This is a genomic window from Acidovorax sp. FJL06 (assembly GCF_003852545.1).
Lineage (GTDB): Bacteria > Pseudomonadota > Gammaproteobacteria > Burkholderiales > Burkholderiaceae_C > Acidovorax.
Map to the genome: position 1 here is coordinate 171,286 of NZ_QAJR01000010.1, position 57,098 is coordinate 228,383.

At 67.7% G+C, this 57,098-nt stretch carries 47 protein-coding genes and 2 pseudogenes (2 of these 49 only partly in view); 17 read left to right on the plus strand and 32 right to left on the minus strand.

The annotated features are described in order from the left end of the window. A protein-coding gene (locus DBV10_RS06290) for an HU family DNA-binding protein (protein WP_124511680.1) crosses the window boundary here: on the plus strand, positions 1–102 show its final stretch. It extends 375 nt beyond the left edge of the window; the window shows 102 of its 477 coding nt (coding positions 376–477); the start codon falls outside the window, past its left edge; its stop codon occupies positions 100–102. Positions 103–160: 58 nt separating this feature from the next. On the opposite strand, the pseudogene DBV10_RS06295 reads toward DBV10_RS06290, so the two are convergent. From DBV10_RS06295 to DBV10_RS06310, 4 genes and pseudogenes are all read right to left on the minus strand, one after another. After that, positions 161–1,960: pseudogene (locus tag DBV10_RS06295) on the minus strand (feruloyl-CoA synthase). Positions 1,961–2,009: 49 nt separating this feature from the next. Further along, a complete protein-coding gene (locus DBV10_RS06300) occupies positions 2,010–2,951 on the minus strand; it encodes a 3-hydroxyacyl-CoA dehydrogenase NAD-binding domain-containing protein (protein WP_124511682.1) in 942 nt (313 codons plus the stop codon). 88 nt (positions 2,952–3,039) lie between these two features. Further along, positions 3,040–4,032 carry a Bug family tripartite tricarboxylate transporter substrate binding protein gene (locus DBV10_RS06305; RefSeq protein ID WP_124511828.1) on the minus strand — a complete coding sequence of 331 codons (993 nt, stop codon included), beginning with the start codon at positions 4,030–4,032 and terminating at the stop codon, positions 3,040–3,042. Positions 4,033–4,127: 95 nt separating this feature from the next. Beyond that, on the minus strand, positions 4,128–5,051 hold the full coding sequence (locus DBV10_RS06310) for a 3-keto-5-aminohexanoate cleavage protein (RefSeq protein ID WP_124511684.1): 924 nt from the start codon (positions 5,049–5,051) through the stop codon (positions 4,128–4,130). Positions 5,052–5,220: 169 nt separating this feature from the next. Here DBV10_RS06310 and DBV10_RS06315 point away from each other — a divergent pair, with 169 nt between their 5' ends. After that, positions 5,221–5,886, plus strand: coding sequence for a Crp/Fnr family transcriptional regulator (locus DBV10_RS06315; protein WP_233589819.1), 666 nt, complete (start codon positions 5,221–5,223; stop codon positions 5,884–5,886). Here DBV10_RS06315 and DBV10_RS06320 read toward each other — a convergent pair. From DBV10_RS06320 to DBV10_RS06335, 4 genes are all read right to left on the minus strand, one after another. Next, on the minus strand, positions 5,874–6,695 hold the full coding sequence (locus DBV10_RS06320; RefSeq protein ID WP_124511688.1) for an alpha/beta fold hydrolase: 822 nt from the start codon (positions 6,693–6,695) through the stop codon (positions 5,874–5,876). The two genes, DBV10_RS06315 and DBV10_RS06320, sit on opposite strands and share 13 nt — an antisense overlap. Then, positions 6,692–8,239, minus strand: coding sequence for a benzoate-CoA ligase family protein (locus DBV10_RS06325; protein ID WP_124511690.1), 1,548 nt, complete (start codon positions 8,237–8,239; stop codon positions 6,692–6,694). The genes DBV10_RS06320 and DBV10_RS06325 overlap by 4 nt, the downstream gene beginning before the upstream one ends. Positions 8,240–8,302: 63 nt before the next feature. After that, positions 8,303–9,853, minus strand: coding sequence for a 3,4-dehydroadipyl-CoA semialdehyde dehydrogenase (locus DBV10_RS06330; RefSeq protein ID WP_124511692.1), 1,551 nt, complete (start codon positions 9,851–9,853; stop codon positions 8,303–8,305). 26 nt (positions 9,854–9,879) lie between these two features. Beyond that, on the minus strand, positions 9,880–10,353 hold the full coding sequence (locus tag DBV10_RS06335) for a DUF4863 family protein (RefSeq protein ID WP_124511694.1): 474 nt from the start codon (positions 10,351–10,353) through the stop codon (positions 9,880–9,882). Between the two features lie 202 nt (positions 10,354–10,555). On the opposite strand from DBV10_RS06335, the gene DBV10_RS06340 reads away from it, so the two are divergent. The 4 genes from DBV10_RS06340 to boxA all read left to right on the plus strand — a co-directional run bounded on the left by DBV10_RS06340 (position 10,556) and on the right by boxA (position 16,361). Beyond that, on the plus strand, positions 10,556–11,491 hold the full coding sequence (locus DBV10_RS06340; RefSeq protein WP_124511696.1) for a helix-turn-helix transcriptional regulator: 936 nt from the start codon (positions 10,556–10,558) through the stop codon (positions 11,489–11,491). 205 nt (positions 11,492–11,696) lie between these two features. Beyond that, positions 11,697–13,367, plus strand: coding sequence for a 2,3-epoxybenzoyl-CoA dihydrolase (gene boxC / locus DBV10_RS06345; protein WP_124511698.1), 1,671 nt, complete (start codon positions 11,697–11,699; stop codon positions 13,365–13,367). 161 nt (positions 13,368–13,528) lie between these two features. Beyond that, complete coding sequence (boxB, locus tag DBV10_RS06350) at positions 13,529–14,956, plus strand: benzoyl-CoA 2,3-epoxidase subunit BoxB (protein ID WP_124511700.1); 1,428 nt, start codon at positions 13,529–13,531, stop codon at positions 14,954–14,956. 136 nt (positions 14,957–15,092) lie between these two features. Then, positions 15,093–16,361 carry a benzoyl-CoA 2,3-epoxidase subunit BoxA gene (boxA, locus tag DBV10_RS06355; protein WP_124511702.1) on the plus strand — a complete coding sequence of 423 codons (1,269 nt, stop codon included), beginning with the start codon at positions 15,093–15,095 and terminating at the stop codon, positions 16,359–16,361. Positions 16,362–16,424: 63 nt separating this feature from the next. Here the strand turns inward: boxA and DBV10_RS06360 are convergent. The 5 genes and pseudogenes from DBV10_RS06360 to DBV10_RS06380 all read right to left on the minus strand — a co-directional run bounded on the left by DBV10_RS06360 (position 16,425) and on the right by DBV10_RS06380 (position 21,212). Beyond that, a pseudogene (locus DBV10_RS06360) lies at positions 16,425–18,493 on the minus strand (family 2A encapsulin nanocompartment cargo protein cysteine desulfurase). Positions 18,494–18,499: 6 nt separating this feature from the next. Next, entirely contained in the window at positions 18,500–19,432 is a 933-nt protein-coding gene (locus DBV10_RS06365; RefSeq protein WP_124511704.1) for a family 2A encapsulin nanocompartment shell protein, read from the minus strand. A gap of 78 nt (positions 19,433–19,510) precedes the next feature. Further along, positions 19,511–19,780 (minus strand): helix-turn-helix domain-containing protein, encoded by a 270-nt coding sequence (locus DBV10_RS06370; RefSeq protein ID WP_124511706.1) that lies wholly within the window; start codon positions 19,778–19,780, stop codon positions 19,511–19,513. After that, positions 19,777–20,709: a serine O-acetyltransferase EpsC gene (epsC, locus tag DBV10_RS06375; RefSeq protein ID WP_124511708.1), complete on the minus strand. Its 933-nt coding sequence runs from the start codon at positions 20,707–20,709 to the stop codon at positions 19,777–19,779. The genes DBV10_RS06370 and epsC overlap by 4 nt, the downstream gene beginning before the upstream one ends. Before the next feature lie 23 nt (positions 20,710–20,732). Continuing rightward, positions 20,733–21,212 carry a rhodanese-like domain-containing protein gene (locus DBV10_RS06380; RefSeq protein ID WP_124511710.1) on the minus strand — a complete coding sequence of 160 codons (480 nt, stop codon included), beginning with the start codon at positions 21,210–21,212 and terminating at the stop codon, positions 20,733–20,735. Positions 21,213–21,517: 305 nt separating this feature from the next. Here DBV10_RS06380 and DBV10_RS06385 point away from each other — a divergent pair, with 305 nt between their 5' ends. From DBV10_RS06385 to DBV10_RS06400, 4 genes are all read left to right on the plus strand, one after another. Then, a complete protein-coding gene (locus DBV10_RS06385) occupies positions 21,518–22,309 on the plus strand; it encodes a DUF3348 family protein (RefSeq protein WP_124511712.1) in 792 nt (263 codons plus the stop codon). Continuing rightward, entirely contained in the window at positions 22,306–25,011 is a 2,706-nt protein-coding gene (locus DBV10_RS06390; protein ID WP_124511716.1) for a DUF802 domain-containing protein, read from the plus strand. The genes DBV10_RS06385 and DBV10_RS06390 overlap by 4 nt, the downstream gene beginning before the upstream one ends. Then, positions 25,008–25,667 (plus strand): OmpA family protein, encoded by a 660-nt coding sequence (locus tag DBV10_RS06395; RefSeq protein WP_124511718.1) that lies wholly within the window; start codon positions 25,008–25,010, stop codon positions 25,665–25,667. The genes DBV10_RS06390 and DBV10_RS06395 overlap by 4 nt, the downstream gene beginning before the upstream one ends. A 199-nt stretch (positions 25,668–25,866) precedes the next feature. Then, positions 25,867–26,535: a DUF2894 domain-containing protein gene (locus DBV10_RS06400; RefSeq protein WP_233589820.1), complete on the plus strand. Its 669-nt coding sequence runs from the start codon at positions 25,867–25,869 to the stop codon at positions 26,533–26,535. A 117-nt stretch (positions 26,536–26,652) separates the two neighbouring features. Here the strand turns inward: DBV10_RS06400 and DBV10_RS06405 are convergent, their stop codons facing one another. After that, complete coding sequence (locus DBV10_RS06405; RefSeq protein ID WP_124511724.1) at positions 26,653–28,665, minus strand: UvrD-helicase domain-containing protein; 2,013 nt, start codon at positions 28,663–28,665, stop codon at positions 26,653–26,655. 221 nt (positions 28,666–28,886) lie between these two features. Next, the gene (locus tag DBV10_RS06410; RefSeq protein WP_124511726.1) at positions 28,887–29,183 is read right to left on the minus strand and encodes a DUF4148 domain-containing protein; all 297 of its coding nucleotides are present in this window, start codon (positions 29,181–29,183) and stop codon (positions 28,887–28,889) included. 419 nt (positions 29,184–29,602) lie between these two features. On the opposite strand from DBV10_RS06410, the gene DBV10_RS06415 reads away from it, so the two are divergent. Both DBV10_RS06415 and groL read left to right on the plus strand, forming a co-directional pair. Next, a complete protein-coding gene (locus DBV10_RS06415) occupies positions 29,603–29,893 on the plus strand; it encodes a co-chaperone GroES (RefSeq protein WP_124511727.1) in 291 nt (96 codons plus the stop codon). A gap of 94 nt (positions 29,894–29,987) precedes the next feature. Beyond that, on the plus strand, positions 29,988–31,640 hold the full coding sequence (groL, locus tag DBV10_RS06420; RefSeq protein ID WP_063460143.1) for a chaperonin GroEL: 1,653 nt from the start codon (positions 29,988–29,990) through the stop codon (positions 31,638–31,640). A 135-nt stretch (positions 31,641–31,775) separates the two neighbouring features. Here the strand turns inward: groL and DBV10_RS06425 are convergent, their stop codons facing one another. The 3 genes from DBV10_RS06425 to edd all read right to left on the minus strand — a co-directional run bounded on the left by DBV10_RS06425 (position 31,776) and on the right by edd (position 34,721). Continuing rightward, the gene (locus tag DBV10_RS06425; RefSeq protein ID WP_124511729.1) at positions 31,776–32,075 is read right to left on the minus strand and encodes a DUF805 domain-containing protein; all 300 of its coding nucleotides are present in this window, start codon (positions 32,073–32,075) and stop codon (positions 31,776–31,778) included. Between the two features lie 226 nt (positions 32,076–32,301). Continuing rightward, entirely contained in the window at positions 32,302–32,961 is a 660-nt protein-coding gene (gene eda / locus DBV10_RS06430) for a bifunctional 4-hydroxy-2-oxoglutarate aldolase/2-dehydro-3-deoxy-phosphogluconate aldolase (protein ID WP_233589821.1), read from the minus strand. Beyond that, positions 32,952–34,721: a phosphogluconate dehydratase gene (gene edd / locus DBV10_RS06435; protein ID WP_124511731.1), complete on the minus strand. Its 1,770-nt coding sequence runs from the start codon at positions 34,719–34,721 to the stop codon at positions 32,952–32,954. Before edd ends, eda begins: the two co-directional genes overlap by 10 nt. 101 nt (positions 34,722–34,822) lie before the next feature. On the opposite strand from edd, the gene DBV10_RS06440 reads away from it, so the two are divergent. Beyond that, entirely contained in the window at positions 34,823–35,752 is a 930-nt protein-coding gene (locus DBV10_RS06440; RefSeq protein WP_124511734.1) for an SMP-30/gluconolactonase/LRE family protein, read from the plus strand. Between the two features lie 170 nt (positions 35,753–35,922). Here DBV10_RS06440 and pgi read toward each other — a convergent pair whose 3' ends face one another. Continuing rightward, positions 35,923–37,491 (minus strand): glucose-6-phosphate isomerase, encoded by a 1,569-nt coding sequence (gene pgi, locus DBV10_RS06445; RefSeq protein WP_199740056.1) that lies wholly within the window; start codon positions 37,489–37,491, stop codon positions 35,923–35,925. A 182-nt stretch (positions 37,492–37,673) separates the two neighbouring features. Here pgi and zwf point away from each other — a divergent pair, with 182 nt between their 5' ends. Continuing rightward, on the plus strand, positions 37,674–39,128 hold the full coding sequence (gene zwf, locus DBV10_RS06450; protein ID WP_124511738.1) for a glucose-6-phosphate dehydrogenase: 1,455 nt from the start codon (positions 37,674–37,676) through the stop codon (positions 39,126–39,128). Between the two features lie 45 nt (positions 39,129–39,173). Here zwf and DBV10_RS06455 read toward each other — a convergent pair whose 3' ends face one another. The 7 genes from DBV10_RS06455 to DBV10_RS06485 form a co-directional block, all read right to left on the minus strand. Then, positions 39,174–39,626 carry a VOC family protein gene (locus DBV10_RS06455; protein WP_124511740.1) on the minus strand — a complete coding sequence of 151 codons (453 nt, stop codon included), beginning with the start codon at positions 39,624–39,626 and terminating at the stop codon, positions 39,174–39,176. Beyond that, entirely contained in the window at positions 39,623–40,600 is a 978-nt protein-coding gene (glk, locus tag DBV10_RS06460) for a glucokinase (RefSeq protein WP_124511742.1), read from the minus strand. The genes DBV10_RS06455 and glk overlap by 4 nt, the downstream gene beginning before the upstream one ends. Before the next feature lie 208 nt (positions 40,601–40,808). After that, positions 40,809–41,882 (minus strand): ABC transporter ATP-binding protein, encoded by a 1,074-nt coding sequence (locus DBV10_RS06465; RefSeq protein ID WP_124511744.1) that lies wholly within the window; start codon positions 41,880–41,882, stop codon positions 40,809–40,811. 6 nt (positions 41,883–41,888) lie between these two features. Beyond that, positions 41,889–42,758: a carbohydrate ABC transporter permease gene (locus tag DBV10_RS06470; protein WP_124511746.1), complete on the minus strand. Its 870-nt coding sequence runs from the start codon at positions 42,756–42,758 to the stop codon at positions 41,889–41,891. Further along, the gene (locus tag DBV10_RS06475) at positions 42,748–43,626 is read right to left on the minus strand and encodes a carbohydrate ABC transporter permease (protein ID WP_124511748.1); all 879 of its coding nucleotides are present in this window, start codon (positions 43,624–43,626) and stop codon (positions 42,748–42,750) included. The genes DBV10_RS06470 and DBV10_RS06475 overlap by 11 nt, the downstream gene beginning before the upstream one ends. Positions 43,627–43,813: 187 nt before the next feature. Next, on the minus strand, positions 43,814–44,932 hold the full coding sequence (locus DBV10_RS06480) for a carbohydrate porin (RefSeq protein ID WP_124511832.1): 1,119 nt from the start codon (positions 44,930–44,932) through the stop codon (positions 43,814–43,816). Positions 44,933–45,020: 88 nt separating this feature from the next. Continuing rightward, positions 45,021–46,271 (minus strand): ABC transporter substrate-binding protein, encoded by a 1,251-nt coding sequence (locus DBV10_RS06485; RefSeq protein ID WP_124511750.1) that lies wholly within the window; start codon positions 46,269–46,271, stop codon positions 45,021–45,023. Positions 46,272–46,443: 172 nt separating this feature from the next. Here DBV10_RS06485 and DBV10_RS06490 point away from each other — a divergent pair, with 172 nt between their 5' ends. Together DBV10_RS06490 and DBV10_RS06495 are read left to right on the plus strand one after the other, a co-directional pair. Continuing rightward, positions 46,444–47,163, plus strand: a complete 720-nt coding sequence (locus tag DBV10_RS06490; RefSeq protein ID WP_124511752.1) for a response regulator transcription factor — start codon at positions 46,444–46,446, stop codon at positions 47,161–47,163. 45 nt (positions 47,164–47,208) lie between these two features. Next, positions 47,209–48,600, plus strand: a complete 1,392-nt coding sequence (locus DBV10_RS06495; protein ID WP_124511754.1) for a sensor histidine kinase — start codon at positions 47,209–47,211, stop codon at positions 48,598–48,600. A 318-nt stretch (positions 48,601–48,918) separates the two neighbouring features. Here the strand turns inward: DBV10_RS06495 and tal are convergent, their stop codons facing one another. The 4 genes from tal to DBV10_RS06515 are packed head-to-tail and all read right to left on the minus strand — an operon-like array spanning position 48,919 to position 54,244. Further along, on the minus strand, positions 48,919–49,866 hold the full coding sequence (gene tal / locus DBV10_RS06500; protein ID WP_124511756.1) for a transaldolase: 948 nt from the start codon (positions 49,864–49,866) through the stop codon (positions 48,919–48,921). Positions 49,867–49,873: 7 nt separating this feature from the next. Beyond that, the gene (locus DBV10_RS06505) at positions 49,874–50,956 is read right to left on the minus strand and encodes an ABC transporter ATP-binding protein (protein WP_124511758.1); all 1,083 of its coding nucleotides are present in this window, start codon (positions 50,954–50,956) and stop codon (positions 49,874–49,876) included. A 28-nt stretch (positions 50,957–50,984) separates the two neighbouring features. Continuing rightward, on the minus strand, positions 50,985–53,219 hold the full coding sequence (locus DBV10_RS06510; protein WP_233589822.1) for an iron ABC transporter permease: 2,235 nt from the start codon (positions 53,217–53,219) through the stop codon (positions 50,985–50,987). After that, on the minus strand, positions 53,219–54,244 hold the full coding sequence (locus tag DBV10_RS06515; RefSeq protein WP_124511760.1) for an ABC transporter substrate-binding protein: 1,026 nt from the start codon (positions 54,242–54,244) through the stop codon (positions 53,219–53,221). Before DBV10_RS06515 ends, DBV10_RS06510 begins: the two co-directional genes overlap by 1 nt. Before the next feature lie 184 nt (positions 54,245–54,428). Between DBV10_RS06515 and DBV10_RS06520 the strand changes: the two genes are divergently transcribed. Further along, positions 54,429–55,274, plus strand: a complete 846-nt coding sequence (locus tag DBV10_RS06520; RefSeq protein WP_124511762.1) for a MurR/RpiR family transcriptional regulator — start codon at positions 54,429–54,431, stop codon at positions 55,272–55,274. A gap of 126 nt (positions 55,275–55,400) precedes the next feature. On the opposite strand, the gene DBV10_RS06525 is transcribed toward DBV10_RS06520, so the two are convergent. Beyond that, positions 55,401–56,432 carry an ABC transporter ATP-binding protein gene (locus DBV10_RS06525; protein WP_124511764.1) on the minus strand — a complete coding sequence of 344 codons (1,032 nt, stop codon included), beginning with the start codon at positions 56,430–56,432 and terminating at the stop codon, positions 55,401–55,403. Continuing rightward, positions 56,429–57,098: the 3' portion of an ABC transporter ATP-binding protein gene (locus DBV10_RS06530; protein WP_124511766.1), read on the minus strand. 335 nt of this gene lie beyond the right edge of the window; 670 of the gene's 1,005 nt are visible here — the last part of the coding sequence; its start codon lies beyond the right edge, outside the window; the stop codon is at positions 56,429–56,431. Before DBV10_RS06530 ends, DBV10_RS06525 begins: the two co-directional genes overlap by 4 nt.

The window sequence follows — 57,098 nt, forward strand, 5'->3', positions numbered from 1 at the left end:
AAGGACCCGTTCACGGGTGAAGAGCGCTGGTTCCCCGCCAAGCCCGCATCGGTCAAGATCAAGACCCGCGCGCTGAAGAAGCTCAAGGACGCCACGGCCTGATCCTGATGGCCCCTGGTGCATGGGGCCCTGCCCCCTGCACGCCCAGCCCCCTCTGCAATCACCCGGTGATCACGCCGGATGCCGTGGGGCTGGCATGCAGCGCAGCCACTGCCGCAGCGCGGCGTGACAGCACCGCCCCCTGGTTGATGTAGCCCTTGTCCGTGATCTCGCCGGCATCGGCGTCGGGCGGCGCCCCCATCACCATGGCCCGCGCGGGGCATTGCGACGACCCCGCCCCGGCACTGCGCCGCGCCCGCATGAGCGCACGCAATGCTTCCTCCAGCCGGGCCGCATCGGCCGCCCCGGCTGCCGACGGAAACACCAGCATCCCCACTTCGTCCCGGTTGTGACCGGTGAGCACGATGTCCTGCACCAGCGGCGCAAGCTGCGACACCAGCTCCACCCGCAGCGTGCCCACCGACACCCAGCTGCCACTCGACAGCTTGAAGTCCTCGGCCACGCGCCCGTTGAACACCACGCCGCGCTCGGGCCGCTCGGCATCGGCCAGGGTGCCCGCGTCGCCAATGCGGTAGAAGCCTTCGCTGTCGAACGCGGCCGCCGTTTCGCGCGGCGCGTTGCGGTAGCCGGCAAACACCGACACGCCCTTGACCCGCATCTCCAGCTTGTTGCCGTTGGGCACCAGCTTGAGCTCCACCCCCGGCAGCGGCGCCCCGATGCAGCCCGCACCCTACAGGCCCCAGTGGGCGGTGGTGACGGCAGGCGCGGTCTCGGTCGAGCCCCACGAGGTGGTCAGCCACAGGGGCCGCGCGGGGCGCACCCGGTGGGCCAGTGCCTCCAGCCGCTGCCAAGTGGACGGGGCCAGCGCCGCCGCCGCATAGAAGGCCAGGCGCATGCGTGCCAGCACCTCGGCCGCCAGCGCATCGTCGGCCTCCAGGAAGGGCAGCAGCATGTCAAAGCCCCGGGGCACGTTGAACAGCATGGTGGGCCGCACATCGCGCAGGTTGCGCACGGTCTTGTCGATGAGCCCTGGCACGGGCCGGCCTTCGTCGATGTAGAGCGTGCCGCCGTGGCACAGCACCATGTTGAGGTTGTGGTTGCCGCCGAAGGTGTGGCTCCAGGGCAGCCAATCGACCAGCACCGGCTTTTCCTGACCCAGGAAGCGCCAGGTCTGGGCCATAATCTGCTGGTTGGCGCACAGCATGCGGTGCGTGTTGATGACCACCTTGGGGCGGCCCGTGGAGCCCGAGGTCAGCAGGTACTTGGCATGGTCATCGGGCACCAGCGCCTCGAAGGCTTCGCGCACGGCCGGCGTCTCCTGCCCACGCTGCAATTGCCCAAACGCCAGCGCGCCCGGGCAGGTGTCGGCATGGCGGCTGAAGACCTTGATCGCATCCCCGCTCCAACCCGCCAGGGCCGGCGCGTAGATGCGGGCGTCCGACGCATAGACCAGGCTGGGCTCCAGCACGGCCAGCATGCCGTGCAGGCGGCCCGCATCCTGGGAGCGTGCGTAGGCGCTCGACAGCGAACAAGGCGTGATGCCCACATGCATGGCCGCCAGCATGAGCACCGCGTGGTCCACCGCGTTGTCCGACAGGATGGCGATGGGCCGGCCGGCAGGCAGCTTCAAGTCCAGCAGCGACTGGGCCACCGCGCCCACCGCGCGGCGCAGTTGTCCGTAGCTCAGGCCGCACCATGCCTCGCCACGCTCATCGCGCTCGGCCAGGGCCAGCGCATCGGGCGTCTCCAGGGCCCAGCGCTCCAGCCACTCGCCCACGCAGCGCGCATAGGGACGCAGGGCCACGGGCGAACGCAGCGTGAACGAGCCATCGTCAAAGGACATGCGCACCGTGCGCGGGGGGGCGATCTGGTCTTCGTCGTCAAGGAATGCGGGGTGCATGGTGGGATCTCTCGCGGAAAGGTGGGGAGCGTTCTGTTCTGCGGCGCGCTCAGTCCAGCGCGCCCGACGATTGCTTGGCGCGCAGCAGGTCGATCAGCAGCGCATCGCGCGCGCGGGCCAGGTCGCCGGCCTGCCGCGTGCCCAGCTCCTGCGCCACGCCCTCGGCCACCTGGTGCTGCAGGGCCGCATCCATGGCCGGGGTGCCCAGGTCGCGCCACCAGTCTTCGATGGGGCCGCCCAGGTGGGCCAGCAGGTGCGCAATGCCGCCCTCGCCGCCCGACAAGTGCAGGTTCATGAACGGACCCATCAGCGCCCACCGCAGGCCGGGGCCCTGGGCGATGGCGGTGTCGATGTCGCTGACGGTGGCCACGCCCTCGTTCACGAGGTGAAAGGCCTCGCGCCAGAGCGCGGCCTGCAGGCGGTTGGCAATGTGCCCCTTGATCTCGCGCCGCACCTGGATGGGGCGCTTGCCGATGCGGGCGTAGAACGCCATCGCCTGCGCCACAGCCTCGGGCGCCGTGTGCTGGCCGCCGCCCACCTCCACCAGCGGAATCATGTGCGGCGGGTTGAACGGGTGGCCCAGCACCACCCGCCCGGGCCGCGCGCAGGCTTGCTGCATGTCGGTGACGGCCAGGCCGGACGAACTGGACGCCAGGATCGCCTGCGCGGGCGCGGCTGCGTCCATGCGGCGAAACAGGTCCACCTTGAAGTCCAGCCGTTCAGGCCCGCTCTCCTGCACGAAGTCGGCCTGCGCCAGCGCGTCCTCCAGCCGGTCATGCCACCGCAGGCGGTCCTGGCGGGCCCCTGCCGCCAGCCCCTGGCGCGACAACGCCTCCCAGTGCGTTGCCACGGCCGCGCGCAGGCGCTGCTGCGCGCCCGGTGACGGGTCCCAGGCGTCCACGTCCAGGCCCTGCGCCAGAAAATAGGCGGCCCAGCTCGCGCCGATGACGCCGGTGGCCACCACGGCCACGCGCTTCACGGTCGAATCCATCGAAGAATCTCCTTATCGTTGTTGCACGGAGGCGCGCAACGCAAGGCCAGCGCCGCCGCGCAAGGGCCGCGAAGCAGCTCAGGAAGAGTCAAGACTCCGCCGTGAAACCGACCTTTTTAACCAGCGGCCCCCAGCGCTCGAACTCCGCCTGCTGCGATGCCAGCATCTCGCCAGGCGTGGAGCCCTTGGCGATCAGCCCCACCACGGCCAGGCTGTCGATCACGGCCTTTTCCTTGATGGCGGCGTTGATGGCCGCGTTGGCGGCCGCCACCACGGCCGCGGGCGCGCGGGCCGGCGCATAGAAGCCAAACCACTCCTCGGTCGTGAGTTCGGGAAAGCCCTGTTCGGCAAACGTGGGCACCTCGGGCGAGAACGGGGACCGCGCCTGGCCCGAGGTGGCAATCAGCCGCAGCTTGCCCGCCTTGTGGTTGGGAATGAAGTCGCCGCTGGGCGTGACCATGGCGGCGATCTGCCCGCCCACCACGTCCGTCACACCGGGGATGGAGCCCCGGTAAGGCACATGCTTGAGATCGACCCCGTGGTTCAGCCCCAGCAGGGCACCAATGAAATGCGGCGTGGAGCCCGCTGCGGGCGAGCCGTAGTTGGCCTGCACCGGGTTGGCCTTGGCCCAGGCCAGGAAGTCCTTCACCGTCTTGACCGACGCGGGCACCAGCGGCCCCACGGCCAGCCCGTGGTGCATGACCGCCGCGATGGACACGGGCACGAAGTCCTTGCCAGGGTCGTAGCTCAGCCTGCTGTAGATGTGGGGGTAGATCGAGGTGCACGAGAACGGCGACAGCGTGAGCACGCTGCCGTCCACGGGCGCGCCCTTGAGCGACTCCAGCGCAATGCGCCCGCCCGCACCGGGCTTGTTCTCTACCACGGCGGGGTTGCGCGTGTAGGCTGAGCCGGCCAGCTTTTCGCCCACCCGGCGCGCCACGCTGTCGCCCGCGCTGCCCGCCGGAAAGCCGTAGAGGATCTTGACCTGTTCCAGCGCCTGGGCCCGGGCCGCCATCGGCGACAAGGCCCCCAGCGCTGCAGCGCAGCCCAGCTGGTTCATGAAATGGCGGCGTGTGGGCATCATCGTTTGTCTCCTGCGGGTTGTTAATTGCGGGTTGCGGGTTGCGGGTTGCGGGTTGCGGGTTGCGTGCGGTGACGGAAAGGGGGGCACGCAGATCAATCTACGGCAAACGCAGGCCGGGCGCCACCGGTGCGCGGCAGGCCCAGGAGGGCACGCGCCTCGGCGGGGGTGGCGGGCTCCATGCCCAGCTCGCGGATGATGCGCACGATGCGTTCGGTGAGCTGCACATTGGTGGCCAGCTCGCCCTGGCGGAAATACAGGTTGTCCTCCAGCCCCACACGCGCATGGCCGCCCAGCAGCAGGGCCGCCACATTGGCTTCGAGCTGCGAGGGGCCGATGCCGCTCACGCAGAACAGGCTGTTCTTGGGCAGCGTGTCCACCATCATCTGCAGGTGGCGCGGCGAGTACGGCATGGCGTTCTGGAAGGCGCGGTGCACGTTCATCACCAGGTTGATGAAGTGCGGGCCGTCGTCGTCATGCCCTTCCTCGATGAGCGTGGTCACATCCTGCAGGATGTGCGTGGGGCTGAACACCTCCCACTCGGGCTTGATGCCGCGCGCCTTCATGCCCGCCGCCAGCGCGCGGCCCTTGCTGAGCGGCGTGTCCATCAGGATCTCGCGGCCATCGAAGCTCAGGTTCAGCGTGGTCGCGTCGAGCGTGCACATTTCGGCACCCGCGTCCATGCCCTGGATGCGCTCTTCCCAGGCAATCTCCCAGCGGCCGCCGGGCAGCGGCTTGACCATGTCGCCATGCACCCCGCCACCCGTGGAGTTGTTGAGCACGATGTCGCAGCCCTTGGCGCGGATGCGCGTGTTGATGTCGCGGTAGATGTCGGGGTTGCAGGTGGCGCCGTCGTCGGGCCGCCGCGCATGGAGGGCCACCACGCTCGCGCCGGCGTTCCAGCAGCGCTGCACGTCGTCGGCGATCTCGTGCGGCTGGGTGGGCAGATGCGGGCTCTGCGCCTTGTGGGCCATGCCCCCCGTGGGGGCAATGGTGACTATGACTTTGCGTTGGATCATCGCGGTGCCTGGCGGAAAATGCTAGTGCTGGCGATTATTTTTGGATGCCCCGGCACACTCAGTCATCGCGATGACATTTGGACTCAGGGTATACGTGGGTCTGTCTTTTGAACGGCGCCGCGCGCAGGAGAATGCCCCACCATGCTGCTCACACAGGCTCCCCCCCACCGTGGACGATCTGCTGGCCCGGTCGGCCTGGTTTCCGCTGCTGAACGGCGCCGCGCAGTCGCGTGTGCGCGATGGGCTGCGCGAGGTGGACGTACCCCAGGGCGGCGCGCTGTGCCGGCGTGGCGACACACCCTTGCACTGGTACGGCACCATCGAAGGCCTGCTCAAGTGGACGGTGACCTCTGGCGACGGCCGCTCGGTCACGCTGGGCGGGCTGTCAGCGGGCAGCTGGTTTGGCGAGGGCACCTTGCTGCGCGGCAGCCCGCGCACGGCCGACATCATTGCGCTGCGCCCCAGCCGCGTGGCACTGGTGCCGGTGGAGACCTTCGAATGGCTGCACACCACCGAGCGCAGCTTCGACCACTTCCTGCTGCGCCAGATCAATGAGCGCATGCACTGGTTCCTGGGCAACTTCACGGCCCACCACCTGCTCGACACCGACAGCCAGGTGGCACGGGCGCTGGCAGGCCTGTTCCACCCGTTTCTCTACCCCGGTATGGACCGGCACCTGCAGATCTCGCAGGAGGAGATCGCCAACCTCACGGGCGTTTCGCGCCAGCGCTGCAATGCGGCGCTCAAACGCCTGCAGGAGTCGGGCATTGTGCAGATCGAGTACGGCGGCATCACCGTGCTCGACCTGCCGGGCCTCAGGCGCTACGTGGAGTAGCTTCCGGCCTGCGCGATGAAGTCGGTGGCCGCCGCGATCACCGCATCGGGCCGGTCGCGGTGCGGTGAATGCCCGCACGCAGGCAATTCGAGCAACCGCGTGCCCGGAACCCGGCGTGCGATGCCGCGGATCTGCTCCAGCGTGCCGTACTCGTCGTCCACGCCCTGGATGGCGAGCACCGGCGCGCGGATGGCGGCGATCTCGGCCTCGATGTTCCATTGCCGAAAGGGCGGGTGCAGCCAGATGCGGTTCCAGCCCCAGAAGGCCGAGTCCGCATCGTCGTGGTAGCGGCCGAGCTTCGCAGGCAGGTCGGTGCTGCGGTACGCATCCCGCGCGATCTCGATGTTGGCGATGGTCACGTCTTCCACAAAGATATGTGGCGCCATCAGCACCAGGCCGCGCACGGCTGCAGGAAAGCGCGCCGCGTACAGCAGCGCGATCGATCCGCCATCGCTGTGGCCCAGAAGCCAGGGCGCCTCGGTGAGGCCCAGGGCGTCGAAGAAGGCGGGCAGAACCTCGTGCGCCTGGCGGTGCATGAAGTCCACGTCCCAGGTTTCGTCAGGTTCGCGCGGGGTCGAGCGGCCATAGGCCGGACGCGAGAACACCAGGCCGCGCACACCGGCCGCGTTGCACAGGCGCTCGGGAAAATCCTTCCACATCGCCACCGAACCCAGGCCTTCGTGCAGGAACACGAGCAGCGGGGCAGCGCTGCGCTCGGGCGCGATCCACTGGTGCTCGATGTGCACCGTGCGGCCGCGCCAGGCGATGCTGGCGAACCCCGTGGCGGGAGAAGACGCCTGCGCCTTCACGCGCGGGCCTCCTTCTCGCGCAGGCGAAAGCGCTGGATCTTGCCGGTGGCGGTCTTGGGCAGCTCCTCGATGAACTCGATGAAGCGGGGGTACTTGTAGGCCGCCAGGCGCTCTTTCACGAAAGCCTGCAGCGCCTGCGCGTCCACCTGGTGGCCCTGCTTGAGCACCACGTAGGCCTTGGTCTTGGTCAGGCCCTCGCCGTCCTGCACGCCGATCACGGCCGATTCGAGCACGGCGGGGTGCTGCATCAGCGTGGCCTCCACCTCGAAGGGCGAGACATAGATGCCGCTGACCTTGAGCATGTCGTCGCTGCGGCCGGCGTAGGTGTAGTAGCCGTCGGTGTCGCGCGTGTACTTGTCGCCGCTCTTGGTCCAGCCGCCCTGGAAGGTCTCGCGCGATTTCTCGCGGTTGGCCCAGTACATCAGCGCCGCACTCGGGCCACGGATGTACAGGTCGCCCACCTCGCCGTCGGGCACGGGGCGGCCGTCCTCGCCGCGCAGCTCCACCTCGTAGCCCTCCACGGGTTTGCCGGTGGTACCGTAGCGCACATCGCCCGGGCGGTTGGAGATGAAGATGTGCAGCATCTCGGTGGAGCCGATGCCGTCGATGATCTCGCAGCCGAAGCGCTCCTTGAAGCGCTGGGCGATCTCGCCCGGCAGGGCCTCGCCGGCCGACGAGCACATGCGCAGCGCCACGGCCTCGCGCGCCGGCAGCGCGGGCGATGCCAGCATGCCGGCAAAGCCCGTGGGCGCGCCGAAGAACACCGTGGGGCGGTGCTGCGTCCAGCGGCGGAAGGTGGCGTCGGGCGTGGGCCGCTCGGCCATCAGCACCACGGTGGCACCCACCGAGAGCGGGAAGGTCAGCGCATTGCCCAGGCCGTAGGCAAAGTACATCTTGGCGGCCGAGAAGCAGACATCGTTCTCCGTGAGGCCCAGCACCGGCTTGCCATAGAGCTCGGCCGTCCACCACAGGTTGGCATGGGTGTGCACCGTGCCCTTGGGCTTGCCGGTGGAGCCCGAGGAATACAGCCAGAAGCCCGGGTCGTCCGCGGCGGTGTTGACCGGCGCGGCGAGCGGCGTGGCCTGCGCCAGCGCGGCCTCGAAGTCCTGCGCGCCTTCGGGCAGCGGCCCGGTGGGCTGCGAGACGAGCAGGGTGCGCACCTCGTGCGGAGCGCGGCCCATGGCGTCCTGCAGCACGGCCAGCAGCGCGCTCGAAACGATGGCCGCCTGCGCGCGGCTGTGGTCCAGCATGTAGGCGTAGTCGTCGGCCGTGAGCAGGGTGTTCACCGCCACCGGCACCACGCCCGCGTACAGGCAGCCCAGGAAGGCCACGGGCCAGTCGCTGCTGTCGTGCATGAGTAGCAGCACGCGCTCTTCACGGCGCACGCCCGCGTGGGTGAGGGCCGCGGCCAGGCGCCGCGCGCGGTCTTCCAGCGCGCCGTAGCCGAGGCTGCCGCGGTCGTCGATGTAGGCCGCGCGCTGTGCGCGGTCCCGGTTCAGCTCGAACAGGTGCTGGGCGAAATTGAATCGTGGGGGCAGGCTCATGGTGTTGTCTCCTTGGGGCCTCTCGGGTCGGATGCGCGTTGTGTGCCGCGTCTTGTGTGGATGTCAGAGTCCCAGTGCCGCCAGCACGCCGGGGCTGGCCTGCACGGCCGTGCGCTGGTGGTAGAAATCGAGCGCGCGCAGGCCGCCCAGCTCCGCGCCGCCGCCCGCGCGGCCCGGGCCGCCGTGCTGCGACATGGGCATCACGTTGCCATGGCCGCTGTGCGCCTGCGCCACGTCGGGCGTGACCACGTGCACGCGGCCATGGCTGGCGGCCACGGCCAGCGCGGTCTGTGCCAGTGCGGTTTCGTCGCTGCCATAGAGCGAGGTGACCAGCGAACCCTGGCCCCGGTGCGCCAGCGCGACGGCATGCGCGCTGTCGCGGTAGGGCAGCAGCGTGGCCACGGGGCCGAAGACCTCCACGTCGTGCACCGCCTGCGCGGCATCGGCATCGCGCGCGCCCAGCAGCACCGGGCCGATGCAGGCGGCCACGGCCGGGTCGGCGTCCACCAGCGGCCGGTCGCGCCCGTCGTGCAACACAGTGGCCTGCGCTTGCAGCGCGGCCAGGCCTTCGCGCACGGCAGTTAGCTGGGCCCGGCTGACCAGCGAGCCCATGCGCACGCTGTCATTGCGCGGGTTGCCCACGGTGATGCCGGCGAGCTTGGTGCCAATGGCCTCGGCCGCGGCGTCGTACACCTCGGCCGGCACCAGGATGCGGCGGATCGCCGTGCACTTCTGGCCCGATTTCACCGTCATCTCGCGCACCACCTCGCGCACCAGCAGGTTGAAGGCCTCGCTGCCTGGCGCCTCGCCCGGCAGCAGCACGGCGCTGTTGAGGCTGTCGGCCTCGATGTTGGCGCGCACCGAGCGCTGCGCCACCGCAGGGTGCGAGCGGATCACGCCCGCCGTCTCGGCCGAACCGGTGAACGACACCACGTCGAAGGGCTGCAGCTGGTCCATGAGCCCGGCCGAGCTGCCGGCGATGACCGACAGCGCGCCCGCAGGCAGAACGCCTGCGTCCACCACATCCTTGACCATGCGCTGGGTGAGCCAGGCCGTGGCCGTGGCCGGCTTGACGATGACCGGCACGCCCGAGAGCAGGGCCGGCGCAGCCTTTTCCCACAGCCCCCAGGAGGGGAAGTTGAAGGCATTGATGAACAGCGCCACGCCCTGCGTGGGCACCGACAGGTGCTGGGCCTGGAACACCGGCTCCTTGCCCAGGCGCACGGCATCACCGTCGCGCAGGGCACGCACATCGCCCAGGGCATCGCCCCACTTGGCGTACTGGCCCAGGGTGAAGATGGCACCGTCGATGTCCACGGCCGAATCGTTCTTCACCGTGCCGGCGTTGGCGGTGGCGATCTCGTAGTAGGCATCGCGGTTGGCCAGCAGCACCTTGACGATGGCCGCCAGCAGCGCGGCGCGTTCGCGGTAGGTCAGGGCGCGCAGGGCCGCACCGCCCTGCTGGCGCGCAAAGCTGAAGGCCTCGGCCAGGTCGAGCCCGGTGGAATCCACGCGCACCAGTTCATTGCCCAGCACCGGGTCGAACAGGGGCGTACCGTTGCCGGTGCCGGCCTGCCAGCGGCCGGCGGCGTAGTTGGAGAGGAGTTCGGTCATACAGATAGGCGGAGAAAAGGCGGGTATCAGGCCTTGGTGAATTGGATTTGCCCCTCGGGCAGGAGGTAGAGCACCAGCGCACGGCCCTGGGCCACAGTCGGCCGGTGGGCGGTGCCCGGCCCGTAGACGCACCAGCCCGCGGGCCGGCCGTCGAAGGTGGCGCTGCTGCCCTCGATGGGCATGATCAGGTCGATCTCGCCGTTCGGGTGCGTGTGGTGCGGGCCGGCCAGGTCCTGCATGTCGACCACGTCCACCGAAAAGCGGTGCAGCGCGTCCTCGGCCTTGAACACCCGGCCGTACTTGATGCCGCCGCCCTCGCGCTCGCACAGCCAGCCCTCGGCCACGCCGGTGATACAGGCGTCGCGCAGCTGCGCATAGGTGGCGCTGCCGGCGCCATGGGTGGTGTTGAGCCACTGGTCCAGCGCCGCGTCCAGCGGCTGCCCGGCGATCTGGCCCGTCAACGCGGCAAGGGTCTGGTGAAATACGGCTTTGGTGGGCATAGGCGTGTCTCGAAAGAAGGCGTCAGGGGCACAAGCGCGAAGGCAGGGGGTTGATCCATGTCCTTGCGCCACCCCAAAACATGCAGTATGTTGCGCAACATGAACAATAGTTTCTGATTTAATTAACGTCAAGCACTATAGTGCATATTTGGTATTTTCCCTGAGCAGCGGCCAGGGTGGCAATTGGCGGACGAGGATGGGTATGAACGAACAAGAAGAGGCAGGGATGGGCCTGCCGGTGACCGCAACGGCCACCGCCGTGGCCGAGGAACCCAAGAACCCCGTGCTGGTGGCGCTGGGGGAGCGGGTGCGCAACCTGCGCGCGCAGCGGGGCCTGACGCGCAAGGCCGTGGCCCTGGCGGCCGACGTGTCGGAACGGCACCTGGCCAACCTGGAATACGGCACGGGCAATGCCTCCATCCTGGTGCTGCAGCAGGTGGCAGGGGCGCTGCATTGCTCGCTGGCCGAACTGGCGGGAGACTTCACGACGCGCTCGCCCGAATGGCTGCTGATCCGCGAGCTGCTGGAGCACCGCAGCGAGCCCGAGCTGCGCCGCGTGCGCCTGGCCCTGCATGAGCTGCTGAGCGGCGGCAGCAATGACACAGCCCGGCACGGGCGCATCGCCCTGGTGGGCCTGCGGGGGGCCGGAAAGTCCACCCTGGGGCCTCTGCTGGCGCGCGCACTCGATGTGCCTTTCATCGAGCTGAGCCGCGAGATCGAAAGCCTGGCGGGCTGCAGCGTGCGCGAGATCCACGACCTCTATGGCACCACGGCCTACCGCCGCTATGAACGCCGGGCGCTGGAAGAAACGATCCAGATCCACAGCGAGGTCGTGATCGCCACCCCGGGCGGCATTGTGTCGGACCCCGCCACCTTCAACGAGCTGCTGGCGCACTGCACCACCGTCTGGCTGCGCGCCGCGCCCGAGGAGCACATGGGCCGCGTGGCGGCCCAGGGCGACATGCGCCCCATGGCGGCCAGCAAGGAGGCCATGGACGACCTCAAGCGCATTCTGGACGGGCGCGCCGCCTTCTATTCCAAGGCCGACATCACGATCGACACCTCGGGGCAGACGCCCGAACAAAGCCTGGCCGCGCTGCACGCGGGCGTGCGCAAAGCCACGGCCCGGGCGGCCTGAGCCCCTCCCGCCGGGCCGCCGCGCCCCATCGGCCCCGCCCAACGCGGGGCACGGCCCGGCCCCGGCCGACGCCCCCCCGCCTGCACACCAGCTCCTGATGGGAAACCGCAAAACATGCATTGACTTGCCTGTTGATATGCAGCATGATGCACATCAACGGACGAAACATGCATTATTTTGCACAAACCCATTCCACGGAGACGCCATGACCCACCCCACGCTACCCCCTTCCCGCATTGACTACCGCACCGACCCCACGCAGTACCGCCACTGGAAGCTGGCGGTGGACGGCGCGGTGGCCCGCCTGTCGCTCGACATTGCCGAAGACGGCGGCATCCGCCCTGGCTACAAGCTCAAGCTCAACAGCTATGACCTGGGTGTGGACATCGAGCTGCACGACGCGCTCAACCGCGTGCGCTTCGAGCACCCCGGCGTGCGCACCGTCATCGTTACCAGCGCCAAGGACCGCATCTTCTGCTCGGGCGCCAACATCTTCATGCTGGGCGTCTCCAGCCATGCCTGGAAGGTGAACTTCTGCAAGTTCACCAACGAGACGCGCAACGGCATCGAAGACTCGTCCAAGCACTCCGGCCTCAAGTTCGTGGCCGCCGTGAACGGCGCCTGCGCCGGCGGCGGCTACGAGCTGGCCCTGGCCTGCGACGAGATCGTGCTGGTGGACGACCGCTCGTCCGCCGTGTCGCTGCCCGAGGTGCCGCTGCTGGGCGTGCTGCCCGGCACCGGCGGCCTGACCCGCGTGACCGACAAGCGCCATGTGCGCCACGACCTGGCCGACATCTTCTGCACCAGCGTGGAGGGCGTGCGCGGCCAACGCGCGGTGGACTGGCGCCTGGTGGACCGCATCGCCAAGCCCGCACAGTTCGCCGCCGCCGTGAGCGAGACCGCTGCGCGCCTGGCCGAAGACAGCGCCCGCCCCGCCAACGCCCAGGGCGTGGCCCTGACCCGCGTGGAGCGTGAAGAAGGCGCCGACAGCCTGCGCTACGCGCATGTCAGTGTCGACATCGACCGCACCCGCCGCACGGCCACCATCACGGTGAAGGCGCCCACCGGCGCCCAGCCCACCGACATCGCCGGCATCGAGGCCGCAGGCGCCGCCTGGTGGCCGCTGGCCCTGGCGCGCCAGCTGGACGACGCCATCCTGAACCTGCGCACCAACGAACTCGACATCGGCACCTGGCTGCTCAAGACCGAGGGCGACGCCCAGGCCGTGCTCGCCAGCGACGCCACGCTGATCACGCACCAGGACCACTGGCTGGTGCGCGAAACCATCGGCGCGCTGCGCCGCACCTTCGCGCGGCTAGATGTGTCCTCGCGCAGCCTGTTCGCACTGGCGGAACCGGGCTCGGCCTTCGCGGGCTCGCTGGCCGAGCTGGCCTTTGCGGCCGACCGCACCTACATGCTGGCCCTGCCCGATGACGCGGAGCGCGCCCCCCGCCTCACCCTCAACGAGTTCAACTTCGGCCTGCTGCCGATGGTGAACGACCAGAGCCGCCTGCAGCGCCGCTTCTACGAAGAAGCCGCACCCCTGGAAGCCGCACGCGCCGCCGCCGGCAAGCCGCTCGACGCAGACGCCGCCCTGGCCCTGGGCCTGGTGACCGCCGCCCCGGACGACATCGACTGGGACGACGAGATCCGCATCGCCATCGAGGAGCGCGCCGCCATGTCGCCCGACTCGCTTACCGGCCTGGAAGCCAACCTGCGCTTTGCCAGCAAGGAAAACATGAACACGCGCATCTTCGGCCGCCTGACCGCCTGGCAGAACTGGATCTTCAACCGCCCCAATGCCGTGGGCGACAAGGGCGCGCTCAAGGTCTATGGCACCGGCCAAAAGGCTGGCTTCGACTTGAATCGGGTGTAGCCCCCTGAGTCGCCTGCGGCGCCTTCCCCCTCAGGGGGACGACGCCCTCGCTGCGGGGCGGCCCTTGCTCGGCGTCCCTGGCCCAGGCCGTGCCAGTTGCAGGCACTGCGGGTTGCAAGCAGCACCAAGGATCACTGAATTTCTACTCCAAGGAGACCTCCATGAGCACCATCAACTACAGCGAGAAGATCCCCAACAACGTCAACCTCGGCGAAGACCGCACGCTGCAGCGCGCGCTCGAAGGCTGGCAGCCCAACTTCATCAACTGGTGGGACGACGTGGGCCCCGAGGGATCGACCAACCACGAGGTCTACCTGCGCACCGCCGTGAGCGTGGACCCCAACGGCTGGGCCCAGTTCGGCCACGTGAAGATGCGCGACTACCGCTGGGGCATCTTCCTGAACCCGGGCGACGCCAACCGCGAGATCCACTTCGGTGACCACAAGGGTGAGAAGGCCTGGCAGGACGTGCCTGGCGAGCACCGCGCCAACCTGCGCCGCATCATCGTGACGCAAGGCGACACCGAGCCCGCATCGGTCGAGCAGCAGCGCCACCTGGGCCTCACGGCGCCCAGCATGTACGACCTGCGCAACCTCTTCCAGATCAATGTGGAAGAAGGCCGCCACCTGTGGGCCATGGTCTACCTGCTGCACAAGCACTTCGGCCGCGACGGCCGCGAAGAGGCCGAGGCGCTGCTGCAGCGCACCTCGGGCGACGAGAACAACCCGCGCATCCTGGGCGCCTTCAACGAAAAGACGCCCGACTGGCTGGCGTTTTTCATGTTCACCTACTTCACCGACCGCGACGGCAAGTTCCAGCTCTCGGCCCTGGCCGAAAGCGCGTTCGACCCGCTGGCACGCACCACCAAGTTCATGCTCACCGAGGAGGCCCACCACATGTTTGTGGGCGAAAGCGGCATCTCGCGCGTGCTGGCGCGCACCGCGCAGGTGATGAACGAGCTCAAGACCGACGACCCACAGAAGGTGCGCGCGGCTGGCGCCATCGACCTCCCCACGGTGCAGCGTTACCTCAACTTCCACTACAGCGTGACCATCGACCTGTTCGGCGCCGACCAGTCGAGCAACGCCGCCACCTTCTACAGCTCGGGCCTCAAGGGCCGCTATGAAGAAGGCAAACGCACGGACGACCACATCCTCAAGGGCCAGACCTACAAGGTGCTGGAGGTCAAGGACGGCCAGCTGCTGGAGAAGGATGTGCCCATGCTCAACGCGCTCAATGAAGTGCTGCGTGACGACTTCATCAAGGATTCCATGGCCGGTGTGGGCCGCTGGAACAAGGTGCTGGAAAAAGCCGGCATCCCCACGCGCCTGTCGGTGCCGCACAAGGCCTTCAACCGCCAGATCGGCGCGCTGGCCGGCATCAAGATGTCGCCCGACGGCCGCGTGGTGAGCGAAGCGGAATGGAGCGCGCGCAAGGCCGAGTGGCTGCCCACGCCCGAGGACTTTGCGTTCGTGGCCTCGCTCATGGGCCGCGTGGTGGAGCCGGGCAAGTTCGCGGGCTGGATTGCGCCGCCGGTCATGGGCATCAACCGCCAGCCGGTGGATTTCGAGTACGTGCGCTTCGGCTGACCCGCCCGCACGCCACCGCAGCCCCGCCGCGCCACGGCGGGGCGACACGGGACGGGGCCCCCACGTATTTGCCGATAGCGCACCCCGCCCGCCTCCCGGTACAACCCACCTACCGCGAGGCCTTCAGGAGAACACCATGGATATGGCCGTCCAAGCCGCCGTCATCAAGCAGCACCTGATCGACCCCGAGATCTGCATCCGCTGCAACACCTGCGAGGCCACCTGCCCGGTGGGTGCCATCACGCACGACGACACCAACTACGTCGTGCGGGCCGACGTGTGCAATGGCTGCATGGCCTGCATCTCGCCCTGCCCCACGGGCTCCATCGACAACTGGCGCACCATGCCCCTGGCACGTGCGTACACGGTCGAGGAGCAGCTCACCTGGGAAGAACTGCCGCCCGAACTCACGCCCGATGCACTGGCCGCCGAGGGCGTCGCGCCGGCCCTGGATGCCATGCCACCGTCCACACCTGCCGCGCCGGTGGAGCCGGGCACGCAGGCGTTCCGCTCGGCCCAGTACGGCGCCACCGTGCCGCCCTGGTCTGCGGCCCACCCGTACACCAACCTGTTCCCCCCCAAGAGCCCCACCACGGCCACCGTGGTGGGCAACTTCAACTGCACCGAGGCAGGCTTTGAAAGCGAGACGCACCACGTGGTGCTGGACTTCGGCAGCATGCCGTTTCCGGTGCTGGAGGGACAGTCGATTGGCATCATTCCGCCGGGTGAGGACGCCCTGGGCAAGGCGCACCACGCGCGCCAATACTCGATCGCCAGCCCACGCAATGGCGAGCGCCCCGGCTACAACAACCTGGCGCTGACCGTGAAGCGCGTGACCCAGGACCACGACGGCAATACGGTGCGGGGCGTGGCCTCCAACTACATGTGCGACCTGAAGGTGGGCGACAAGGTGCAGGTGGTGGGGCCGTTTGGCAGCTCCTTCCTCATGCCCAACCATCCCCGCTCGCACATCGTGATGATCTGCACCGGCACCGGCAGCGCCCCCATGCGCGCGATGACCGAATGGCGCAGGCGCCTGCGCAACAGCGGCAAGTTCGAAGGGGGCAAGCTCATGCTGTTCTTCGGCGCCCGCACCCAGCAGGAGCTGCCCTACTTCGGCCCGCTGCAGAACCTGCCCAAGGATTTCATCGACATCAACCTCGCGTTCTCGCGCACGGCCGGGCAGCCCCGGCGCTATGTGCAGGACCTGATGCGCGAGCGCGCCGCCGACCTGGCCGCGCTGCTGCGTGATGGCGGCAGCCACTTCTATGTGTGCGGCCTCAAGAGCATGGAAGAAGGCGTGGTGATGGCCCTGCGCGACATCGCCAGCGAGGCCGGACTGGACTGGGACACCGTGGGCCCGGCCCTCCAGCGCGAGGGGCGCCTGCACCTCGAAACCTACTGAGCCGCAGCGACAGGGCGGGCGCAGGGCCCGCCCGCCCCCCGCCCCATCTATCTGCCAGGCCCCTCAGCGCCTCTGCGCCGCCAGCCCGCGCACCACGGCGGTCAGGCGGTCGATCTCATCGAACGTGTTGTAGAACGCGAGCGAGGGCCGCACCGTGGTCTCCACGCCAAATCGGCGCAGGATGGGCTGGGCACAGTGGTGGCCTGTGCGCACCGCAATGCCCTCCTGGTTGAGCGCCTTGCCCACCTCCTCTGTGGTGTAACCGGCAAGAACGAACGACATCACGCTGGCCTTGTGGACCGCCGTGCCGATCAGGCGCACACCCTGAATGGCACCCAGCTGCTGCATGCCATACACCAGCAGGTCATGCTCGTACTGCGCAATGTTCTCGATGCCCACGCGGTTCACGTAGTCGATGGCGGCCCCCAACCCCACGGCGTCGGCGATGTTGCCGGTGCCGGCCTCGAACTTGTTGGGGATGGGCTGGAACACCGTCTTCTCGAAGGTCACGTCGGCAATCATGTTGCCGCCGCCCTGCCAGGGTGGCATGTCTTCCAGCACCTCGCGTTTGCCCCACACCACGCCAATGCCGGTGGGCCCGAACACCTTGTGGCCCGAGAACACGAAGAAGTCGGCGCCGATGTCCTGCACACCCGCATGTGCGAGATGGACTGCGCGCCATCGACCAGTGCCTTGGCTCCCGCACGGTGCGCCAGCGCCACGATCTCCTTCACCGGCACCACCGTACCCAGCGCGTTGGACACCTGGGTGACCGACACGATCTTGGTGCGGTCGTTCAAGAGCTTCTGGTATTCATCGAGCAGCACCTGGCCCGAATCGTCCACCGGGATTACGCGCAGCTTGGCCCCCTTGGCCGCAGCAAGCTGCTGCCAGGGCACGATGTTGGCGTGGTGCTCCAGGTGGCTGACGATGATCTCGTCGCCTTCGCCAATGTGCTGCGCTCCCCAGCTCTTGGCCACGAGGTTGATGGCCTCGGTGGTGCCGCGCACAAAAATCACCTCGTTCACATCCGGCGCGTTGATGAAGTTCTTCACGCGCTGGCGGGCGCCTTCGTAGGCGTCCGTGGCACGTGCAGCCAGCTCGTGGGCGGCACGGTGGATGTTGGAGTTTTCGTGCGCGTAGAAATGGCTGATCCGGTCGATGACGGCCCGGGGCTTGTGTGTAGTGGCCGCGTTGTCGAACCACACCAGCTGCCGGCCATTCACGCGCTCGGAGAGCACGGGGAAGTCGCGGCGGATGGCATGCACGTCAAACGGCGGATGCTGCCCCTGCCCCGCCAGGGGCACCGTGGCGTGCGGCGCGGGCTTGGCCGGGGTGACATAGCCACTGGGCAGCACCACCGCATCGGCAAAGTAATACTGCGGTGCGGCACCGGGCGACGCTTGCGCCAAAGGCGCGGACGAGGATGCAGGCGTGCTGCGCAGGTCCACCCCCTGCAGGTTCGCAAACGGCTGGCTGGCCAGTTCGTCGCTGACGCGGGTGGGGCCCGGCGCATGGCCTGGCGTGCCACTGTGGCCGCCGGGCGCAGGCTGTCCATGGTGGGGCGACAGGAAGTAGAACGGCGATGCCGTGGCGGCCGGGTGACTGGCCGCAGGTGCGCCGCTGGCACCCGCCGCCTCAGGCACACCCAGCACGCCACTGCCAAAACGGGGCTCGTAGCCCGGCACGGCGGTGACCACCGTGTCGGGCACGCCGTTGGCAGCGGTGGCGTGGGGCAGCAGGGCGGGTGCCCGGTTCGCCAGCGACAACACGGGCGTGGGTGATGCAGGCACCAGATTGCCGCCCGGCACTTGCCCTTGCGGAAACGGCGTGCCAGGCACGCTGGGCCCCAGACCTGCAGGGCTGGCCAACGGCGAGCCCGCAGGCGCAATGTTGACGGGCGCCTGCACACCCGCCGGTACGGGCGATGCCTGAGCGAAGCCCGGCACGGTGGCCGGTGGTGTCGATGGCAACCCCAGTGCGGGGCTGGACGGGTTGCCGCTGGGCAGCTGTGGCGCTTCACCCGGCCGTGCCGAGAAGAACGCCGTGGCCATCTGTGCCAGAAGCGCCGGGCTGATCGGTGCCCCCGACGCGTCGGGCACGCCCACGGAAGTGGAAGGGATGTTGCTCACCGCTGATTACTTGTAGGTGTCAGGGTAGTCGTGGTACTTGTTGACCTCGACGTCATCCAGCACGGCCAGCGCGTCGCTGGTCAGCACGGCAAGCGAGCAGTACAGCGAGATCAGGTACGACGCGATGGCATGGTTGTTGATGCCCATGAAACGCACCGACAAACCCGGGCCCTGTTCGCCTGGCAAACCTGGCTGGAACAGGCCCACCACGCCCTGGCGCTTGTCGCCCACGCGCAGCAGCAGGATCTTGCTCTTTCCGTCGGCCACAGGCACCTTGTCCGAGGGAATCAGCGGAATACCGCGCCAGGTGATGAACTGCGAACCAAACAGGCTCACGGTGGGCGGCGGTGTACCACGGCGCGTGGCTTCGCGGCCGAACGCAGCGATGGCCAGCGGGTGGGTCAGGAAAAACGCGGGCTCTTTCCAGACCTTGGTGAGCAGCTCGTCCAGGTCGTCGGGCGTGGGGGCGCCGGTGAGCGGAAAAATGCGCTGCTCATCGGTCACCTGGGCCAGCAGGCCGTAGTCGGGGTGGTTGATGAGTTCGCTTTCCTGGTTCTCCTTGATCGTCTCGATCGTGAGGCGCAGTTGTTCCTTGATCTGGTCGTGCGGGCTGCTGTAGAGGTCCGAAACGCGGGTGTGCACGTCGAGCACGGTGCTCACGGCGTTGAGGTGGTATTCGCGCGGGTTCTCCTCGTAGTCCACGAAGGTGCGCGGGAGCTGGTTGTCCGACTCCTTGGCCGTGCATGCGACCTTGATCGCCTCGGGGTTCTTGACCCGGTTGAGGCGGTAGATGCCCGCCTCCACCGGCACCCACTGCAGCAGATGCGTCAGCCAGCGCGGGCTGATGGTCGAAAGCTGGGGGACTGTCTTGGTGGCATTGGCCAGTTGCCGTGCCGCGTTATCGCTGAGTGCGGTCGTGCCGCCCACTGTTGCCGACATGTAAAACTCCCTAAAGTTGGAATGGATGTGAAAAACTGAAAACTGCTGCGCGAAGTGTCAAAGCTCTGCCGGCCGGCTTCAACAGGCTATAGCCGCCAACTGAAGACCCCGCACCAGGTTGGACCGGTGCACAACCTCGCCGCGCGTGACCAGCGTGGAGGGCGTGACCCCGAGCGCACCCGCCAATTTCTCCACGGTGACGAGCGACGCAATCACGCAGCCGCGCTCGATTTCGCCCACATACGAGCGGTTGAGGTCCGAGTGCTCGGCCAGCCGCTCCTGCGACCAGCCCTGCGCTTCGCGGGACTGGCGCACGGCAATGCCGAAGCCCTTGATGAGCGTGGTCATGGCGCCACCTCTTCCACGGCCTGGGGCGCACGCACCGACTCCTGGGAGCTGGCCTGGGTGATGTGGGCCCCAGGGGCCACGTCCTGCGTGAGCCACACATTGCCGCCGATGACGGCCCCCCGGCCCAGCGTGACGCGGCCCAGGATGGTGGCGCCGGCGTAGATGACCACGTCGTCCTCCACCACGGGGTGCCGGGGCAGCCCTTTTTGCAGGTGGCCCTGGGCATCGGTGGGAAAGCGCTTGGCGCCCAGCGTGACCGCCTGGTACACCCGCACGCGCCGCCCGATCACGGCGGTTTCGCCAATCACCACGCCCGTCCCGTGGTCGATGAAGAAGCCCGCCCCGATCTGCGCACCCGGGTGGATGTCGATGCCGGTCTGGCTGTGGGCCAGCTCGGCCACGATGCGCGCCAGCAAGGGCAGGCCCAGCTGGTACAGGCAGTGGGCCAGGCGGTGGTGGATCATCGCCAGCACGCCGAGGTAGCACAGCAGCACCTCGTCCACACTGCGCGCTGCCGGATCGCCCTGGTAGGCCGCCAGCACATCGCTGTCGAGCAGGCGCCGGATTTGCGGCAGCGCCTGCGCAAAGGACTGGGCCACATGCCGGGCCTGTGCCTGCACGCTGGCGGCATCGCGCGCCTGCTGGCGAGCGCTGTAGCGCAGCTCCAGGCCGATCTGCGCCCACAGCGTGTGCAGCGCCGAGTCCAACGTGTGCGCCACGTAGAAGTCTTCACTCTCCTGGCGCAGGTCGTAGGGCCCGAGACGCATCGGAAACAGCGCGCCCTTGAGCTGCTCGACCACCTGCGCCAGCGCATCCCGCGACGGAAACTCGCGCCCGCCCGCTTCCTGCGAGCGGTTTTGCGCTTCGCGCCACTCGCGCCGCACTTCGCTCAGCGACGCAGCAATCTGTTCGATGTCAAACATGGCCATGGGGTCCCTGTGGTGCAACGGCTTCAGTCCTGAACCCAGGGCAGCCCGTGAAAGCGCCAGCCGTCGCTGCTGCCCCGCTGCTGGCGCGTGTCGATCTCGCCTTCAAACCCTTCGCGCACGTTGAACACATGGCGAAAGCCCCCGGCAGCAGCGGCCTCGGCGGCCAGCACCGAGCGTTTGCCGCTGCGGCACAGCAAGAGCACCACGGCCTCCTTGCCGCCGTCCTTGGCCAGCCGGGCCTCCAGCTCCCGCACAAAGCGGGGGTTGCGGGTGAGCGCCGTGCCCGTGGCCCAGGCCACATGCAGGCTGCCGGGCACATGGCCCACAAACTTGCGCTCCTCGGCCGAACGCACATCCACCAGCAGCGCCTGCCCTTCGCGCACCAGGTCCCACGCCACCGGTGGGAGCACGCCCCCTGCGTAGGCCAGGCCTGTGTCCGAAGCCGCTTGGCGCGCCTGCTCCAGCGCGGCAGGCAATACGGCTTCTGCGATTTCGTGGGTCATGTATGGGCTCCTCGTGCTGATTGGATGGGGATAGCCATCGAATCTACGGGGCGAGCCATCATTCACAAACGAATAAAAACTCCGTTCAAAATTACTTAAACATCCTTGAACCGAGGCGCACCTCGTCCGCCCGAAGGGGGAGGCGGCCAGGGCACGCGCACGGCAGCGCCGCAGCGCCCCAGGCCGGCCCCATTTGCATTCCTGCGAAAATAGCGGGTTTTGCCCACTGGGGACCCGTTCCCTGATGCACCCGCGCCCGGAGCGATCCGGCGCGTGGTGCCCGCACAGTGAATGACCCCCACGGGATGTATCTGCACCACCGACTCAACAGCTCGCGCCTTGTTGTCCTGCTCCAGCAATGGGCGCGGGAGGACGGCGCGCGGGCCGCGCAGGCGCCACAGCAGGACGTGGCGCAGGTGCTGAGCCAGTGGCTGGGCACGGTGGACGCCGTGCAGCTCAGCCGGGCGCTGCACGCCATCGAATCCTTGCCAGGCGCGGGGGATGGGGCGGCAGCTGCGCCAGGGCCAGCCCTCGGCATGGCCGCACTGGACCGCTTTGTCCAGAAGGCCCAGGCCGATCTGACCACCCTGCTCACGGCCCGGGCCGCAGCCCCCAAGCCCCTGCGCGCGCGGGCCGACAACACGCCCATGGAGATGCCCGACCCCCAGGCCGATGCGGATTTCGCGGCCCATGGCCCCCGCTACCTGGAGCTGCAAAGGCAGATGGACACGCGGCTGCTGGCCCTGCGGGCCCAGGTGCGCCACGCCATTGCCAAGGGCAGCCCCGCCCTGCGGCAGCTGGCAGCCCTGGATGCCGTCATGGAGCAGATGCTGGGCGCGCGCGAGCAGCGGCTGTGGGCGTCGCTGCCCGGCCACCTGGAGCGGCGCCTGGCCCACCGCCACCAGACGCACCAGCAGGCGCTGCAGGCCTGCGGCCAGTCCGACGAGCCGCTGCGCTGGCGCCAGCCGGGCGGCTGGCTGTGGGCCTTTGAACAAGACATGCAGGCGCTGCTGCTTGCCGAGATGCAGGTGCGCCTGCTACCGATCACGGGGCTGCTGGAAGCCGCCCACCACGAGAAAACAGGACAACAGGAATGAACAAGAGTGTGATGCCCGCCATCTTTGCCGTGGGCCTGGCGGCCGTGGGCTGGGTGGGCTGGGGATTTGTGGGGACCAGCCCCCTGGCGCTGGCGATGACGGCGGTGATTGGCGCGGTCTATGTGCTGGGGGCCTATGAGCTGCGGCAGTTCCGCGCCGCCACCCAGTCCCTGGCTGGCGCGCTGGCTGCCAGCCCCGCGCAGCCCGCGCCGCTGACGGACCTGAACGGCTGGCTGGACCGCCTGGCGCCCGCGCTGCGCCACCCCGTGCGCCAGCGCATCGAAGGCGAGCGCGTGGCACTGCCAGGCCCGGCCCTCACGCCCTACCTCGTGGGCCTGCTGGTCATGCTGGGCATGCTGGGCACCTTTCTCGGCATGGTGGTCACTTTCAACGGCACCATGTCCGCGCTGGAGACCTCGTCCAGCCTGGAGTCGATCCGGGCCGCACTGTCAGCCCCCATCAAGGGCCTGGGCCTGTCGTTCGGCACCTCGGTGGCCGGCGTGGCTGCCTCGGCCATGCTGGGCCTGCTGTCGGCGCTAAGCCGCCGCGAGCGGCTGGCGGCCGTGCGCCTGCTGGATGCGCACATCCCCACGCTGTTCCGCCCCTTCTCGCCGGCCTACCGCCGCGAGGAGATGCTGCACGCCCTGCAGACACAGGCCCAGGCCCTGCCCCTGATCGCCGAGCGCCTGCAGGGCCTGGTGGAAGGGCTGGAGCGGCGCAACGAGCAACTGGGCACCCAGTTGCTGGCGCAGCAGCAAGACTTCCACCGCGAAGCCGCTGCCGCTTACACCCAGCTGGCCAGCACCGTAGGCACCTCGCTGCAGGACAGCCTGGGCGCCAGTGCACGCCAGGCCGGCGAGGCCATCCGCCCCGTGGTGGAACAGGCCATGGCCACCCTGGCCCAGGAGGCCCAGCGCTCGCACGAGCGCCTGCGCGCCACCACCGATGCGCAGATGCAGGCGCTCTCGGGCCAGTGGGAGGGCACCGCCCGCCAGGTGGCCGACACCTGGACCTCGGCCCTGCAGGGCCACACCCAGGCCCAAACCACGCTGGTGGCCCAGCTCGACCAGGCGCTGCAGACCGTCACGCAGGCGTTTGACCAGCGCTCCAGCACCCTGCTGGCATCTCTGCAGGCGTCGGCCGTCCAGACGCAGGCGGCCCAGGCCGCCGCCGACGCGCAGCGCCTGGAAGGCTGGCGCGGCTCCCTGAACGGCATGGCCACGGCCCTCGCCACCGAATGGCAGCGCATGGGCGACCAGACCCTGGCGCAGCAACAGGGCGTGGGCCAGGCGCTGGCAAGCGCCGCCACACAGATCGACCACACCTTGCACAGCGCCACCCAGGCCTTCGACCAGCGCTCTGGCGCCCTGCTGGCCGCCCTGCAGGACACCGTGGCGCAATCGCACGCGGCCCAGTTGGCCGCCGACCATCAGCGCGCGGAAGGCTGGAGCCACACCATGGAGGGCCTGGCCAGCACCCTCGGCGCCGAATGGCAGCGCATGGGGGCACACACCGCAGCGCAGCAGCAGGCGGCCTGCCAGGCACTCGAAGGCACGGCCACGCAGATCGGGCAGACCCTGCAAACCGCCAGCCAGGTGCTGGACCAGCGCTCCAGCACCTGGCTGGCAGCGCTGCAAGACACCGTGGCGCAGTCGCACACCACCCAGCTGGCCGCCGACCAGCAGCGGCTGGAAGCCTGGAGCCGGTCCATGGACAGCATGGCCGGCGCCCTCACGGCCGAGTGGCAGCGCGTGGGCGAACAGGCCGTGGCGCAGCAGCAGGGCGTGTGCCAGGCGCTGGAGGCCACCGCCACCCAGGTCACCGAGCGCATGACCGAGCAGGTGGCACGCACCCTGGGCAGCACCGCGGCGCTGATGGAGCAGTCGGACGCACTGCTGCGCACGCGCCTGACCACCGAGGCCCAGTGGGTGCAGGCCCAGGGCCAGCGCATGGACGAACTCACCGGCGTGTGGCGCACCGAGCTGCAGGCCCTGCGCGACGCCGAAGCCCAGCGCGGCCAGGCCGCCGTGGAGCGGCTCGACACCTTGCAGGCCGCCGTGGCGCAGCACCTGGCCACACTCGGGTCGGCCCTGGAGGCGCCGCTCACGCGCCTGCTGCAGACCGCGTCCGACGTGCCACAGGCTGCGGCCGAGGTCATCACCCAGCTGCGCCAGGAGATGGCGCGCCTGAGCGAACGCGACAACACTGCACTGGCCGAGCGCACCGCCATGGTGGAGCAGCTGGGCACCCTGCTGCACGCGGTGAACGATGCCGCCGTGCAGCAGCGCGCGGCCATCGATGCCCTGGTCGGCTCAGCGGCCCAGGTACTCGAACAGGCAGGGGAACAATTTGCCCAGGCGCTGGGCGCGCAGGCCGGCAAGGTGGACGAGGTGGCCGCCCATGTGGCCGCCAGCGCGGTGGAGCTGTCCAGCCTGGGCGAATCCTTCAGCCATGGCGTGGGCCTGTTCAGCGCCAGCAACGAAAAGCTCATGGAAGGCCTGCAGGGCATCGAGGGCGCGATCAGCCAGTCGATGAACCGCAGCGACGAGCAACTGGCCTACTACGTGGCCCAGGCCCGCGAGGTGATTGACCTGAGCATCAGCGCGCAGCAAGGCATCGTGGAAGACCTGCGCAGGCTGCACGGCCACGCCAGCCGGCCCGCAGCCCTGGCCGCAGCCGCCGCCGAGGGAGCCGCCGCGTGACCGGCCTGGACGACACCCTGGACGACCACAGCGAGCCCACCGCCCCCGTGTGGGCGGTGTTCGGCGACCTCATGGCGGGTTTGCTGGGCGCATTCGTGCTGATCCTGGCCGGGGTGCTGGTGGTGCAGATCGACCTGGTGTCCAGCCTCAAGCAGGAGGTGGAAAAGCGCCAGCAGGAAGAGCAGCGCCGCATGGCGCTGGAAAAGGCCCTGGCCATCCCGCTGGCCAGCGGCCGGGTCACGGTGAACAACGGCCGCATCGGCATCAGTGGCAGCGTGCTGTTTGCCACGGGCTCCGACGAGCTGCGCCCCGAGGGCCGCCAACTGCTCAGGAGCCTGGTGCAGCCCCTGCAGGTGTACCTGCGCGAGCGCGACGAAATGCTGATGGTGAGCGGCTTCACCGACAACACCACGCTGCTGCGCGGCACCCACCAGCGCTTTGCGGACAACCTGGAGCTGTCGGCCCAACGGGCCCTCACGGTGGCCCGCGCCCTCATCGACGAAGGCATGCCGTCGTCCCAGGTGTTTGCCGCCGCCTTTGGCGCCGAGCAGCCCGTGGCCGACAACACCGATGAAAAAGGCCGAGCGCAGAACCGGCGCGTGGAAATGGCCCCGGTGCCCAAGGCCTCGAACACCCGGCCCGCACGCCATGAGTGACCCCCAGGGCGCCTCCTCGCCGAGTGCCCCGCCCGGCGAGCCCACGCTAGGAGGCTGTCGGACTTGGAGCGTCGGTAGCGAAAATCAGCCCCAGCGAGGACAGTTTTTGCCGGATTTGCAGCCCCATAGCCCGGCTATGGGGCAAAAATACGGTGTTCTCGAAGAGCGGCGAAGCCAAAAATGGACCGCTGAGGCCGATTTGCAGCCGACGATTTCCAAGTCCGACAGCCTCCTTGAGACGCTGCGGGCCGAAGGCGCGCACCACCACGACCCGGTGCGCTTTCACTACCTGGAGGTGCTGGCGCAACGCCTGCCGGGCCAACCCGCGGCCGTGCAGCAGGTGCTGGCAGGGCGGCTGCACATGGCGCTGGCGACCTATGCCCGACAGGCCCAGCAAGCCCAACAGGCCCCATCGCCCCATCTGACAACCTCGGCATCGGACGCGCTCCACCGGGCCGCAGCGCCCCAGCCGGCACCGCCCTCTGCCACCGGCTCCCCGCTGGCGCGGCTCAACCATGCGCTGCGCACCCGCGCCCAGGCCGAAACGGCCACCCCGCACGGTGGCAGCGGCAGCGGCGACACCAGCCTGCCGGAGATGAAGAGCGTGCGCCAGTTCGGCGAGGTCTGGTCCAAGATCTCCGCCGAGCAGCAGGTGGTGCAGGCCCTGCACCGTGGGCCCGAGAACGCCGGCCCGCTCAACGCGCACAAGCTCATGCTGCGCACGCTGAGCCTGATGCGCACGCTGTCGCCCGACTACCTGCGGCGCTTCATGTCGCAGGTGGACACCCTGCTGTGGCTCGAACAGGCGGGCACCCGGGCCCCAGGCCCGGCCGCCCGCCCCGCGCGCAAGGGGCGGCAACGGCCCTGAGAACGTGATGACTTACGCACAACATGCCCAGGCACAGTGCGTCCCCTGTGGGGAAAGCCGTTGTGCATCCTTGTTTGCGTAAGTCCTGAACCTGTTGACGATCTTTTCAGGGCCGCCCTACACAGGCCCCGGGGTCACCGGCCGCGCGGCACTCTCCAGCAGCCACAGCGCGGTGCGCGCACGCGTCAAGGCCACGTACAGCATGTTGCGCTCGCGGTAGGACTCCTGGTGCGACGCGGCCCCCGGAAACCGTCCGCGCTCCACAAAGGGCACGGCCACGAAGGTGAACTCGCGGCCCTTGCAGGCCTCCACGCTCATCAGGCGCAGGGTCACGGGTTCCTTGCGCAGGTGCATCTCGATGCTGCTGGTGGCCACCAGCGTCAGCCGGCCCAGGAACTCGCTGACCGGCATGCCCTGCGCCAGCGCCGCCACCTGGCCGAGGCTGGCCAGGCAGGCCTGCCGCTCCTGGCCGTTGATGGGGGCTTCCTCAAAAATGCGGCGCACCAGGGGGTGGCTGCACAGCGCCCCCGCATCGGCACACAAGGCCGGCGCCAGCGCCAACACCTGCGCGCAGGCATCGGCCAGGGGCGGGGCACTGCGGTCCAGGGTGCCGTGCTGGATGTAGCGGCGCATCTGCGCCACATCCCCGTGCAGGGTGGCGCCCAGTTGCAGGCTCTCGCTGGCACCGGGCCGGTCCGTCCAGCCCGACTCGTCGAATTGCCCCTGCGCCAGCACATCGGGGTCCACCGTGCCGTGCCGCACCGCGCGGCGGCCATAGTGCAGCAGCCCCTGGATGGCCGCCCCCAGGATGCCGGGGGTCAGGGGGCGCCCCACCGGGCTGCCCTCCAGGGCCCACAGCAGGCACAGCACCAGGGCCACCTCGCGGCGCAGATAGAAGGCGCTCATCCCCTGGCAGCCGTAGTGCACACCTTCGTGCCCGAACACCCACTCCAGCAGGATGCTGTCCTGCGGGTTCCTCAGCACCACATTCAGGGCGCTGTGCTGGCTCTTGTCCCCATGCAAGCCCCCCCAGCCCTGCGTGATCTGGGCCTGCAACTCCACCAGCTGCTGCGCGCATTGCGCATCCGTGTCGTAGGTTCCATGCACGAACGAGTCCGCGCTCTGCGCCACGGACGCGAACTCCACCCCGAACAGCGGATTGAGGGCCGCGCAGATCTCCGCGCCAAACCGGCGCGTGGTGTGGATGCGCAGAACCTCGGTGTCTTGCGGCAGGCTGGCCCGGATGTGCTGCAAGGCCCCGCCAAAGACCGAGAACGAACCTTCATGGATATGCTGGTTGAAATCACCGGCCCCCACGAACACGCCGTTGTGGCTTTGCACCAGCTTGCGCAGAATCGTCAGAGCGCTCTCATCCAGGTCGTGCAGCTCATCAAACAGCACCGCGCCATAGCGCCCCTGCAGCCACTCGCAGGGCTGGTCCCAGTCCAGCAGGTCCAGCTGGCGACACAGCTCCAGGCTGCAGTCGCCGTCGGCATAGAACCGGGGCTCGTGGCCCAGGCCCACGCGCATGCGCTCGTAGTGCCTCAGCAAGCGGTACAGGCCATAGTCCAGGTCCTGCTCTTCGCAGAAGGCCCGCAGATCCCCTCCGGCGTCGTCGCACTGCTTGTCCAGCCGCTTCTTCTTGGCCAGGGCTTCGAAGGCCAGGAACGCATCGATGTCCACATCGCGCTCCAGCACGGCATCGGCGCCGGGGTCGGGGCTGCGCGTGAGTTCCTGGCGCAGCGCCTGCTGGGCCTGCAGGATCAGCAGGCGCCGGCGCACCGGGTCCTGCAGCCGGATGACGGGATCGCCCTGTGCCCGCAGCACCTGCTCGCTGAGCTGCTCCATCGTCAGGATCTCCAGGCTGGCTGGCACGGCGCCATGGAGCTTGAGCATGCGGTCGCGCAGGGCCGTGACCCCGGCGCGCGAATAGGCCAGCACCAGGATGCGCGCCTCGGGGCCCAGGCCGGCCAGCAGGTGGCAGGCTTTCATGCACAGCGTGGTCGTCTTGCCGGTGCCCGCCAGCGCACTGATGATGAGGGCCGTGGCCGGGGACTGAAGAACCTGTTGCTGCTCGCCCGTGGGCACGAACCACTGGCTGTTCCAGCCCCTGGCGGGAAGAGATGTCATGTGTTGCAGGGCCATGTGGCAGATGAGGGGCTCCATTGTCACCGGCCAGGACAAGCCCCTCACCGCGCCCGCAGCGCCCCACACCGGCCGCAAGCGGTGCGGCGGTGCCGGTGCGACGCCCACAAAAAAGGGCTCCCGCCGGGGGAGCCCTTTTTCTTTCGTCTTGCCTGCCATCCGGACCGGCGTGCCCGCTGGCACGCGGCCACGGCGCCAGGCCCTGATTACATGGCGTTGCCGATTTCGCCGTGGGAGATCTGGCCAGTGCGCACGGCTTCGGCCGCCTGGGCACGCACGGCGGTGCGGTCGGCGGTGGATTGGTAGGTCATCACGCGCGAACCGGCAGGCTCCATGTTGTGGGTGCGGGCTTCGACCGCGGCTTCGGCAGTCACCTCGGCGCGAGTGCGGTTGGTGTCGAACTGCAGGGCGAACTGCGAGGAATCAGCCTCGTCAGCGTGGGCACCCAAAGAAGCGAAAGCAGCCACGGCAGCGATGGAGAGGAAACGGGCGGTCTTGTTCATGATGAAAATCCTTGAGGTTAAAAAAGGCGAAAACGTCTCAAAAAACCGGGCCGAAGCGCCAGAAGCGGGTGCTTGTCAAAGCGGCTTCGGACCGGGTTCGGTGAGTCGCCTTGCGGGTTCGGCTCATCGATGGGTTGAACTGTACGCCGATGCCGTCCACAGAAAAACCATTCGGTCACAAATTGACTGTTCTGAATTCAAGAACAATCCTGCACCGCGAAACGCCCCCGTGCGCAAAGCGCCCCCTCCAAAGCCCCCAGCCATGCCCAGGGGTGTCTTGAAACGGCCATAAATGCCCCTATCATTAGCACTCACTGCAGACGAGTGCTAACACCGCACCGCCTGTCGGAAGTTTGGGAGTGCCTGGATGCCCGGGCACTGAGTACGTCAGCTTTTTTACTGAAAACAGGAGCATTGCAATGAACCTTCGCCCTCTGCACGATCGCGTGATCGTCAAGCGTATTGAAAGCGAAACCACGACCGCCTCCGGCATCGTGATCCCCGACAACGCTGCTGAAAAGCCTGATCAAGGTGAAGTGCTGGCCGTGGGCCCTGGCAAGAAGAACGACAAGGGCGACGTGGTTGCCCTGAACGTGAAGGTCGGTGACCGCGTTCTGTTCGGCAAGTACTCGGGCCAGACCGTCAAGGTCAAGGGCGACGAGCTGCTGGTGATGAAGGAAGACGACCTGTTCGCAGTGGTCGAGAAGTAATTCCTTCTCCCTCGTTTACTCACTTTTTCATAGCTGCTAGCGCTTACCAGATAAGCGACAGCAGCCAATTTGAATCCAATTTTAGGAGCCAAACATGGCAGCAAAAGACGTAGTTTTCGGCGGCGAAGCCCGCGCTCGCATGGTTGAAGGCGTGAACATCCTGGCCAACGCGGTCAAGGTCACGCTGGGCCCCAAGGGCCGCAACGTGGTGCTGGAGCGCTCGTTCGGCGCCCCCACCGTGACCAAGGACGGTGTGTCCGTGGCCAAGGAAATCGAACTCAAGGACAAGCTGCAGAATATGGGCGCCCAGCTCGTGAAGGAAGTGGCCTCCAAGACCAGCGACAACGCCGGTGACGGCACCACCACCGCTACCGTGCTGGCACAAGCCATCGTGCGCGAAGGCTTCAAGTACGTGGCCGCTGGCATCAACCCCATGGACCTGAAGCGCGGTATCGACAAGGCTGTTGCAGCCCTGGTGATCGAGCTGAAGAAGGCTTCCAAGCCCACCACCACTTCCAAGGAAATCGCCCAAGTGGGTTCGATCTCCGCCAACTCCGACGAAACCATCGGCAAGCTGATCGCTGACGCCATGGACAAGGTCGGCAAGGAAGGCGTGATCACCGTGGAAGACGGCAAGTCGCTGGACAGCGAACTGGACGTCGTGGAAGGCATGCAGTTCGACCGCGGCTACCTGTCGCCCTACTTCATCAACAACCCAGAAAAGCAATCCGCCATTCTGGACAACCCCTTCGTGCTGCTGTTCGACAAGAAGATCAGCAACATCCGCGACCTGCTGCCCACGCTGGAACAAGTCGCCAAGGCCGGTCGTCCCCTGCTGATCATTGCCGAAGAAGTTGACGGCGAAGCCCTGGCTACGCTGGTGGTCAACACGATCCGCGGCATCCTGAAGGTGGTGGCTGTCAAGGCTCCTGGCTTCGGCGACCGCCGCAAGGCCATGCTGGAAGACATCGCCATCCTGACGGGCGGCAAGGTCATCGCTGAAGAAGTGGGCCTGACCCTGGAAAAGGTCACCCTGGCCGACCTGGGCCAAGCCAAGCGCATCGAAGTGGGCAAGGAAAACACCATCATCATCGACGGTGCTGGCGCTGCCGCTGACATCGAAGCCCGCGTCAAGCAAGTGCGCGTGCAGATCGAAGAAGCCACGTCCGACTACGACCGCGAAAAGCTGCAAGAGCGCGTGGCCAAGCTGGCTGGCGGTGTGGCCGTGATCAAGGTTGGCGCTGCCACCGAAGTCGAAATGAAGGAAAAGAAGGCCCGCGTGGAAGACGCACTGCACGCCACGCGCGCTGCGGTGGAAGAAGGCGTTGTGGCTGGCGGCGGCGTGGCTCTGCTGCGTGCCAAGCAAGCTGTGGGTGACTCGGTCAAGGGCGACAACGCCGACCAAGAAGCCGGCATCAAGCTGGTCCTGAAGGCCATCGAAGCCCCTCTGCGCGAAATCGTGAACAACGCCGGCGGCGAAGCCTCCGTCGTGGTGAACGCTGTGTTGGCCGGCAAGGGCAACTACGGCTTCAACGCTTCGAACGACACGTACGGCGACATGCTCGAGCTGGGCATTCTGGACCCCACGAAGGTCACCCGCACGGCCCTGCAGAACGCTGCCTCCGTGGCATCGCTGCTGCTGACGACCGAAGCCATGGTGGCTGAGGCTCCGAAGGAAGAAGCCGGCGCTGGCGGCGGCATGCCCGACATGGGCGGCATGGGTGGCATGGGCGGCATGGGCATGTAATAGCCCGGCGCCCCGCGCAGCCAGCGTCCTGGCTGCGCAGGCAGCCCAACAAAAAGCCCGCAGGCCTTACGGCCTGCGGGCTTTTTTCATATGGCGCGGCGGGTGACTTGTCGGGCCCCGGCAGCCTGCAAACAATCAGTCTCCGCTGGGCTGCACCCACCAGTAGATCAGCACCAGCGAGCCGATCCCGGTCAGCGACAGCAGCTGCCACCAGCCCGAGCGCCCGATGTCATGCAGCCTGCGGGCCCCCACGGCAATGGCGGGCAGCAGCAGTGCCAGCGCCGCAACACCGTACAGCACCTGGCTCACAAAACCAGTGACCAGCAGCACCACCACCTGGAACAGCGCAAACCACCAGAACTCCGAGCGCGGCGCACGGCCCGAGAAGCCCGCGAACTGCGCGAAGCAGCTTTTGACAGCCGAAACAAAATCCATAGTGAACTCCCTCTCTTGGTTGAAAAAGCAAACCAGCGTGTGGGGGAGCAAGCCCCCCGCAGCATGATAGGGGGGCCGCGCGTCAAGTCCATGCGGAAGTTTTCCGGGGCCGCCCGCCAGCGACCGATGCGCGCGGAGCCACGGCAATCCGCAGCTTCCATTTTGATAGCTACCAGCGCTTTACCAGTCAGCGCCAGCGGCCATTTTCACCAAAACCATCCAGGCATTACCCGGCCTTGCGCAGCGCCTGCGTGGCACGCGCCAGCTCGGCGATGCGCGCCCAGTCGCCCGCACGCACGGCGTCTGTGGGCGTGAGCCACGAGCCGCCCACGCAGCGCACATTGGGCAGCGCCAGGTAGTTGGACGCCGTGACGGGGGTGATACCCCCCGTGGGGCAAAAGCTCACCTGCCCAAACGGGCTGGCCCAGGACTTGAGCAGCGGAATGCCGCCCACCGCCTCGGCCGGGAACAGCTTGAGGAACGAGAACCCATCGGCCAGCGCGGCCATGATCTCGCTCGATGTGGCTACGCCGGGCAGCAGCGGCAGGTTCAGGCCCTTGCAGGCGCTGCCCACTTCCGAGGTATAGCCCGGGCTCACGGCGAAGCGTGCACCGGCCTCGCTCGCGCGGCGGGCGTCGTCGGCGTTGAGCACCGTGCCCACGCCCACGACGGCTTCGGGCAGGTGGCGGGCAATGGCCTCAATGGCGGGCAGGCCCGCAGCGGTGCGCAGCGTCACCTCCAGCACCTTCACGCCGCCGGCCAGCAGGGCTTCGGCCAGCGGCAGCGCGTCTTCCACGCGGTCGATCACGATGACGGGAATGACGGGGCCGTGGCTGGCAATGTCGATCGGGTTCATGGGGGTGGAAGCAGTGGTGGTTACAGCCATGTGCAGGCTCCTTGTTCGGCACCGCCAGCATGGCGGCGAAAGTTGGTAAACAGTTCACGGCCAAAGCCGATTTGCGACGGGGCGCCGTAGGGCGCGGGGGTGCGTGCGGCCCAGGTGGCGTCATCCACCAGCACGTCGAGCGTACCGGCCACCGCATCGACCCGCACGATGTCACCATCGCGCACCTTGGCCAGCGGGCCACCGGCCAGCGCCTCGGGCGTGACGTGGATGGCCGCGGGCACCTTGCCCGAGGCGCCGCTCATGCGCCCGTCGGTCACCAGCGCCACCTTGAAGCCCTGGTTTTGCAGCACGGCCAACGGGGGCGTGAGCTTGTGCAGCTCGGGCATGCCGTTGGCCTGCGGGCCCTGGAAGCGCACCACGGCCACCATGTCCTGCTGCACCTCGCCCGCACTGAAGGCGGCGAGCAGGGCTTCTTGCGAATCGAACACGCGGGCAGGCGCTTCGACGATGTGGCGGTCTTCCGGCACGGCCGAGACCTTGATCACCGCGCGGCCCAGGCGGCCCTGCAGCAGACGCAGGCCGCCGGTTGCAGAGAACGGCTTGGACGCGGGGCGCAACACGGTTTCGTCGCCCGACACCGCTGGTGCGCCCTGCCCGCCTGCGGCAATCCCACCGGCGTTCACGCTCATCACATCGGCGTGCATGTAGCCGCCTGCCAGCAGCTCACGCAGGATCCAGGGCGGCCCACCCGCAGCCTGGAACTGATTCACATCGGCATCACCATTGGGGTACACGCGGGCCAGCAGCGGCACCACGGACGAGAGTTCGTCAAAGTCGGTCCAGTCGATCAGGATGCCCGCACTGCGTGCAATCGCCACCCAGTGGATCAGGTGGTTGGTGGAGCCGCCCGTGGCCAGCAAGGCCACCATGGCGTTGACGATGCAGCGCTCGTCCACCAGCTTGCCAATGGGCGTGAAGCGCGTGCCGCGCTTGCCAATGTCGAGCACGGCGCGCACCGCCTGGCGGGTGAAGGCCTCGCGCGCCTCGGTGCCGGGGGATTCAAACGCCGCGCCGGGCACATGCAGGCCCATGGCTTCGAGCAGCATCTGGTTGCTGTTGGCCGTGCCGTAGAAGGTGCAGGTACCGGGGCTGTGGTATGCGGCCGATTCGGCCTTGAGCAGCTCGTCGCGGCCCACCAGGCCTTGTGCGTACTGCTCGCGCACCTTGGATTTGTCCTTGTTCGACAGCCCCGTGCCCATGGGACCTGCGGGCACAAACACGCAGGGCAGGTGGCCGTAGTGCAGCGCGCCGATCAGCAGGCCGGGCACGATCTTGTCGCACACGCCCAGCAGCAGCGCGCCATCGAACACATCGTGGGACAGCGCTACCGCAGTGGCCATGGCAATGGCATCGCGGGAGAACAGCGACAGCTCCATGCCGGGCGTGCCCTGCGTGACGCCATCGCACATGGCGGGCACACCGCCGGCCACCTGCACCGTGGCGCCATGCTGGGCGGCCTCGTCACGCAAGACGGCGGGGTAACTCTGGTAGGGCTGGTGGGCCGAGAGCATGTCGTTGTAGGCCGTCACCACGCCAATGTTGGGCGCCTTTTCAACAGTGACCTTGAACTTCTCGGCGCCGGGCAAGGCCGCATAGGCATGGGCCAGGTTGGCGCAGCCCATGCGGTCTTGCGCGGGCTTGCGGGCGATCATGGCGTCGATGCCGGCGAGGTAGGCGGCGCGGGTGTCTGCGCTGCGCTGGACAATGCGCTCGGTCACGCGCGCTACAACTGGATGCATGGAAGTCTCCATCGGTGGGTGGCTCGGCCCCAGGGCGGTGTGCCTGGCGCCTGTTGTCTGAGGCCCTAAAATGTAACTCGATAACCACCCCACTTCAAGCCATGCCCCTGCAAACCTTGCCCCTGCCACCGTCCGAACTGGGCGAATCGCCCTTCTGGCACCCAGAGGAACAGCGGCTGTACTGGTGCGACATCCAGGGCTTTGCAGTGCACGCCTGGCACCCCGCCACCGGCCAGCACCGGCAATGGCCCCTGCCCAGCGAGCCCGGCTGCTGCGCGCCAGCGGCCCATGGGCGATTGGTAATCGGGTTACGAAACGGTTTCTATCTTCTGGACACGGCCAAGGACAGCACCGACCCCACCGCCCTCAGCTGCCTGGCCCTGCTGCCGCCCGAGCAACACGACGCCGCCGTGCTGCGCCTGAACGACGGCCGCTGCGACACCGCAGGCCGCTTCTGGGCGGGCTCGGTCATCACGCCCCGCACGGCGCCCATTGCCGCACTCTGGTGCCTGCAGGCCGATGCCACCAGCGCCACGGGCTACCGCCTGCGCCACATGGCAGGCGACAACTTCACCGCCAACGGCCTGGCCTTCAGCCCCGACAACCGCACGCTGTACTGGTCCAACACGCCGGAGCACCGCATCGACCAGTTCGACTTCGATGTAGCCACGGGTGAGATCACCAACCGCCGCCCTTGGATGCAGTTCGACCGCAAGGTGGAAGGCCAGCCCTACGGCGGGCGACCCGATGGTGCGGCGGTGGATGTGGAGGGGAACTACTGGGTCGCGATGTACGAGGGGGCGTGTGTGCTGCAGTTGTCGCCCGCAGGCGAGGTGCTGCGGCGCATTGCGGTGCCAGTGCAGTGCCCGACCATGGTGTGTTTGGGGGGGGAGGATTTGCGCACGCTGTTCATTACGTCGGCGCGGGCGGGGAGGCCCCAGCCAGAGCAGGATGCGGAGATCCCCGCCGGCGCGCTGTTCTGCATCCAGGTAGAAACACCAGGCCTGCCGGTGAATTCCTTCCAGGGCTGAGAGGCTGTTTGAAAAGTCCGACGCGGGCGTGATCGCGGCTAAAAACGCGGGTCTGCGGCGTTGCAAATCCTCGCCGGGCCACCAGCCCGGCTCCGGTTTGCGCCTTGCACCCCCGCATTTTTATCCACGATTCGCCTCGTGCCGACTTTTCAAACAGCCTCTGAGCACGTTCAAACCACCGCCGCGCCCCGCAACAGGCCCAGCAGCCCGGCGGTGGAGCCATCCAGCCCCGCCACGTCACCGCTCTCCAGCCGCGCCTCCAGGTCCCTGGCCAGCACCTTGCCCAGCTCCACGCCCCACTGGTCAAAACTGTTGATGCCCCACAGGCTGCCGCTCACAAACACGCGGTGTTCCTGCAGTGCAATCAGCGCGCCCAGCGAGGTGGGGGTGAGCGATTCGAGCAGCATCAGCGTGCTGGGCCGGTTGCCGGGGAAGTGCCGGTGGCCGTCGTCGCTGGCCTTGCCCACCATCAGCGCCTGCGTTTGCGCCAGCGCGTTGGCCAGCAGCTTGGGCTGGTGGCCCGGCAGCGGGTGCGAGGCCTTGCGCACGGCCACGATCTCCAGCGGCAGCACGTCGGCGCCCTGGTGCAGCATCTGGAAGAACGCGTGCTGACCATTGGTGCCGGGCTCGCCCCACAGCACGGGCGATGTCACGCAGGTGAGCGCGCTGCCGTCCTGCGCCACGCGCTTGCCGTTGCTCTCCATCTCCAGCTGCTGCAAGTAGGCCGAGTAGCGGCCCAGCGCCGCGTGGTAGGGCGCGATGCAGCGGCTGGTGAAGCCGTGGAAATTGCGGTACCAGACATCGAGCAGCCCCAGGCGCACCGGCAGGTTCTGCGCCAGCGGCGCGGTGCGGAAATGCTCGTCCATGGCATGCGCGCCCGCGAGGAAATCGCGGAAGCCTTGCGCACCGATCGCGATGGCAATCGGCAGGCCAATGGCCGACCACAGCGAATAGCGGCCGCCCACCCAGTCCCAGAAGCCAAACGTGGTGGTGATGCCCAGGGCGCGCGTGGCCTCCAGGTTAGTGGAGAGCGCCACAAAATGCCGCGCCACATCGCGCCCGCCCCGGGCGTCGAACCACGCCAGCGCCGAGCGCGCATTGGTCATGGTCTCGGCCGTGGTGAAGGTTTTGGACGCGACCAGGAACAGCGTGCTCTCGGGCCGCAGGCCCTTGAGCACATGGTGCAGCTCATGCCCGTCCACGTTCGAGACAAAGTGAAAGCGCTTGCCCGGCGTGCGGAACTCTTCGAGCGCGCGCACGGCCATGTGCGGGCCCAGATCCGACCCGCCGATGCCGATGTTCACCACGTCGGTGATGGCAGCATCGCTGCGCACCTGCTCGGCGTACTGCAGCATGGCACCCTGCGTGTGGTTCACGTCGGCCAGGCGCTGCGCGGTTTCGGGCACATCACCGGGCAACGCCACACCCGCCGGGCGGCGCAGCAGCGTGTGCAGCACGGCGCGGTTTTCGGTGGTGTTGATGGCCTCCCCCGCCAGCATCGCGTCGCGGTGCTGCGCCACCCCGCAGGCGCGGGCCAGGTCCAGCAGCAGGGCCTCTGTCTCGCGGCTCCACAGGTTCTTGGAGAGGTCGGCAAACACATGGGGCGCCTGCTGGCTGAAATGCGCAAAGCGGCCCGGGTCTTGCGCAAAGGCCTGGCGCATGTCCAGGCTGCGGCCCTGGGCGTCGAAGTGGGCCGCCAGCAGGGGCCAAGGGGCAGTCTGGTCGCAACGGGTGGGCATGAAGGTCATGTCGTCTGGGAGGATGAAACGCGCCGAAATAGTAACTTGATTACAAAAAACCAATGAACACTACAGATTCTTTTGGGTTACCAACGAAAGGAACATGACGAATAAGATCCTGAATTTATGTAACGCGATTACAATTCCCGCAGCAAAACGAAACACCCCATCACGGAGACACCATGAGTTTTGACCTCGTCCTGTTCGGCGGCACCGGCGACCTTGCCTGGCGCAAGCTCATGCCCGCATTGTTTCAGGCATTTCGCCATGGCACGCTGCCCGAGGGTGGCCGCATCATCGCCGTGGCGCGCGACGACCTGAGCGACGAACAATACCGCAGCCTGATCCAGTCGCGGTTCGACAGCGTGGAACTGGCCAAGCGCCCCACGCCGGACGAGTTTGCGCGGTTTGCAGCCTTGCTGAACTACCTGCGCATGGACCTGTCCAAAACCCAGGACTACGAGCGCCTGGCCGAGACCCTGAAGGCGCGCGGCGCGGATTCGGTGGTGATGTACGTGGCCACCGCGCCCAGCCTGTTCACCAACGTGTGCGAACAGATCGCCGCCGTGGGCCTGAACGGCCCCACCACGCGCGTGGTGCTGGAAAAGCCCCTGGGCCACGACCTGCAGTCCAACCAGGCCATCAACGACACGCTGCGCCGCGTGCTCAAGGAAGAGCAGGTCTTTCGCATCGACCACTACCTGGGCAAGCCCTCGGTGCAGAACCTGTTTGCGCTGCGATTTGGCAACGCGCTGTTCGAGCCCCTGTGGCGCCGCGAGACCATTGCCAACATCCAGATCACGATCGCCGAAGAGCTGGGCGTGGAGTCGCGCGGCGCGTTCTACGACCAGACCGGCGCGATGCGCGACATGGTGCAGAACCACGCGCTGCAGCTCCTGTGCGCGATTGGCATGGAGCCGCCCATCAACTCCAGCGCCAACGCGATCCGCGACGAAAAGCTCAAGGTGCTGCAGTCGCTCAAGCCCTGGACGCCGGAAACCATTGGCCAGCATGTGATTCGCGGCCAGTACGCAGCGGGCAACCACCAGGGCCAGCCCGTGCCCGGCTATGCGCAAGAAAAAGGCGTGGCCCCCGGCAGCACCACCGAAACCTTTGTGGCGCTGCGCACCGAGATCAGCAACTGGCGCTGGGCGGGTGTGCCGTTTTACATCCGCACCGGCAAGCGGCTGGCGGGGCGCGACGCGCATATCGTCATCAACTTCCGGCCCGTGCCCCACCCCATCTTCAAGACCCCTGCAGGCGCTGCCAACCGCCTGGTGATCAACCTGCAGCCCAAGGACGGGCTGGAACTGCACCTGATGGCCCAGGGCGCCGCGCAGCACCAGACCGAGCCCGCGCTGTCGCAGGTGCACCTGAACCTGGACTTTGACCAGCGCTTTGGCACGGAACGCGTGGGCGCCTACGAGCGCCTGCTGCTCGATGTGATTGCGGGCCGCCTGAACCTGTTTGTGCGCAGCGACGAGCAGGAAGAAGCCTGGCGCTGGGTGGAACCCATCCTGCAATCCTGGAAGAACGACCCCGCAGGCCCCCGCCCCTACCCTGCGGGCAGCTGGGGCCCGCGCGCCGCGAGCGCGATGATTGCGCGCGATGGGTATTGCTGGAGTGAAGAGATGTGACACGGAAAAAGGCCCGCCAGGGCCTTTTCTTTTTGGGCGGAGAGATCAGCGCGGGGCGGTGGCGGGCACGGGACCGACCAGCTCGATCGGCAACCCGTCCGGGTCGGCAAAAAACGTGAACAGCGCACCGGTGAACGGGTCCACCCGCACCGGCTCCACCGCCACGCCGTGCGCCACCAGGGCGGCCACGCTGGCGTCCATGTCGGCCACGCGCAGGGCCAGGTGGCGCAGGCCGCAGGCCTCGGGGTAGGACGGGCGGGGTGGAGGGCTTGGAAAAGAGAACAGCTCCACCTGCGTGCCGTCGGGCAGCTGCAGGTCGAGCTTGTGCGACTGCCGCTCGGCGCGGTAGTGCTCGTGCACCACCTGCAGGCCCAGCACCTCGGTGTAGAAGCGGCGCGAGCGCGCGTAGTCGCTGGCGATGATGGCGACATGGTGCATGCCGCTGGGCTGCACCGTGGGCAGCGGTGCGCTGGCGTTTCCGTTGCTGGTGCGGCTCATGCACCGGCCCCCGCAATGTCCAGCGCCCGCGATGCGCCATGCAGCGCGGGCGTGGCGCCGGGGTCGATCACCCAGCAGGGGATGGAGGCCAGGTAGGACTGGAACCGCCCCTTGGATTCAAACCGCGCGCGGAACGGGGACTGGTCGAACCAGGTGCCCAGGCGCGGCACCATGCCGCCGCCGATGAAGACCCCGCCGCGCGCGCCCAGCGTGAGCGCCAGGTTGCCCGCCACGCTGCCCAGAAAGCCGCAGAACAGCTCCAGCGCCTCCAGCGCCAGCGGGTCGTTGGCCTGCAGCGCCAACTCGGCCACCTGCGCGGCCGAGCTGATCTCCTTGCCGCCGCGCTGGGCCAGCCGGCGCAGCGCGTGGTACAGGTCCACCAGCCCGGCGCCACACACGGCGCGTTCGGCCGACACATGGCCGTAGCGCTCCTGCAAAATGGCAAGCACATCGAATTCGCGCTGGGTCTGCGCGGCCAGCGTGACATGGCCGCCCTCGCCCGACAGCGGCACGCCCCCGCTTGCGCCGGGCGGAAACACCAGGCCGGACACCCCCAGGCCCGTGCCCGGGCCCAGCAGCGCAATCGCGGCGCCCGGCACGGCCGCGCCGCCGCCCACGGGGCGCAGCTGCTCGGGCGTGAGCAGGGGCAACGCCAGCGCGAGTGCGGTGAAGTCGTTGATGACCACCAGCCGCTCAAAACCAAAGGCCTCGCGCACGGCGCGCTGCGAGAAGCTCCAGCTGTGGTTGGTCATGCGGACCACGTCGCCCGTGACGGGGTTGGCGATGCCGAACGCGGCCTCGCGCGGGGTGGACACACCCACCTCTTGCAGGTAGGCCGCCAGCGCCGCGTCCACCGTGGGGAACTGCGCGCAGGGCAGCACCCGGGTGTCGTGCAGGGGGCCATCGGGCTGGTCTTGCCAGGCCAGGCGGATGTTGGTGCCGCCGATGTCGGCCAGCAAGCGCAGGAGTGTCATGCGGTGTTTTAAGCAAAAACAGCCTCTAGCGCCTGTTCAGCATGCGCCATAAGCTATTGTTTTAATAGCAACCCATATTTGGTTGCGCTCAATAAACAAGAACCGTTCGGGCCGAGCGCTTCGACGGGCTCAGCGTGAACGGACTTGTACTTTTGAACGCATACCGGCATCAGAGGGCACGTATCCGGCGGCGTTCAAGCCACGCCGATCACGCCAGCCGATTCTCGCTGCTGGCGTCAAACCAGTGGGCGTTGGCGGGCTCCACCGCCAGGCCCACGGCGTCGCCGGGCTGCACGCGGGTCTGGGCATCGGTGCGCAGCGTGACGGTGCCAGCGGCGGTGTCCACCATCACATAGGTGTCGGGGCCCGTGGGCTCCACCACGCTGACCTTGCCGCGCCAGGGGGCGCTGTCCTGCATCACCAGGTGCTCGGGGCGCACGCCCAGCAGCACTTCGCTGGCACTGTTTGGCGTGCCGGATGGCGGCGCCAGGTTCAACGCCGCGCCCTGGATGCCAAACTGCCCGCCGCTGGCTGCACCGCGCAGCAGGTTCATGGTGGGCGAGCCGATGAAGGTGGCCACGTAGGTGTTGGCCGGGCGGTTGTAGATGTCGTCGGGCGTGCCCAGCTGCTGCACCACGCCGCCCTTCATGACAGCGATGCGCGAGCCCAGCGTCATGGCCTCGACCTGGTCATGCGTGACGTACACGCTGGTGATGCCGCTGGCCTGGTGCAGGCGCTTGATCTCGGCGCGCATCTCCACGCGCAGCTTAGCGTCCAGGTTGGACAGCGGCTCATCGAACAGGAACAGCTGCGGCTGGCGCGCCAGGGCCCGGCCCATGGCCACACGCTGGCGCTGGCCGCCCGAGAGCTGGCTGGGCCGGCGGTCCAGCAGGTGGCTGATCTGCAGCATGGCAGCCACTTCGTCGATGCGCTTTTGGCGCTCGGGCTTGGGCATCTTGCGCATCTCCAGCGCAAAGCCGATGTTGTCAGCCACGCTCAGCGTGGGGTACAGCGCATAGCTCTGGAACACCATGGCGATGTCGCGGTCGCGCGGAGGCATGCCCACCACGTTCTTGCCGCCGATGCGGATCTCGCCCTCGGTGGGCTCATCCAGCCCCGCAATGATGTTCAGCAGCGTGGACTTGCCGCAGCCCGAGGGGCCGACGAGGATGAGGAACTCGCCCGGGGCGACGTGGATGTCCACCTTGCGCAGCACCTCCACGCTTTTGTCGCCCTTGCCAAAGCGCTTGTTGATGCCTGCAATGTCTAACGAAGACGCCATGATGATTTATCCCTTCACTGCACCGGCCGTCAGCCCGCGCACAAAAAATTTACCGGCCAGCACATAGATCACCATCGTGGGCAGGCCCGCGATGATGGCGGCCGCCATGTCCACGTTGTAGGCCTTCACACTGCTGGAGGTGTTGGCCAGGTTGTTGAGCCCCACGGTGATGGGCTTGGACTCGGTGCCCGAGAACACCACACCGAACAGAAAGTCGTTCCAGATGTTGGTGAACTGCCAGATCAGCGTGACCATGACGATGGGCGTGGACAGCGGCAGCACGATGCGCCAAAAGATCTGCCAGAAGCTCGCACCGTCCATGCGCGCGGCGTTCACCAGCTCCTTGGGGATGGCCGCGTAGTAGTTGCGAAAGAACAGCGTGGTGCCCGCCAGCCCCGCCAAGCAGTGCACCAGCACCAGGCCGGTGATGGAGCTGGACAGCCCCAGCCAGCCCAGCACCTGGCTCATAGGCAGCAGCACCACCTGGAACGGCATGAACACGCCAAACAGCAGCAGACCGAACAGCGTGTCGCTGCCGCGAAACTTCCACAGGCTCAGCACATAGCCATTGAGCGCGCCCCACACGGTGGAGACCATCACCGCCGGCACGGCCATGGCCACCGAGTTCCAGAAGAACGGCCGCAGGCCGTTGCAATCGACGCCGGTACAGGCGCTGGACCACGCCGTGGACCAGGCCGCCCAGTTCAGCCCGCCGGGTAAGGCCAGCAGCGAGGTGGAGCGGATCTCCTCCGCATCCTTGAACGACGTGACCAGCATCGCATACAGCGGCAGCAGAAAGAACGCCACGGCCAGGGCCAGCACGGCATAGACCAGCAGGCGCCCCACGGACGGAAACACAGAGGGCTTAGCGGTCATGGGGTTTGCTCCGCAGTTCGCTGTAAAGGTAAGGAATCACCAGGGCCGCCACGGTGGCCAGCATCATGGTGGCGCTGGCCGCGCCCAGGCCAATCTGCCCGCGCGAGAACGACATGGTGTACATGAAGGTGGCGGGCACATCGGTGGCAAAGCCGGGGCCGCCGGCCGTGAGCGCCATCACCAGGTCAAAGCTCTTGATCGCCAGGTGCGACAGCACCATGAGCGTGGAGAAGAACACCGGGCGCAGCGCGGGCAGCACGATGCGCCAGTAGATGCGCGGCAGCGAGGCGCCATCGACCTGCGCGGCCTTGATGATGCTGTCGTCGATGCCGCGCAAGCCCGCCAGGAACAGCGCCATCGCAAACCCGGCGCTCTGCCAGATGCCCGCGATCACCACGCAGTAGATCGCCATCTCGGTGTCCACCAGCCAGCCGAACGTGAAGCTCTCGAAGCCCCAGTCGTGCATGAGCTTTTCCAGGCCCAGGCTGGGGTTGAGCAGCCACTTCCAGGCCGTGCCCGTCACCACGAACGACAGCGCCATGGGGTACAGGTAGATGGTGCGCAGCGCGCCCTCGGCACGGATCTTCTGGTCCAGCAGCACGGCCAGCACCACGCCGATGGCGAGCGATCCGCCCACATAGCCCACGCCAAAAATGCCCAGGTTCTTGAGGGCGACCCACCAGCGGTCCATCTCCCAGAGCTTTTCGTACTGCGCCAGGCCCGCCCATTCGTAGTTGGGCAGCATGCGCGATGCGGTGAGGCTGAGCACCCCGTTCCACACCATCAGGCCATAGATGAAGGCAAAGCCCAGCACGAAGGCCGGGGCCACCACCAGCCTGGGCAGCCAGGTTTCAAAGGAATTCTTCATTGCTTGCGAATCTCTGTTGCATACGCTCAATGCGCTTTGGGCGCCGTACGCGCTCCATGTGTTCCGTGTGCTCCATGCGTTCTCCGGCCCACGTGGCCTCGCATGAAAAAAGGGGGGTGCGCACCGAGCACCCCCCAATGAACAAAGTGTTTACCTCAAACTCACTCGCTTTCTCACTCGCTCCCGCTTACCACCACACCTCGTACTGCACGCCCACCAGCGTGCGCGAGGTCTTGCCATTGGCGCCAAAGCTGCCCGCGTTGGCCACCGCCGCCGCCTGGTTCCAGTTGGCCTTGGTCACATACAGGCGCAGCTCGGGGCGCGACCAGAAGTCTTCGTTCAGGGCCAGCGCACCCGCCAGGGTCACCTTGCTCAGGCGCTGGTCCGGCCCCGTGCCCTTGCGCGTGGTGGTAGACACCTCGGCCAGGCCCTTGAAGTTCTTGGTGAAGGCGTACGAGCCACGGCCGCCCAGCGAGAAGTCCTTGGTCTGCACGCCGGTGATGTCGGCCTTGTTGGTCTGGTAGGCAATCAATGCCTGGCCGCCAAAGGGCCCGCTCTGCCAGTTGATCGCGTCCGCGATGCGCGTGGCGGTCTTGCCCGCGCCCTTGCCGTCGATGGACTCGAACTCGCCGTCGATGCGGGCATGGCCACGCGAGGTCTGCAGGAACAGCGCGTTGCTCAGGCCTTTCACCATGAAATCCGACTGGTTGTGCGACACCGAGATGCCCGAACCCGAGCCCCCGCCCACCTGGCCGCTGCCGCCCACGGCGGTCAGCAGCACCCGCAGCTTGCCGCCGGGGTTGGTGTTGATCTCGGAGATGTCGGCATTGACGCGGTGCGCCTTCACGTTGCTGGGCAGGTGGCTGTCGAACTTGTCGCCCGTGAAGACGCCCACGCCCAGCTTGGCGCCGCCCAGGGGAATGTCGGTCACGCCCGCGCCCTGGTTGTCGCCGTAGTTCATCAGGAAGTAGTCCACGATGTGCACGTCCTGGATGCGCAGGCGGCGCTGGCCGGCCCAGAACTTGGCCTCGGGGGAGAACGAGAGGCCGCTCATCTCCACATAGGCCTGCTCGGTGCCGATGTCGCCACTGCCCCACTTGGCGGGCATGTAGTTCACCTTCCACTTCACGCCGCCCGCTTCAAAGGTGCGCGCAAAGTTGACTTCGATGCCGTTGTCGCCCTCGTTGCCCAGGCGGAACTTCTGCAGGTCGCCGCCGAGCGCCAGGTTGCCCTTGACGCCATCGGAGTGGTTGAACACCGGGCCGCCCCGCGAGTAACCGTTGAACTCAAAGCCTGCTACGTCCATAGCAAAGGCGCCATTCGCGCATGCGGCGGCCAAAGCCACCGCCGTGAGGCGGTTTCTTTTCATCATGATGGGATCCCTCAGTGGTGGTTTATTTGGTCTTCGCGGCGGTCGCGATCTTCTTCATGGCGTCGGCGACGCTCACCTTGTCGTCATTCCAGAACTGGCTGACAACGTCCTTGATCGCCCCTTCGGTGGCGGGTGCAATCGCCATGCCGTGGGCCACGCTGGGCACCAGGCCACCGCTCTTGGCGGTGTCGGCAAAATCCTTGGCCGAGGCCTTGGCACAGTCGTCGAACTTGTCCATCTTCTGGCCCGCCCGCACGGGGATGGAGCCCTTGTTCAGGTTGAACACCTCCTGGAACTCGGGGCTCATGATGGCGCCGGCCAGGTCGCTCTGGGCCTTCTGGGCCGCAGCGTCCTTGAGCTTGAACAGGATGAACGAGTCCACGTTGAAGGTGAACGACGCGGCCGTGCCCGGCGCCGCGGCGCACAGGAAGTCCTTGCCCGGGGCCTTGCCCGCCGCAATGAACTCGCCCTTGGCCCAGTCGCCCATGAGCTGGAAGCCCGCCTTGCCCTGGATCAGCATGGCCGTGGCCAGGTTCCAGTCGCGGCCGGGAGCGCCGGCGTCGGTGTAGGTCTTGATGCGGCGGAAGGTTTCGAGCGACTTCTTCATGGTGTCGCTGTTCAGCGCCTTGTCGTCGAGCTTGACCAGCGCGTCCTGGTAGAACTTGGCACCGCCCACGCCCAGCACCACGGATTCAAAGGTGGTGAAGTCCTGCCAGTTCTGGCCGCCATGGGCCACGGGCACCAGGCCGGCCGCCTTGAGCTTGTCGGCGGCAGCAAAGAACTCGTCCCAGGTCTTGGGCATGGCGGCCACGCCGGCCTTCTTCAGGGCTTCGGAGCTGGCCCACAGCCAGTTCACGCGGTGCACGTTGACGGGGGCCGCCACGTAGCTGCCCTTGTACTTCATCACGTCGGCCACGACCTTGGGCAGCACCTCGTCCCACTTTTCGGCCTTGGCCAGTGCGTCCACGTTGGCCAGCACGCCTTCGGAGGCCCATTCCTGGATGGCCGGGCCCTTGACCTGGGCCGCCGAGGGCGGGTTGCCCGAGATCACACGGCTCTTGAGCACCGTCATGGCGCTGTCGCCACCGCCGCCGGCCACGGCAAAGTCGCGCCAGGTGTGGCCCTTGCCCTGCATGATCTTCTTGAGCTCGGCGGCCGACTTGGCCTCGCCGCCCGAAGTCCAGTAGTGCAGGACCTCGACCTCCCCCGCGCTGGCCGACATCGCAGCCGCCAGGCCCACCGCCAGCGCGGCGGTCTTTGTCATCTTCCACATACCCTTGTCTCCTCGACGTTGTTTTGAATCCGTTGCTGCGCCGCGAACCCGGTGGCATCCAGCGCAGTCGGTACTTTAATTACAATAATTAATTTAACTCTCAGGGCTTTCCCTGAGAGTCGCAGAAGGCCCACACAGGGGCCGCCGCAAGGGGCTTTGATATGCTCAATCCATGGCCACGCTACTTATTGTCGAAGACGACGCCCTCCTGCTCGACGCACTCACCGGCCAGCTCCAGCAACTCGATTACAGCGTGTGCACGGCCAGCAGCGTGCCGCAGGCCATGGCCCTTTTGCAGGCCCAGGCGGTGGACGGCATCATCCTGGACCTGGGGCTGCCCGGCGCCGATGGCATGGAGCTGCTCACCTGGGCGCGCACGCACATTGCGGGCCTGCCGGTGCTGATCCTGACGGCCCGCGACGGCGTGGAAGACCGCGTGCTTGGGCTCAACGCCGGGGCCGACGACTACCTCACCAAGCCCTTCAACATGCAGGAGCTGCAGGCCCGCCTGCAGGCCATGCTGCGCCGCGCCCGGCAGCCCGCCTTCACGCAGGCCAGCAGCGCCGCGGGCGGCGCCAGCACCACCATCGGCCCCCTGGTGCTGGACCACGCCAGCCATGCGGCGGCACTCAACGGCGACCTGCTCGACCTCACCCAGCGCGAGTGGGAGCTGCTGGAGCTGCTGGTGCACCGCTGCGGCGAAGTGGTCACCCGCGACGATGTGCTCGCCGCCTGGCGCGCCAGCCCGCCCGAGCCCGGGCAAACCACGGCGGCGCCACTCAACTCCAACGCCCTGGAGGTGTATGTGCACCGGCTGCGCAAGAAGCTCGACCCGTCCAACCTGGTGATCCGCAACATCCGCGGCCTGGGCTACATGCTGGAGAAGCCGTGATGCGAGAGAGCCCCCCTCTGACGCACTTTGCGCTGGGCGGCTGACATGCGCCACGTTCCCGGCGTTTCCCTGCAGCGCAAGCTGCTGCTGTGGCTGCTGCTGCCGCAGCTGGTGCTGTGGCTCTCCGGCGGGTTTCTGGCCTGGCGCATCGCGCTGCAGAACGGCGAAAAAGGCATCGACCAGACGCTGACGCAGTCGGTGCGCGCGCTGGCGCGGCAGATCAAGCCGATTGGCGACGGGCTGCTGGTGGACTTTCCGAAGGCCGCGCAGGACATCCTGGAGCAGGACCCGGCCGACCGCATCACCTACATGGTGTCCTCGCCCCCCGGCCGCTTCCTGCTGGGCAACGCCCAGCTCCCCCCGCCACCGCCGGTCGATGTGGCCGTGGGCGAAGCGTTTCTGTACCAGGCGCGGGTGGACGACAAGCCCGTGCGTGTGGCCCTGCTGGACGTGGACTACGGCACAGCCCAGACGCGCCAGCGCCTGCGCGTGCAGGTGGCCCAGAGCCTCACGGTGCGCGAGCGCATTGCCCAGGAGCTGCTGGCGCAAATGCTGATCCCCATGGGCCTGATGGGGCTGGCGCTGAGCGCACTGGTGTATGCGGGCGTGTTGCGCGGGCTGCAGCCCCTGAAGCGCCTGGAGGCGCAGATCGAGCAGGCCGGTGCTCGCCCCCATGGCACCAGCAACCCCCTGCCCCCCATTGAGCTGACCTCGGCCCCGCAGGAGGTGCATTCGCTCGCCAGCACCATCAACCGCCTGCTCGATGCGGTGGCCCGGGGCCAGCAGAAGGAAAAGCGTTTTCTGAACGACGCCGCGCACCAGCTGCGCACGCCGCTGGCGGGGCTGATCGGCCAGACCGAGCTGGCCCTGCACGAAAGCCACGAGCCCGCCGTACAGGCGCGCCTGCACAAGGTGCTGTCGGCCGCACAGCGCAGCGCCCACCTGGTGCACCAGCTGCTGCAGCTGGCGCGCTCCGAGTCCACCGTGGACCTGCAGACCATCGACCTGGCCGCCCTGGCCCGCGAGGTGGCCCGAGAATGGGCCGCCCGCGCCCTGGCGCAGGGCATGGACCTGGGCTATGAAGGCGACGAGCAGCTCACCGTGCAAGGCCAACCCCTTCTGCTGCGCGAGGCGCTCAACAACCTCATCGACAACGCGCTGCACTACGCAGGGCCAGACGCCACCGTCACGGTGCGGGTGTCCACGGCGCCGGGCCGCAAGGCCCTGCTGGCCGTGGAGGACGACGGCCCGGGCGTGCCCCCCGAACACCTCACCGATCTGTTTGCGCGCTTCTGGCGCGGCTCCGACAAGGCCGGGGGCTGCGGCCTGGGCCTGTCCATCGTCAAGGGCATTGCCCAGCGGCACGGCGGCCAGACCATTGCCGAACCCCTGGTGCCGCACGGCCTGCGCGTGGGCCTCAAGATCCCGCTGCCATAGCGCAAAAAACAAAAGCGCCCCGCAAGGCGCTTTTGTTTGCAAGGCCGAGGCGGATCCGGCCAGCGGCTCATACCCGTCTGTGTTCAATCCACAAGAACCGTTCGGATTGAGTCCGAACGGTTTTCTCTTTTTGAATGCCCATCGGTATCAGTTATCCCTGGCGCAGCGCGCGCCACCCGCAGCAGATGAAACCGGCGCGGCCCCAGCCAGCGCCCCCGTGCAAGGGCCGCCCCGCCGCACCGGGGGCGTCCCCCTCCCGAATCGCGCAGCGAGTCGAGAGAGGGGGAAGGCGCGAAGCGCCTCAGGGGGTGCTTCACTTCAGGCCGCAAGAATCAGCTTTTCCAGCTTCACCGCATCGGCCGCAAAGGCGCGGATGCCTTCGGCCAGCTTCTCCGTGGCCATGGCGTCTTCATTGAGTGCGTAGCGGAAACCGGCCTCGTCGTAGTGCACAGCCGGCAGGTCCAGCTGGCGTGCCGCCTCGGCATTGAGCGCGGGCTGCAGCGGGGCATCGCTCGCGGCCAGCTGGGCCAGCAGCTCGGGGGCAATGGTCAGCAGGTCACAGCCCGCCAGCGCCGTGATCTGGCCCACGTTGCGGAAGCTCGCACCCATCACCTCGGTAGCGATGCCAAAGCGCTTGTAGTGGTGGTAGATCTGCGTGACCGACTGCACACCGGGGTCGTTGGCACCGCTGCGCGCGGCTTCGTCCCAGCCCGCACCGGCCTGCTTCTTGTACCAGTCGTAGATGCGGCCCACAAAGGGCGAGATCAGCTGCACCTTGGCATCGCCGCAGGCCACGGCCTGGGCAAACGAGAACAGCAGCGTGAGGTTGGTGTGGATGCCCTTGCGCTCCAGCTGCTCGGCGGCCTGGATGCCCTCCCAGGTGGAGGCGATCTTGATGAGCACGCGGTCGATGTGGATGCCTTCGGCCTGGTACAGCTCGATGATGCGTTCGGCGCGGGTCACGGTGGCGCTGGTGTCAAAGCTCAGGCGGGCATCCACTTCGGTGGAAACACGGCCCGGGATAGTGGCCAGGATTTCGCGGCCAAAACGCACCAGCAGGCGGTCGATGATCTCGTCCATTGCGCGGCCCTTGAACTGCGCCACGGTGTCTTGCAGCAGCGGCGCGTACTCGGGCTTTTGCACAGCCTTGAGGATCAGCGAGGGATTGGTGGTGGCATCCTGGGGCTGGAACTGCGCCAGTTGCTTGAAGTCGCCGGTGTCGGCAACCACGGTGGTGAACTGTTTGAGGGCGTCGAGTTGGTTCATGGCGCCATTATTCCGCATCGGCCAAGGCGCCATCGGTACCGCCCACCACCGATACCCCGTGCACGCCCAGGCCGAGCAGCACTTGGTCGCCCACGGCCAGCACATCGTCCAGGTCGGCCGACACCACGAAGATGCCGCCCAGCGCCGTCTCGAAGGTGTATTCATGCACCGCGCCCAGATAGGCCGACTTGGCCAGCCGCGCGGGCAGCAGCCCCTCGCCCTGGCGGGTGATGCGCCAGGCCTCGGGCCGCACCGCCACCTTCACCGGGCCACTGCGCACCGCCGTGCGCGGCCGCAGCAGCAAGGGCCCCAGGGACACCGTGCCGTCGGCCTGCGCCGAGGCCGGGAACAGCAGGGCCTCGCCCATGAAGCCCGCCACAAACTCGCTGCGCGGCGTTTCGTACAGGTCGCGCGGCGAGCCCTTCTGCGCAATCAGCCCCTGGTTCATCACGATGATCTGGTCGCTCACGGCCATGGCCTCGGCCTGGTCGTGCGTGACATAGGCCACCGTGAGCGACAGCCGCTGCTGCAGCGCGCGGATCTCCTCGCGCATCTCGCGGCGCAGGCGGGCGTCGAGGTTGGACAGCGGCTCGTCGAACAGCAGCACCTCGGGCTCCAGCACCAGCGCGCGCGCCAGGGCCACGCGCTGCTGCTGTCCGCCCGACAGTTCGCTGGGCAGGCGGTCGTCATACCCCACCAGGCCCACGCCGCGCAGGGCTTCCACGGCCTTGGCGCGCGCAGCGTCCTTGGCCTGGCCCGACATGCGCAGGCCATACATCACGTTCTCCACCACGTTCATGTGCGGGAACAGCGCATAGCTCTGAAACATCATGCTCACGTTGCGCTGCGCGGGGCCGAGCGTGGTCACGTCCTTGCCACCGATGAAGATCTCGCCCGCCGTGGGCGACTCCAGCCCCGCGATCATGCGCAAGGTCGTGGTCTTGCCGCAGCCCGAGGGCCCGAGGATGGTGGTGAGCGTGCCGCGCGGCACCTCAAAACTGATGCCTTTGACGGCCAGGGCCGCACTGCGGTCGGTGCCGTAGCGTTTGGTGATGTTGCGGAACACAATGCCCGCGCCGCTGTGGTTCATGGCGTGTCTTCTTTGTTCTTGAAAGGGGTCATCCGTGCGCAGCGGGGGCAGCCCCGCGCCGCCCCAGCTTGCGCTCGCCCACCAGCAGCTGAATCAGGCCAATGGAAGCGGACATGAGGATGATGAGCACCGTGCAGTACGCCAGCGCCACACCATAGTCGCCATTGCCCACCCGGCCGATGATGTAGGTGGTGGCCAGCTCGTTCTCGGCCGTGACGAGGAAGATCACCGCGCTCACGGTGGTGATGGCGCGCACGAAGCTATAGACCAGCGCGGCCACCAGCGCGGGCTTGAGCAGCGGCAGCACCACGTGGCGCAGCGTCTGCACGCTGCCTGCGCGCAGCATGACGGACGCTTCATCCAGCGAACGATCGAGCTGCTTGAACGCCGCCGTGCCCGCCCGCACGCCCACCGGCAAGTTGCGGAACATGAAGCACAGCACAATGATCAGCGCCGTGCCCGTCAGCTCGAACGGCGGCACGTTGAAGGCCAGGATGTAGCTCACGCCCAGCACCGTGCCCGGGATCGCGAAGGCCAGCAAGGCCGAGAACTCGAACGCGCCCTGCCCCCGGAACTCGGTGCGCGCCAGCAGCCAGGCAATGCCGATGCCCAACGTGGCCGTGAGTGGCGCCGAGATGGCCGCGAGCTTGAGGGTGGTGAAAAACGAGTTCCAGGCCGTGCCCGCCCACACCACGCCAAACTCGCCCCACTCCACGCTGAACGCGGTGCGAAAGTGCGCGAGCGTGATGGTGTAGTCGCGCCCCCAGGTCTGCACAAAACCGCCCGCCAGCGCGAACAGGTAGACGATGAGCGTGAACGCCATCCAGGGCAGCGCGATGGAATGCACCACGCGCCGCACGCCCGTGGGCAGCGGCATGGCAATGCCCGCATCGCCCTTGCCCGAGACGGTGGTGAAGTTCTGCCGGCCCAGCAGGCCGCGCTGGATCGCAAACACTGTGAGCGCGAAGAACGTGAGAATCCACGCCAGCGACGCCGCACGCCCCTGGTCGTACTGCGCGCCCACGATGGCGAAGAAGATCTCGGTGGAGAGCACCGAGAACTGCCCGCCCACCACGATGGGGTTGCCGAAGTCGGCCATGCTTTCGATGAAGCCCACCAGGAAGGCATTGGCCAGGCCGGGCTTGAGCAGCGGCAGCGTGACGGTCATGAAGGTCTGGTGCGGGCTGGCGCGCAGCGTCTGCGCGGCCTCTTCCAGACTGGGCGCCACGCCCTGCACCACGCCGCGCATGATCATGAAGGCGATGGGCGTGAACGCAAAGGTCTGCGCCACCCACACCCCCAGCCAGCCGTAGAACCAGCGTGTGGGCGTGATGCCAAACGCGTATTCGAGAAACTGGTTGAACACGCCCGCACGGCCAAACAGCAGGATGAGCCCCAGGCCCACCACAAAGGGCGGCGTGATGATGGGCAGCAGCGCCACGATGCTGAGTGGCCGGGCATAGCGGCGCGAGGCGCGCTCGGCCATCAGCGCCATGAAGGTGCCCAGGAGCGTGGTGCTGGTGGCCGTCATGAGGCCGAGGAACAGCGTGTTCCACGCCACGCCACAACGCTGGCCGCCACCCAGGCAGGCCAGGCCAAAGTTGCGCTCGTGGGCAATGCGCTCCCACATCACCCCCAGCGAGAACGGGCCGTCTTCCAGAAAGAACGCGGCCAACAGCGCCTTGAGCACCGGGAACACGATGAACAGTGCCAGCAGGCTGCCGCAGCCCAGCACAGCGGCGGCCACAAACAAATCGCCCTTGAAAAAGCCGCGCCGCGCAATGCCAAATGCCATCAACACCAGCAGCGCCGACAGCACCACAAAGCCGCCCCAGCCCATGCCCGGTTGGCGAGCGCCCAGCTCGCCCAGGCTGGTGTTCATCCAGTCAAAGGCCCAGCCCCGCGCGCCGATTGCAAAGCCGCTGAGCAGCAGGGCAACCAATCCCAATGCACCACCCGCCACCAGCACGGCGCCCTGCCTGCGGCCTGCGGGCAAAGCCGCACCCACCCCAGCCATGACCAGACCCACCAGGCCCAGCCACAGCCAGGGTCGGCCGAACTGTGCCGCCTGCCACAGGCCATTGGCCGCCTGCTCGGCCCCAAACACCTGGCCCACGGCCAGCAGGCCGTTAGCGTCCTGCTGCGCATACCAGGGCAGCAGCAGGTAGCCCAGCACCCCGATCAGCACCCAGGCCCAGAGGGGCCGGTTGGCCGTGCCCGCCCGCCAGGGGGAGCCCCCCATCGCATCCGTCGCGGCCACCATCAGCGCGCCGCGTTCTGGACTTCTTTCTCCCAGCGCGCAATCAGGCGACGGCGCTCGGCGCTGGCGCCGTACTTGGCATAGTCGTAGTTGATGAGCTTCATCTTGGCGGGGTCGGTCATGCGCGGGTCCTTGGGCACCTGCGTGTTGCTGGGCAGCTGGAACTGCTTGGCCGCCAGGCCAAACTGCTGGCCGCCGGGCGTGAGCGCCCATTCATAGAACTTCTTGGCCGCCTCGGTGTTGGGGCCGTTCTTGACGATGCTCATGGAGCCCACCTCGGCCCCCGTGCCTTCGGACGGCGTGACCGAGCCCACGGGAAAGCCGTTGACCGCTTCGGTGGTCACGTCGTGCACGAAGCTCACCGAGATGGTGGTCTCGCCGCGCGCTGCGGCCTTGACCGGTGCGGTGCCCGAACGCGTGTAGGTGCTCACGTTGGGATGCAGGGCCTTGAGGTAGTCAAACGCTTTTTCCTCGCCCATGATCTGCACCAGCGTGGCGATCATGGTGTAGGCCGTGCCGCTCGATGCGGGGTTGGCCATCTGCACCTCGCCCTTGAACTCGGGCTTGAGCAGGTCGGCCCAGGACTGCGGGGCTTTCAGCTTGCGCTTGGCCAGCAGCTCCGTGTTGTAGCCAAAGCCCAGTGGGCCCAGGTACACGCCCACGGTGCGGTACTTGGAATCGGCCGCCTGCTTCTGCGCCCAGGGGTAGAGCTGCGCGAGCTGCGGCGATTTGTATTCGAGCGTGAGGCCCTGCTCCGCCGCCTGCAGGTGCGGATCGCCCGTGCCGCCAAACCAGATGTCGGTCTTGGGGTTGGCCTTCTCTGCGTTGAGCTGCGCCAGCGCCTCGCCCGAGCCCTTGGCCGTCATGTTGACCTTGGTGCCCGTGGTCTTGGAGTACACGGTGGACATCAGGTTGCACCACTCGGCCTGCACCGAACAGATGATGTTGACCTGGCCTTGCGCGAAGGCGCCAGAGGCCAGCAGGGCCAAGGTGGTGGCCGCCAGGGTGTTCTTGGTGAGCGTGCGCATCAGGGTTGCTTTCGTTGAAATATGACAGTGTAGTTACAGGCCATCCTAGGTCCGGCCCACGGCCCCGGCCATCGGGATAACACGCAGGGCGCAGCCGCACTCCTGGTAACTCATAAGCCACCAAAAATGAAACGCAGTTACCATTTCCTTCTCTACCGCCGCCTCCACCAGGAAACCTGCCCCCATGCTTGACCGCATTACCGCTTCGCTCTCGTCACTGGCCCCCGCTGAGCAGCGTGTGGCCAAGCTGGTGCTGGCCGACCCCCGCACCTTTGCCCGCTTGCCGGTGCGCGAACTGGCCGAGCGCGCGCATGTGAGCAAGCCCACGGTGGTGCGCTTTTGCCGCAGCATGGGCTATGACGGGCTGGCCGACTTCAAGCTCAAGCTCGCGGGCAGCGTGAGCGAAGGCGTGCCCTTCATCCACCGCAGCGTGGACGCCGATGACAAGACCGGCGACGTGCTCGTGAAGGTGGTGGACAACGCCGTGGCCGCCTTTCTGCAATACCGCAACGCTGCCAGCACCGTGGCCATCGAACGCGCGGCCGAGGCCATTGCCGCCACCTGGAAGACGGGCAAGCGCATCGAGTTCTACGGCGTGGGCAATTCGGGCATCGTGGCGCAGGACGCGCAGCACAAGTTCTTCCGCCTGGGCGTCACGTCCATCGCCACCAGCGACGGCCACATGCAGGTGATGAGCGCCACCCTGCTGGGCCCCGGCGACTGCGCGGTGATCATCTCCAACTCGGGCCGCACCCGCGACCTGATGGACGCCGCCGACATCGCCCGCCGCAACGGCGCCACGACCATCGTCATCACCGCCAGCGGCTCGCCCCTGGCCAGCACCTGCCAGATCCACCTGGCCGCCGACCACCCCGAGGGCTACGACCGCTACAGCCCCATGGTGTCGCGGCTCATGCACCTGCTCATCATCGACGTGCTGGCGACCTGCGTGGCGCTGCGCATCGGCAGCCCGCTGCAACCGATCCTGCAGCAGATGAAGGACAACCTGCGGGCCAAGCGGTATGCGTGAGTTTCAAGCGCTTTAAGCCTTGAGCGCTTACTGGACAAGCGCAAACCGCTATCAATTCAGGAGTTAAAAAAAACAATGGGCGCCCTGTCTGGCGCCCATTGCTCGTGGGTCACAACCCGCGCAGGCTCAAATCCGCCCCTCCTCCACCGCGTGGCACGCAATGCGGATGCCGCCAATGCTCTTGAGCTGGGGCCGCTCGGTGCGGCAGCGGTCGTTCACATGCGGGCAGCGGGGGTTGAACGCGCAGCCCGGCGGCGGGTTCAGCGGGTTGGGCACTTCGCCCTGCACGGGGGTGCGCGCCTTGCCGGTGTCGTGCATCTTGGGGATGGCATCGAGCAGCATGCGCGTGTAGGGGTGGCGCGGGGTGTCAAACAGCGTGTGCTTGTCCGCCAGCTCCACCAGGCGGCCCAGGTACATCACGCCCACCTGGTCGCTCACGTGGCGCACCACGGCGAGGTTGTGGCTGATGAACAGGTAGGTCAGGTGCCGCTCGCGCTGCAGGTCCTTCATGATGTTGAGCACCTGGGCCTGCACCGACACGTCGAGCGCCGAGGTGGGCTCGTCGCAGACCAGGAACTCGGGCTCGGTCGCCAGGGCGCGCGCGATGGAGATGCGCTGGCGCTGGCCGCCGGAGAACTGGTGCGGGTACTTGACCATGTCCAGCGGCGACAGGCCCACCGACTGGAGCAGCTCGCCCACGCGCTGCTTGAGCTCGGCCTTGTCGGTGATGAGACCGTGCTCCTTGAGCGGCTCGCCGATGATGTCTTCCACCAGCCAGCGCGGGTTCAGGCTCGCGTACGGGTCCTGAAAGATCATCTGGATGCGGCGGCGCATGGCCTGCGCGTCATTGCCCTTGAAGGCGGCGTGCGCGTCCTGGCCATCAAACGTGAGGCCGCCGCGCGTGGGCTCGTACAGGCCCACCAGCAAACGGGCCACGGTGCTCTTGCCGCAGCCGGACTCGCCCACCAGGGCCAGGGTCTTGCCCTTCTCGATCTCGAAGCTCACACCGTCCACCGCGTGCAGCAGGGTGCGGGGCTTGCGTTCGATCACGCGGTTGAGCCAGGGGGCCGACACGTCGAAGGTCTTGGCCAGGTCGTGGGCCTGCACCAGGGCCTTGCCCTTCACGGGTGCGGAGGGGGTGGTTGCGGCGGCGCTCATGCGGTCACCCCGGCTTTCGTGGCAGCGTGGGTGGTTGTGGACGCACCGGCGTGCAGCCAGCAGGCGGCACGGGTGGAGCCCGCTGGCATCAGTTCAGGGCGTTCGGTCATGCAACGGTCAAAGGTGTTGGGGCAGCGGGGGTTGTAGGCGCAGCCCTTGGGGATGGCGTTCAGGCGGGGCATGGCGCCGTCGATCTGGTTCAGGCGCTCGCGGTCCTGCTCCATGTCGGGGATGGAGGCCATGAGGCCGCTGGTGTAGGGGTGCGAGGGCTTGTTGATCACGTCGTGCACCGGGCCGATCTCGGCCACGCGTCCGGCATAGAGCACGGCCACGCGGTCGCAGGTCTCGGCGATCACGCCCATGTCGTGGGTGATCAGCATCACGGCCGCGCCGCGGGATTTGCAGATGTTTTTCAGCAGCGTGATGATCTGCGCCTGGATGGACACATCGAGCGCCGTGGTGGGCTCGTCGGCCACGATGAGCTTGGGCTCGGCCGCCAGGGCCAGGGCGATCACCACACGCTGGCGCATGCCGCCGGAGAACTGGTGCGGGTAGTGGTCGATGCGCTCCTCGGCCGCCGGAATGCCGGTGTCCTTGAGCAGCTGGATGGCCCGCTGGCGCGCCTCTGCGGCGTTGACCGGCAGGTGGGCCAGGATGGTCTCGGTG

Coding starts and splice junctions, on each gene's coding strand:
- DBV10_RS06300 (WP_124511682.1), bottom strand. CDS start 2,951: ATGGATTCGACCGTGAAGCGCGTGGCCGTGGTGGCCACCGGCGTCATC.
- DBV10_RS06305 (WP_124511828.1), bottom strand. CDS start 4,032: ATGCCCACACGCCGCCATTTCATGAACCAGCTGGGCTGCGCTGCAGCG.
- DBV10_RS06310 (WP_124511684.1), bottom strand. CDS start 5,051: ATGATCCAACGCAAAGTCATAGTCACCATTGCCCCCACGGGGGGCATG.
- DBV10_RS06325 (WP_124511690.1), bottom strand. CDS start 8,239: ATGAGCCTGCCCCCACGATTCAATTTCGCCCAGCACCTGTTCGAGCTG.
- DBV10_RS06330 (WP_124511692.1), bottom strand. CDS start 9,853: ATGACCGAACTCCTCTCCAACTACGCCGCCGGCCGCTGGCAGGCCGGC.
- DBV10_RS06335 (WP_124511694.1), bottom strand. CDS start 10,353: ATGCCCACCAAAGCCGTATTTCACCAGACCCTTGCCGCGTTGACGGGC.
- DBV10_RS06340 (WP_124511696.1), top strand. CDS start 10,556: ATGAACGAACAAGAAGAGGCAGGGATGGGCCTGCCGGTGACCGCAACG.
- boxC (WP_124511698.1), top strand. CDS start 11,697: ATGACCCACCCCACGCTACCCCCTTCCCGCATTGACTACCGCACCGAC.
- boxB (WP_124511700.1), top strand. CDS start 13,529: ATGAGCACCATCAACTACAGCGAGAAGATCCCCAACAACGTCAACCTC.
- boxA (WP_124511702.1), top strand. CDS start 15,093: ATGGATATGGCCGTCCAAGCCGCCGTCATCAAGCAGCACCTGATCGAC.
- DBV10_RS06365 (WP_124511704.1), bottom strand. CDS start 19,432: ATGTCGGCAACAGTGGGCGGCACGACCGCACTCAGCGATAACGCGGCA.
- DBV10_RS06370 (WP_124511706.1), bottom strand. CDS start 19,780: ATGACCACGCTCATCAAGGGCTTCGGCATTGCCGTGCGCCAGTCCCGC.
- epsC (WP_124511708.1), bottom strand. CDS start 20,709: ATGGCCATGTTTGACATCGAACAGATTGCTGCGTCGCTGAGCGAAGTG.
- DBV10_RS06380 (WP_124511710.1), bottom strand. CDS start 21,212: ATGACCCACGAAATCGCAGAAGCCGTATTGCCTGCCGCGCTGGAGCAG.
- DBV10_RS06385 (WP_124511712.1), top strand. CDS start 21,518: ATGTATCTGCACCACCGACTCAACAGCTCGCGCCTTGTTGTCCTGCTC.
- DBV10_RS06390 (WP_124511716.1), top strand. CDS start 22,306: ATGAACAAGAGTGTGATGCCCGCCATCTTTGCCGTGGGCCTGGCGGCC.
- DBV10_RS06405 (WP_124511724.1), bottom strand. CDS start 28,665: ATGACATCTCTTCCCGCCAGGGGCTGGAACAGCCAGTGGTTCGTGCCC.
- DBV10_RS06410 (WP_124511726.1), bottom strand. CDS start 29,183: ATGAACAAGACCGCCCGTTTCCTCTCCATCGCTGCCGTGGCTGCTTTC.
- DBV10_RS06415 (WP_124511727.1), top strand. CDS start 29,603: ATGAACCTTCGCCCTCTGCACGATCGCGTGATCGTCAAGCGTATTGAA.
- groL (WP_063460143.1), top strand. CDS start 29,988: ATGGCAGCAAAAGACGTAGTTTTCGGCGGCGAAGCCCGCGCTCGCATG.
- DBV10_RS06425 (WP_124511729.1), bottom strand. CDS start 32,075: ATGGATTTTGTTTCGGCTGTCAAAAGCTGCTTCGCGCAGTTCGCGGGC.
- eda (WP_233589821.1), bottom strand. CDS start 32,961: ATGGCTGTAACCACCACTGCTTCCACCCCCATGAACCCGATCGACATT.
- edd (WP_124511731.1), bottom strand. CDS start 34,721: ATGCATCCAGTTGTAGCGCGCGTGACCGAGCGCATTGTCCAGCGCAGC.
- DBV10_RS06440 (WP_124511734.1), top strand. CDS start 34,823: ATGCCCCTGCAAACCTTGCCCCTGCCACCGTCCGAACTGGGCGAATCG.
- pgi (WP_199740056.1), bottom strand. CDS start 37,491: ATGCCCACCCGTTGCGACCAGACTGCCCCTTGGCCCCTGCTGGCGGCC.
- zwf (WP_124511738.1), top strand. CDS start 37,674: ATGAGTTTTGACCTCGTCCTGTTCGGCGGCACCGGCGACCTTGCCTGG.
- DBV10_RS06455 (WP_124511740.1), bottom strand. CDS start 39,626: ATGAGCCGCACCAGCAACGGAAACGCCAGCGCACCGCTGCCCACGGTG.
- glk (WP_124511742.1), bottom strand. CDS start 40,600: ATGACACTCCTGCGCTTGCTGGCCGACATCGGCGGCACCAACATCCGC.
- DBV10_RS06465 (WP_124511744.1), bottom strand. CDS start 41,882: ATGGCGTCTTCGTTAGACATTGCAGGCATCAACAAGCGCTTTGGCAAG.
- DBV10_RS06470 (WP_124511746.1), bottom strand. CDS start 42,758: ATGACCGCTAAGCCCTCTGTGTTTCCGTCCGTGGGGCGCCTGCTGGTC.
- DBV10_RS06475 (WP_124511748.1), bottom strand. CDS start 43,626: ATGAAGAATTCCTTTGAAACCTGGCTGCCCAGGCTGGTGGTGGCCCCG.
- DBV10_RS06480 (WP_124511832.1), bottom strand. CDS start 44,932: ATGGACGTAGCAGGCTTTGAGTTCAACGGTTACTCGCGGGGCGGCCCG.
- DBV10_RS06485 (WP_124511750.1), bottom strand. CDS start 46,271: ATGTGGAAGATGACAAAGACCGCCGCGCTGGCGGTGGGCCTGGCGGCT.
- DBV10_RS06490 (WP_124511752.1), top strand. CDS start 46,444: ATGGCCACGCTACTTATTGTCGAAGACGACGCCCTCCTGCTCGACGCA.
- DBV10_RS06495 (WP_124511754.1), top strand. CDS start 47,209: ATGCGCCACGTTCCCGGCGTTTCCCTGCAGCGCAAGCTGCTGCTGTGG.
- tal (WP_124511756.1), bottom strand. CDS start 49,866: ATGAACCAACTCGACGCCCTCAAACAGTTCACCACCGTGGTTGCCGAC.
- DBV10_RS06505 (WP_124511758.1), bottom strand. CDS start 50,956: ATGAACCACAGCGGCGCGGGCATTGTGTTCCGCAACATCACCAAACGC.
- DBV10_RS06510 (WP_233589822.1), bottom strand. CDS start 53,219: ATGGTGGCCGCGACGGATGCGATGGGGGGCTCCCCCTGGCGGGCGGGC.
- DBV10_RS06515 (WP_124511760.1), bottom strand. CDS start 54,244: ATGCGCACGCTCACCAAGAACACCCTGGCGGCCACCACCTTGGCCCTG.
- DBV10_RS06520 (WP_124511762.1), top strand. CDS start 54,429: ATGCTTGACCGCATTACCGCTTCGCTCTCGTCACTGGCCCCCGCTGAG.
- DBV10_RS06525 (WP_124511764.1), bottom strand. CDS start 56,432: ATGAGCGCCGCCGCAACCACCCCCTCCGCACCCGTGAAGGGCAAGGCC.